Here is a 57,671-nt window from a genome sequence, read left to right on the forward strand (position 1 = left end):
CCCGCGCCAAGTGGGATGGGGTGATGATCGCCGCCTCCGCAGGCACCCAGGTGCACGCGGTGCACGGTGGCCGCGTGGTGTTCGCCGACTGGTTGCGCGGTGCCGGACTTCTGGTCATTCTCGACCACGGCAATGGTTACCTGAGCCTCTATGGCCACAACCAGAGCCTGCTCAAGAGTGCCGGAGACATCGTCAAGGCCGGTGAAGCCATTTCCACCGTCGGCGACAGCGGCGGTCAGGACAGCGCGGGCTTGTACTTCGCGATTCGCCAGCAGGGTCGGCCTACCGACCCGGCGCAATGGTGCCGAGGCTAGGCATTTGCATACATGACGGCATCGCCTCTATGGGCGACGTCGATGCTCCGTCAGGGGCACCTACAGGATCAGGAGTTCGTTCGACATGCTGCACTCGTCTCGCCTCACCCAGCTGGCCCTGAGCATCGCTCTGGTCGTCGGCGCGCCCCTGGCCACCGCCGCCGAGCCGGCCAAGGCTGCCAAGCCTGCGGCCATGCCGGCCACCGAGGTGACGGCCAAGGCGCCGCTGCCGCTGGACGAGCTGCGCACCTTCGCCGAGGTCATGGACCGGATCAAGGCCGCCTACGTCGAGCCGGTGGACGACAAGACCCTGCTGGAGAACGCCATCAAGGGCATGCTCAGCAACCTCGACCCGCACTCGGCCTACCTCGGCCCGGAAGACTTCCAGGAACTGCAGGAAAGCACCAGTGGCGAATTCGGCGGCCTGGGCATCGAAGTGGGCCAGGAAGACGGCTTCATCAAGGTGGTCTCGCCCATCGACGACACTCCTGCCTCGCGCGCCGGCATCGAGGCGGGCGACCTGATCGTCAAGATCAACGGCGCGCCGACCCGTGGCCAGACCATGACCGAAGCGGTCGACAAGATGCGCGGCAAGATCGGCCAGAAGATCACCCTGACCCTGGTGCGCGACGGTGGCACGCCGTTCGACGTGACGCTGGCCCGTGCGGTCATCCAGGTCAAGAGCGTGAAAAGCCAGTTGCTGGAAAGCGGGTATGGCTACATCCGCATCACCCAGTTCCAGGTCAAGACCGGCGAGGAAGTCGGCAAGGCACTGGCCAAGCTGCGCAAGGACAACGGCAAGAAGCTGCGCGGCCTGGTCCTGGACCTGCGTAACAACCCAGGTGGCGTGCTGCAGTCGGCCGTGGAAGTGGCCGACCACTTCCTCACCAAAGGGCTGATCGTCTACACCAAGGGCCGTATCGCCAATTCCGAGCTGCGTTTCAGCGCCGACCCGGCCGACGCCAGCGAGGGCGTGCCGCTGGTGGTGCTGATCAACGGCGGCAGCGCCTCGGCATCGGAAATCGTCGCCGGCGCCCTGCAAGACCAGAAGCGCGGCGTGCTGATGGGCACCGACAGCTTCGGCAAAGGCTCGGTGCAAACCGTGCTGCCATTGACCAACGACCGCGCACTGAAGCTCACCACGGCGCTGTACTTCACCCCCAACGGCCGCTCCATCCAGGCCCAGGGCATCGTTCCGGACATCGAGGTGCGCCAGGCCAAGCTCACCGCCGAAGCCGACACCGACAACTTCAAGGAAGCCGACCTGCAGGGCCACCTGGGCAACGGCAACGGCGGCGCCGACCGCCCCACCGGCAGCAGCAAGCGCACCGAGCGCCCACAGGACAATGACTTCCAGCTCAGCCAGGCCCTGAGCCTGCTCAAGGGCCTGAACATCACCAAGGGCGACTGATGCCCGTCATCCGCGCCCTGCTGCTGACACTGGCCTGCGCACTGGCCGGCACCGCCCACGCGGCGCCGGTCAAGGCGTTCATGAGCATCATCATCGATGACCTGGGACAGAACAGCGAACGCGACAGCCGCACCCTCGCCCTGCCCGGACCGGTCACCCTGGCGGTCATGCCCGATACCCCGCACGCCAGCGACTTCGCCCGCCAGGCCCACAAGGCCGGGCGCACGGTGATCCTGCACATGCCCATGGACCCGGCCACCGGGCCTTATGCCTGGCACCCCGGCCTGCCGATCGAGGAACTGGCGCGGCGCCTGGACGCGGCGCTGATCAAAGTGCCGTTCGCCGCAGGCGTCAACAACCACATGGGCAGTCGCATGACTGCGCAACCCGAGGCCATGGCCTGGCTGATGGGTGAGCTGCAGCGTCGTGAGCTGTTCTTCGTCGACAGCCGCACCAGCGCCGCCACGGTGGCAGCGGCCAAAGCCCAGGAAACGGGGCTGGCCCACGTTTCGCGAGATGTGTTTCTCGACGATGTGCGCACTCCCGAAGCCATCGCGGCCCAACTGCGCCAAGGCGTCGAGCTGGCGCGCAAGCAAGGCTCGGCGGTACTGATCGGCCATCCGTACCCGCAAACCTTGCAGGTGCTGGAGCGGGAAATGCCCCGGTTGGCCAGCCAGGGCATCGAGTTGATCGAGCTGCGTCAGATGATCGCCGAGCGCAGCAATCAGGCCATGCCGGCACATGGTCGGCACGGCCGATACAGCAACCGCTGAGTGTGCTCACTCGAAGGGAATGATGCCCTCGACGTCGCCCTTGCGCAGTTGCCCGCGGTATACCTTGAGCACCTGGTTGCGCTTGGCCGCACGCAACTGCGCTTGTGCGCCCAGCTTGCGCTGCTCCCAGAGCTTGAGATGCCCCCGGATGAATTCGCGGTCGGCGGTCTCCTCGGCGGGGTAATGGAAATGGGCTTCCCACAGCTTTCTGCCGGTCACCCGCCTGATTTCATAAGTGTCCAAGTAATCACCACCGGACAGCAATAAACGTCGATCACGCCGCTCGATGATGAGCTCACCAATGGAATGCAGGTACTTCAAGGCATTGAGCGTTGGTGTGCGCGTCGTCAGGTAAAGGGTGACCAGCAGATCGCGCTTGCTGTCCTCCAGCTCTTGGATGGCTGCCTGGGCCCTCTCGATCAACTCACCGTCCTGGCCACTGCGTGGCAACTGGGCCAGCCTGTGCTGAAGATCCTTCACATGCAGGTCGATCACCGTCGACAACCCCAGGGGTTCATCGTGACCGAAGAACCGCTTGGCCATGTTGATGGTTGGGTTCACGCCGGCAATCAGCGCCTGCACCTGAGTGCGCAGAACCTCCGGCTGCGGTGCAGGCCCGACGGCAGGCCTGTCTCTGTGCTCATCCGCCACTTCGCGCCACTGACTGGCTTGGCGACGGAACGTTCTGAGCACATTGTCATGACTGTCCCTCTGCTGCACGACGGCTTCGCCGTCCTCCCCCGTGGCCTCCACACCCACCACATTGCGCCCGCGCTGGGTTCTGACCACCCGACGAATACCGCCGCGCGGCGCATACACCGGGGTGCGCTGGGGCACCGGCTCGCTCAGTTCGATTTCGCGGACACTGGCGCTCATCTGTTCAGTGGCCAGCGCTTTGAGCCGCCGCGCAACGTTGAGAAAAGACTGCAGCTTGTCCTGGCGAATCAGCGCCGGCTGGGTGCTGGTCAGATACTCGGCGCTGCCGATGGTTTCCTCGTAGGCCTCGATCACATCGTTGAGCACCGCCACGCGCTCCTCCTCGGACAGATCGCTGGCCGCCAGTTCGCCATGTGCGCTACCGGCGCTGCGCAAGGCGTCGCTGACCAACAGTTCGTCATGGTCCGCGACCTCCTCCTCGGTAGAGCCCTTGAGGCGGTCCAGGCACAGCTCGCCAAGGTCTTCGAGCAAACGAAACTCCACATCGACGGCGTTGTGCCGCCGCTGCTCGATCACCTTGTCCAGTTCATGGTGCTTGTTGACCGGCTGGTCGTCATCGTCGCGAAAGACGATACCGTCGTCCTTGAGCGTGCTTTCCAGCAGCGCGTCGAAACGCTCCGCGTGCGCGACCAGTTCGATGCCCAACTGCTCGACGCGCTCCAGCGACGCAACCAGGCGCAGATACTGCTGCTTTTCCTCGTCGGTCTCGGGCAGGATCGCGATCGCCCGACGTTGAGCGTCGATCTCCTCATCGTTGATAAGCGTCGCCAGCAGGTTGTAGCGATGCTCGCAGGCGGCGATCAGGCCCTGGCGCAACAGGCTGCGCTGATGCAGTAGCGCGTCGGCCACCACCTGACTGGACAGCTTCACAGAGCCGGTGCTCATCAACAGCGCCTCATGTTTGAGGTCATGCTCGATGAGGTTCTTGAGATCCTTCGCCAGCACGTTGCGTTGTGCCCGGCGCACCTGGATGTGCAGGTCGAGCAACTCGCGCTGGCGCTCGTCCAGAGACTCCAGCGCCCGCAACTCGTCGATCTTCGCCGTGGTCTTCTCCACCTCGTCCAGGTGTTTGCCAAAAGCCTGTCCCAGGCTGTTGCGCTGACCGGTCAGTTGCACATCCTGCTCCCTGATCCGTGCTTCGGCGGCGATGTTCTCCTCGCGCTTACGGGCAATGCGGCTTTTCGGCATACCGCCACGCAGTCGTTGCCCGACATCGATTCGCCAGCCGGCACCGTAGCGCTCCACCCAGGGACCAGGGTTGCCTTGCGCGTCGACGATGCGCACACCTTCTTCGCCAAGCGTGACGCGATAGGCATCGCCACGCAGGCCGACGTAGTGTTGGTCCTCGATGAGGTACAGACCGGCGGCAGCGCCCTGTGCGAGTGGGGTCAGTCCGTCCAGCGCACGCTCGCTGCGCATGGCCTCCAACTGGCGAAGTCGTTCCGGTGGCAGCAGGTTGAATCCGCTACCGCCACTGAAGGAGAAGTCCAGCAGTGCCTGCGGCTTGGCGAGCGCGCCGGCCAGGAACACCTTGCCCTGCGCAGGCGCGGGGGGGCGCTCGGTGATCGGCAGCGCCGCACCGGCTGCAAGACCGCGCATCTGGGCTGCATCCGGTAGCCTGGCCGGCACTCGCGACACTGCAGGCGCATAGGCGTGCCCTATCACCATGACCAGGTTCAACAGCATGTCGACCAAGGCCGCCGAGCGCTCGAACGCGCTGCCCTCGCGCACCGCCTGCACATCGGCACTCGCGGCATCGAACATCTGCACCAGCCACAGCACCGTCGCCACCGGGCCGCGTAGCAACAGGCTGGCAACGTCGAACAGCAGCCATGCGCCCTGGACCAGCAGCGCCCAGCGGCTCTCGGCGTTGGACACCGAATCGCGGTCCGCCAGGGTCACCAGCAGATCGCGGTTGGCCTGGTAGAGCTGCAGGTCCACCTCGCTGCGCCAGTAGCGCGGCCAGAACTGCACCGGTGCCACGGGCGCGGGCAGAATCGAGGTGTCGACGATCGGCGTTCCCAGGTGCGGTTCGGTGAATCCGCCGTGGTCGTAGACCGGGCGCGCCTGCGGCGGCAACCAGTCGAGCAGGCTGGCTTGCAAGTCCTTGTCCTCGCGCACGGCCTGCATCATGGCGTCGATACTCGCAAACTCGAGCACGGCGTCCTTGCCGTACAACGGCCGATAGAGGATGACGTTGTTCAGCGCCGCGTTGAACAGCACGTACATGCCCTGCACCACATCGCATGCCGGGCTGTCGGGCGCACGGCGCAGGGCCAATGGCATCAGCATGCTCGCCGGCAGGCTGGCATCGATGCGTCCTGCGCAGTAGTCGCTGACCGCTTGCAGACTGGGTTCGCAGATCCGTCCGTGCAACCGCGCGCGAAGGGCGCTGAACAGCAGTGCGCTGCGCCACTGCCGAGCGAACTGCTGTACGCGCATCGAGTAGCCGGTCGGCTCGTCCAGTTGCGCTGCGACGTACAGTGGATAGGTGCCGCCGATGTCCACCCGCTCCACCAACGCCTTGACGTAGTCGGCGTTCATCCACGCCATGATCAACTGGTCATCGCGGTGTCGGATGGCAGTGATGGATGCGCCTTGCAGCGACGCAAGATTGGCGATGGCGAACTGCGTCAGGCTGACACTGCGCCGCTCCAGTGCCCCGTCGCCCGTGCCGGCACCCGCCCCGCCTGGCACGCCCCAGGCGGTGGTGAGCTCGAGCATCAGGTCGTCTGGCCAGTAATTGGCATCGATCGGGTGATCGGCCAGCAGTTGCTGGCGCAGTTGCTGGCTGGCGTAACTGTGCAGGTCCAGCACCTCGCCCAAGGCCGCGGCGCCACCGGACTCGGCCTGGGCCAGCGCCAGTTCGTACAGCGCCGATTGGCAGGCGAAGCTGTCCGTTGGACTGAGCCGGAACACCCCCGACGGTGGCACGCCTTTGATCTGCGCCTGGGTGATGTAGCCTTCGATGAACCCGCGTGACGGGTCGGTGAGCGCCAGATACGCCTGCTCCAGTTCAGCCACGCTGCTCAATGACAGACGGTCGAGGGCCTGCACCTGTTCGAGCATGCGCTCCTGCAACAACGCCGTCAGTTGTACGAAGGGGTCGCCCTCGAGCACGTGGCGATGCCAGGTCAGGCCGACACCCTGGGCAGACGGGGCGTACTCGTCGGCCAAGGCATCGGTCAGCGCATCGAGGCCGTCGAACGCCCAGATCACGCCGGACGGGCGACACCACAGGACCACCTCAGCCTCGTCCCACTGCCCCTGCACGAACAGATCGGTGAGAAACGTGCTGCTCGTGCGGGCGTCGTGCAGCAGGTCGATCTGCACCATGAACACCGTCGGCTGCTCACGTCCGCCCTTGAGCAGGCCATGAATGCACGCCTGCTGGCGCGCATCGAGGCCGTTGAGCGGGAGGTTGTATAGCAGCGCCGCGCGAATCGTTTGCTGCAGGCAGCGGTCTCGGCTAGTGCCCATGCTGCCTGGCGCGCGCCAGTAATCGACCTGCGCTTGACGGAAGTAGGCGGCAGTCAGCAACAGCACATCGTTGAACGGCTCGATCAGGCGCTGCAAGTCGATCTGATCGCCGTCAGCCGTTTCGAACGGATCCTCGATGGCGAACAAGCGTTTGCGATCGAGCGTCAGGTAGGGCTTGGTGTTGGCCACGGCGGGGAAATCCAACAGGACGCCGTTGAGGCAGGCCTGCAGCACCTCATCGACCAGCGGGCGCAAAGCGACCTGCTCGCCGTCCGGGCTGGGAGTGGCCACGCTGAGCCTGTCGGCGTCGACCAGCTCGGGACGCTGGCGGGCGATCAGCGGGTACTGCTCGACCAGCGCTAGCAGGAGTTGGCGGCTGAGCACCTGTCGCAACGTGGGACGGCTGGCGAACTGGGCGCGCACGAGCAGGCAAAAATCGGGCGATGAAACGACGGTATCGGTCATGACGACGTCTCGCTGGGAACGGACCCCGACCCTAGCTCGGTGCCCACACCGACTGGCCGTACTTATCGCTGGCACTCGATCGTCAGCACTATGTAACGCGGATGGTCTGCGCCACGGCGGCAACCTCATGGCAACCGTCCAGAGGAATTCGCCATGCCGTCACGCTCCGCCCTATCCGCATCTGCTACCTGGCTTCTGCTGGCGTTTCACGCCGACGTCGTGGTCGCCGCCGATCCAGTGCCGCTGCTCAATGCCCAGTTGCAGAGCGTGCAGTGGAACGGTATCGGCCGCCTGAGCACCCAGCACGGCACGCATCAATGCATCGCCACCTTGCTCGACACCCGCGAGCCCTCAGGCCATTCGTCCGGGCCTGCCTACGTGGTCACCGCCGCCCATTGCCTGGATCCACGCAACGGCGTGGTCGCCCATAACGTGCCGGCCGAGGGCTCGGTGGCCTTCAACTATTTCATCGACACGTCCGAGCAGCGCGTCACCTTCGCGCTCAAGCAGCGGGTGTGGAGCAGCATGCAGGGCACCGACCTAGCGTTGCTCGAGCTCGATGCCAGCTTGCAGGAGGTCATGGCCCAGGGTATCGAGCCCCTACGGTTGGGCGAGCGACCGGACACGGCCGCGCCGGTGATGGTGATTGGCGAGCCCAGTGTGCCTGATGAGGGCCTGCGCCTGATGCGCTGCACGCAACAGCGTACCAGCCATGCCATCGAATACCCCTGGGTCTGGCGCGACATCGAGCGCAACGACTGCGCGGGCATCGCCGAAGGCGCCTCGGGCAGCCCGGTGATCAGCGAGGACGGGCAACGCTTGATCGCCGTCATCAACAGCGTCGGCGTCGCCGATTCGACGCGCTGCGAGCGCAACAGCCCGTGCGCGTTCGATCATGCCGAAGCGGTGACCGGACAGGCGCTCAATTACGCCATGCCGGTGCAACGCTTGTCAGGCTGCTGGCGACAGGGGCGTGCAGACCTGGAAAACCCCGACTGCACCTTGCTGCCCGCTGTGCACATCGAGGTCCAGGAGCGCATCGCATTCATGCGCAAGCTGGCGCTGGATGCCAACGGGCAGATCGAGGCGCCGACGTGGGGCATGACCTTCGCCCTGGACACGCCGCGCTATCGCTACAAGACCGTGCAGGACCCGAAGGCCTGCGAGGATCCGCTGCACTACAGCGGCACGATCGAGGCCGCGCAGAACCGCATCGACACACCGATTGGCACGACGCCGGGCTGGTACTTCCTGTGCTTGATCGGCGTCGAGGGCGCCGATCAGCGACCCTCGCCAGGCTTGATGGCCAACAGTCTGAGCCTGCCGGTGAATCTGCTTCCCGCTGCGCCAGTACCCGACCCGGACGTGTCGATCCGACGCCTGGAGGACGCCAGCCTGGAGGTGACCTGGACCCGCCACCCGCCGGATCTGGTGCGCTACTTCGTCAAGCGCGGCCCGCCGCAGTCGACCGATTGCGAGAACCCGTCGGGCTACCGACGGGCGCGCCACGAGGTGTATACCTTCAAGCCCCAGCAACTGCCGTTGAAACTCTGCACCCGAGGCGAGGACATCAACGGCAGTCATTCGGCGGTACGCACCGACCATCTACTGCCTGCGCCATGACGGCTCAGCTGTAGACGCGGCCCAGCACCTGGCGGTGGCTTTCGAACTGATCCAGCACGTCGCGCACGATCTGCTCGGACGTGAAGCCCATCAGGTCGTATTCCTGGCTGCCGTCATGCAGATAGACCTCGGCACGGTAGAAGCGCTGGCGCACTTCTGCCTCGCCCTCGGGCGACGCCTCGTTCGGTGCAGCCAGATAGCCGTCCAGGCTCACTTCGTAGACGAACGGGTTGCCCTCTTCCATCATCACCCGCACGCCCATCATGTTGCGCGACTGACCGACGCGGGTCTCGACCTGGAAGCCCAGGGCGCGGAGCTGCTCAGCCGCCTCCTTGAGCGCCGGGCTGACCTGACGGTCCATGAAGCGCTGCACCACGGCCTGGGTCGGCTGCAGTTCGAGCTGGGTCAGGCGCTCGCTGAAGCCGCGACGGCCACGGGCTGCCAGCTCGGCGCGCTCCTGCTCGATCGCCACGTCCTGCTTCATGGCCTTGTACAAGCCGAACATGAACAGCACCAGCACCACCGAGAACGGCAGGCCGGCCAGCACCACCATGGTCTGCATGGCCTCGAAGTTGCCAGCGAACAACAGACCGATGGTCACCAGGGTGATGATCACCGACCAGAACACCACCATCCAGTGCGGCGCGTCCTCGTCCACCTGGCCGCCGGTGCAGGAAAGGTTGGCCATCATCACCGCGCCCGAGTCGGCGGGGGTGAGGAACAGCACGAAGCCGACGAACACGGCGACACCGATGACGATCTTGGCTGCCGGGAAGTATTCCAGCAGTTGGTAGATCGACATCGACGGCTGCTCCAGGGCGGTCTTGCCCAGTTCCACGGCGCCGTGGTTCATCACCAGGTCCAGCGCGGTATTGCCGAAGATCGACAGCCACGCCAGGGTGAAGCCCAGTGGGATCAGCAGCACGCCGCTGACCAACTGGCGCACGGTGCGACCCTTGGAAATCCGCGCGATGAACATGCCGACGAACGGACCCCAGGAGATCCACCAGGCCCAGTAGAACACGGTCCACAGGCCCAGCCAGCGCTCGGACTTGCCGGCCTCGCCTTCGTAGACATAGAGGTCGAAGGTCTTGAGCACCAGGCCATTGAGGTAGTCGCCGATGTTCTGCACGAAGCCGTTGAGCAGGTGCAGGGTCTCACCGCCGAGCAGTACGAAGATCAGCAGACCGCTGAAGAGCACGATGTTGAGGTTGGACAGGCGGCGAATGCCGTTTTCCACACCCGACACCGCGGCCACGGTGGCAACACCGGCCATCACCAGGATCACCACCAGCAGGTTGGTCTTGCTGTGGTCCATGCCGAACAGGTATTCGAGGCCCGAGGCCACCTGCATCGAGCCGATGCCCAGGTTGGTCACCAGGCCCAGCAGGGTGACGAACATGCCGAAGATGTCCACGGCGTTGCCCGCCGCACCCTTGACCCAGCGTTCCCCCACCAGCGGGTACAGCGCCGAGCGCAGCGCCAGCGGCTGGTTGTGGCGATAGGCGAAGTAACCCACGGCCAGGCCAACCAGGGCGTAGATCGCCCAGCCATGCAGGCCCCAGTGCAGGAAGGTCAGTTGCAGGCCCTGGCGCGCCGCTTCCAGGCTGGCGGGCGTGCCTTCGGGCGGGTTGAAGTAGTGGTCCAGCGGCTCGGACGCGCCGAAGTACAGCAGCGAGATGCCGATGCCGGAGGAAAACAGCATGCCGGCCCAGGCGCCATAGCTGAAGTCGGGCTGGTCGTCCTTGCCGCCCAGCTTGAGCTTGCCGTAGTCGGAGAAGGCCAGGTAGATGACGAACAGCAGGTAACCGCAGATCACCAGCATGTAGTACCAGCCGAAGCTGCGTGTCAGCCATTGCTGAGCGACGCTCAGCACCTGACCGGCGGTTTCGGGTACAGCGATAAGCAAGGCAGTCAACGCGAGGATCAGCAGCGCAGAGGTGTAGAACACCACGCGGTTGACCCGAACCCTCTCGGCGGGGGGCTTTGTCAGGGAGGCAGAACTCATTGCACGAATGCTCCGGGCAGTGCGGCGGTGGAGGCTAATTTCAGTCTTGTCCCGAGCAATTGGTGGAATCCCCCCACTGCGTCAGGTGTTATAAAAGCACCTTGGAAACCGTGAACCCGAACCGAATCGCTGCAAAAAAACAGAGTGGCTGGCCGGATTTCAGCACGATCATCCGCGTGGGATGCGCGCATCTGTCGCAGTTCGCCGGACCCGCTCCAAAGGTCTGCCGCACGGTCGATGACCGCCCGGCGGGATCTGTCGCTGCACCATTCCTACCCGCAAACGCCCTGTATCACGGGGGTTTCACGATTTCCTGGGGTGTCAATCCGTGTCGCTGGAGCAGCCTCAAAAGCTGTCAATGGCACAAATTGTCGCAGAGCTTATTCTTTATTGATTGAACGTTCAATCAAAACAAAATAGACTGGCCCTCGCCGAGTCGGAGGCGTCTCGTCCGCTCGCAGGCCTGAGGAGATAGCACGATGCCCAAGGTCGGTATGCAACCCATCCGCCGCCAGCAGTTGATCGAAGCCACGTTACAGGCGGTCGATCAGGTCGGACTGGGAGATGCCAGCATTGCGCTGATTGCCCGTTTGGCCGGCGTGTCCAACGGCATCATCAGTCACTACTTTCAGGACAAGAACGGCCTGATCGCAGCGACCATGAGTTACGTCATGAAGATGCTCAGCGAAGGGGTCAGCGCACGCCGCGAGGCGCTGCATGAAGACACTCCGCGAGCCCACCTGCAGGCGATCATCGAGGGCAACTTCGATGCCAGCCAGGTGAACGGTCCGGCCATGAAGACCTGGCTGGCGTTCTGGGCCTCGAGCATGCACCAACCGTCCTTGCACAGGTTGCAGCGGATCAACGACCACCGCCTGTACTCCAACCTGTGTTGTCAGTTTCGCCGCGTCCTGCCGCTCTACCATGCGCGCAAGGCAGCTCGCGGCCTGGCGGCCCTGATCGATGGTCTGTGGCTGCGCGGCGCGCTGTCGGGCGATGCGTTCGACACGGAACAGGCGATACGCATCGCCTACGAATACATGGATCTACAACTGGCTAAACAGCACAACCTGGCTCCCCAGGCCGCTGCACAACCGCCCGCGACCGCTGCCCTGAAGGCAGGCGCACGAGGCGGCTAGCCAATCACACACTGCACTTGCGAGGATTCTATGGCCCGTTTCGGAACGCAAAAACTCTACATCGATGGCGGTTATGTCGACGCTGGCAGCGACGCCACCTTCGAAGCCATCAACCCGGCCACCGGCGAAGTGCTGGCCCACGTCCAGCGTGCGACCGAGGCTGACGTCGAGCGCGCCGTCGAGAGCGCCGAGCGGGGCCAGAAAGTCTGGGCCGCGATGACCGCCATGCAGCGTTCGCGCATCCTGCGCCGCGCCGTCGACATCCTGCGCGAGCGCAACGACGAGCTGGCCATGCTGGAAACCCTGGATACCGGCAAGTCGTACTCCGAAACCCGCTACGTCGACATCGTCACCGGCGCCGACGTGCTGGAATACTACGCTGGCCTGGTGCCCGCCATCGAAGGCGAGCAGATCCCGCTGCGCGAATCGTCCTTCGTCTACACCCGTCGCGAACCGCTGGGCGTGACCGCTGGCATCGGCGCGTGGAACTACCCGATCCAGATCGCCCTGTGGAAATCCGCACCAGCCCTGGCCGCCGGCAACGCGATGATCTTCAAGCCGTCGGAAGTCACCTCGCTGACCACCCTGAAACTGGCCGAGATCTACACCGAAGCCGGCCTGCCGGACGGCGTATTCAACGTGCTGACCGGCAGCGGCCGCGAAGTGGGCACCTGGCTCACCGAGCACCCACGCATCGAGAAAGTCTCCTTCACCGGCGGCACCACCACCGGCAAGAAGGTCATGGCCAGCGCTTCGAGCTCCTCGCTCAAGGAAGTGACCATGGAGCTGGGCGGCAAGTCGCCGCTGATCATCTGCGCCGACGCCGACCTGGACAAGGCCGCCGACATCGCCATGATGGCCAACTTCTACAGCTCGGGTCAGGTGTGCACCAACGGCACCCGCGTGTTCATTCCTGCTTCGCTCAAAGCCGCCTTCGAGGCCAAGATCCTCGAGCGCGTCGCGCGCATCCGCGTCGGCAACCCGGAAGATGACAACACCAACTTCGGTCCACTGGTGAGCTTCGCCCACATGGAAAGCGTGCTGGGCTACATCGCCAAGGGCAAGGAAGAAGGTGCCCGTGTGCTGTGCGGCGGTGAGCGCCTGACCGACGGCGCCTTCGCCAAGGGCGCCTTCGTTGCACCGACCGTGTTCACCGACTGCCGCGACGACATGACCATCGTCAAGGAAGAGATCTTCGGCCCCGTGATGAGCATCCTCAGCTACGAGACCGAGGAAGAAGCCGTACGCCGCGCCAACGACACCGAGTACGGCCTGGCCGCCGGCGTGTGCACCAACGACCTGAGCCGCGCCCACCGCATCATCCACCAGCTCGAAGCCGGCATCTGCTGGATCAACGCCTGGGGCGAATCGCCGGCCGAAATGCCGGTCGGTGGCTACAAGCAATCGGGCGTTGGCCGCGAAAACGGCGTCAGCTCGCTGGCCCAGTACACCCGTATCAAGTCCGTCCAGGTCGAACTGGGCGGCTACACGTCGGTCTTCTGACAGACAGCTGCGAGCGGCTAGCTGCAAGAAAGAGCCGGTCGGCGATAGCCGCCGGCCCTTGCAGGCAACGCGCAGCCGTAAGTCCTTAGCGGCAAGCTGCAGGGAACGTGAGGCGCGTAACACCTCACCGATCTTGCAGGACCCAATCAATCGCAAGCTTGGCGCGAACGCTTCTTCTTGAAGCTCGAGGCTTGAAGCTTGCAACTGCTTCCGGAGGAAGCCTCCCCATGGAATACGATTACATCATCGTCGGTGCCGGTTCGGCCGGTAACACCCTGGCCACCCGCCTGACCGAAGACGCCAGCGTGTCGGTGCTGCTGCTCGAAGCGGGCGGCCCTGACTATCGCTTCGACTTCCGTACCCAGATGCCCGCCGCCCTGGCCTTCCCGTTGCAGGGCAAGCGCTACAACTGGGCCTACGAGACCGATCCAGAGCCGCACATGGATGGCCGCCGCATGGAATGTGGTCGCGGCAAGGGCCTCGGTGGCTCGTCGCTGATCAACGGCATGTGCTACATCCGCGGCAACGCCATGGACTTCGACGGCTGGGCGAAGCTGCCAGGCCTGGAAGACTGGACCTACCTCGACTGCCTGCCCTACTTCCGCAAGGCCGAAACCCGTGACATCGGCCCCAACGATTACCACGGCGGCGAAGGCCCGGTCAGCGTGGCCACGCCCAAGGCCGGCAACAACCCGCTGTTCCACGCCATGGTCGAAGCCGGCGTGCAGGCCGGTTACCCGCGCACCGAAGACCTCAACGGCTACCAGCAGGAAGGCTTCGGCCCGATGGACCGCTCGGTGACCAAGAACGGCCGCCGCTCCAGCACTGCCCGTGGCTACCTGGATCAGGCCAAGAAGCGTCCCAACCTGACCATCGTCACCCACGCCCTGAGCGACCGTATCCTGTTCGAAGGCAAACGCGCCGTCGGCGTGACCTACCTGGTCGGCGACAGCGAAGAGCGCGTGGAAGCGCGTGCACGCAAGGAAGTGATCGTCAGCTCCGGGGCCATCGCCTCGCCGCAACTGCTGCAACGCTCCGGCGTCGGCCCCCGCGCCCTGCTCGACAGCCTCGACATTCCCGTGGTCCACGAACTGCCGGGCGTCGGCGAGAACCTGCAGGACCACCTGGAACTGTACCTGCAATACGCCTGCACCCAACCGGTGTCGCTGTACCCGTCGCTGCTGTGGTGGAACCAGCCGGCCATCGGTGCCGAGTGGCTATTCAACGGCACTGGCATCGGCGCCAGCAACCAGTTCGAGGCCGGCGGTTTCATCCGCACCCGTCCTGAGTTCGAGTGGCCGAACATCCAGTATCACTTCCTGCCGGTGGCCATCAACTACAACGGCTCCAACGGCGTGAAGGAGCACGGCTTCCAAGCGCACATGGGCTCGATGCGCTCGCCCAGCCGCGGCCGCGTGCAGGCCAAGTCGAAGGATCCGCGCCAGCACCCGAGCATCCTGTTCAACTACATGGCTACCGAGCAGGACTGGCAGGAATTCCGCGACGGCATCCGCCTGACCCGCGAGATCATGGCCCAGCCGGCGCTGGATCCGTATCGGGGTCGTGAGATCAGCCCGGGCGAGCACGTGCAGACCGACGAGGAACTGGACAAATTCATCCGCGAGCACGCCGAGACCGCTTTCCACCCGTCGTGCTCGTGCAAGATGGGCACCGACGACATGGCGGTGGTCGATGGCGAAGGCCGCGTGCACGGCATGCAAGGCCTGCGCGTGGTAGACGCCTCGATCATGCCGATCATCATCACCGGTAACCTCAATGCCACCACGATCATGATCGCCGAGAAAATCGCCGACAAGATCCGCCAGCGCCAGCCGCTGCCGCGCAGCACCGCCAAGTACTATGTGGCCGGCGATGCTCCGGTGAAGGGCAAAGCGATGCGCGAGGTGAAGCAGGGCTAAGCGCGCCCACACAGGTTCTGCGCAGTGCTCTGAAACGTCGCTGCTGCTGACCCCTACTGAGAACCTGTGGGAGCGGGCTTGCCCCGCGATGAGGCCCGCCGCCACACCGCAGCACCCACGAAAGGCACCTCGACGGTGCCTTTCGTACATCTGCAGAAACGCTTTACATGCCGCCAATTCATCAGGTTAGAATCGATTGGCACGCGACCTGCTAGTTCTCTTCAAGCACTACCACGTCTTCATCCCCGCGAAGTCCCGGAGTACCTGCCTTTGGATGCCAGTACCATCAACAGCCTGTTCCTGATCGGCGCACTGCTGGTGGGCGCAAGCATCCTGGTCAGCTCGCTGTCTTCGCGCCTGGGCATTCCCATCCTGGTCATCATCCTCGCGGTCGGCATGGTTGCCGGCGTGGATGGCGGCGGCATCATCTTCAACAACTACCCGACCGCCTACCTGGTGGGCAACCTGGCCCTGGCGGTGATCCTGCTCGACGGCGGCCTGCGCACACGGGTGGCGAGCTTCCGCGTGGCCTTGTGGCCGGCGCTGTCGCTGGCCACGGTCGGAGTGCTCATCACCACCGCGCTGACCGGCATGGTCGCCGCCTGGCTGTTCGACCTGAGCTTGATCCAAGGCCTGCTGATCGGCGCCATCGTTGGCTCCACCGACGCTGCTGCGGTGTTTTCGCTGCTCGGCGGCAAAGGTCTCAACGAGCGGGTGACCGCCACCCTGGAGATCGAGTCCGGCAGCAACGACCCGATGGCGGTGTTCCTCACCGTGACGCTCATCGACATGATCGCCAGCGGCCAGACCGGCCTGCACTGGAGCCTGCTGACCCACCTGCTGCGCGAGTTCGGCATCGGCGGCCTGCTGGGCCTGGGCGGCGGCTGGCTGATGCTGCAACTGGTCAACCGTATCAATCTGGCCGGTGGCCTGTACCCGATCCTGGTGGTGGCGGGCGGCCTGGTGGTGTTCTCGCTGACCAACGCCCTGCATGGCAGCGGCTTCCTCGCCGTCTACCTGTGCGGCCTGGTGCTGGGCAACAAGCCGATCCGCAGCCGCCACGGCATCCTGCACATGCTGGACGGCATGGCCTGGCTGGCGCAGATCGGCATGTTCCTGGTCCTCGGCCTGCTGGTCACCCCGCACGACCTGCTGCCCATCGCCCTGCCCGCCCTGGGCCTGGCGCTGTGGATGATTCTCGTCGCCCGGCCGCTGTCGGTGGTCGCTGCGCTGCTGCCGTTCAAGGCCTTCCATGGTCGCGAGAAAGGCTTCATTTCCTGGGTCGGCCTGCGGGGCGCGGTCCCGATCATCCTGGCGGTGTTCCCGCTGATGGCGGGCCTGCCGCAGGCGCAGTTGTTCTTCAACCTGGCGTTCTTCATCGTGCTGGTGTCGCTGCTGGTGCAGGGCACCAGCCTGCCGTGGATGGCCAAGCTGCTGAAGGTCACGGTGCCACCGGACCCGGCGCCGATTTCCCGCTCGGCGCTGGAGGTGCACATCACCAGCGAATGGGAGCTGTTCGTCTATCGCCTCGGCGCGGAAAAATGGTGCATCGGCTCGCCCCTGCGCGAGCTGAGGATGCCCGAGGGTACGCGCATCGCCGCGTTGTTCCGCGGCCAACAGTTGCTGCACCCGTCCGGCAGCACCGTGCTGGAGGTCGACGACATGCTCTGCGTGATCGGCCATGAACACAACCTGCCGGCGCTGGGCAAACTGTTCAGCCAGGCGCCCCAGCGCGGCCTGGACCTGCGCTTCTTCGGCGACTTCGTGCTCGAAGGCGATGCCGAACTGGGCGCGGTGGCCGCACTGTACGGCCTCACGCTCGACGGCCTGGAGGCGTCCACCCCGCTGGCGCAGTTCATCCGACAGAAGGTCGGCGGCGCGCCCATCGTGGGCGACCAGGTGGAATGGCAGGGCACGATCTGGACGGTGGCGACCATGGACGGGAACAAGATCCAGAAAGTGGGCGTCAGATTCCCCGAAGGAACCCGACCCGGACCCGGTCTGTTCCTCTAAACTCCGATTCATGCCCTTTCGCTAGTAGTCTGCCTATGTCCCTGCGCGTATATGCCCGCACAGCCCTGCTCGGGCTGTGCCTCTCCCTGTCGTTCGCCGCCGTGGCGGCCGAGATGCCCACCGCTCCGGGCGTTCAGAACAGCCTCGACAAGATCGCCGAGCGCAAGCTGCCGGAGGCCGAACAGAAGGCGCTGCAGCAAGTGCTGGAGCAAACCCTGACGCTGATCGCCAGCAAGGACGACAGCGACCGCAAGCTCGCCGAACTCAAGCAGCAGCTCGCCAGCGCGCCCCAGGAAACCCGTGACAGCCAGCACGAGCTGGCCAAGCTCAAGACCAGCAAGCCCACCCCGGTGGCGCAGCGCTACGCCAACCTCAGCGTGCCGCAGCTCGAATTGATGCTCAGCGAACGCAGCACCCAGCAGGGCGACCTGCAAAAAGCGCTGTCCGAAGCCAACAGCCTGATCATCAACTCGCAGACCCGCCCCGAGCGTGCCCAGGCCGAGATCAGCAACAACCAGACTCGCGTCCAGCAGATCAACAACGCGCTCAAGTCGGGCAAGGACAACGGCAAGGCGCTGTCCCCCGACCAGCGCAACCAGCTCATCGCCGAACAGGCCTCGCTCAATGCCCTGACCCTGCTGCGCCGCCAGGAGCTGGCCGGCAACAGCCTGCTGCAAGACCTGGGCAGCGCCCGCCATGACCTGCTGATCGAGCGCACCGCGCGCCTGGAGCAGGAGATTCAGGACCTGCAGACGCTGATCAACGAAAAGCGCCTGGCGCAGTCCCAGCAGACCGTCACCCAGCAGTCCATCGAGGCGCAGAAGGCCGGCGGCAGCACCCTGCTGGCCAACGAGAGCGCAGCCAACCTCAAGCTCTCCGACTACCTGCTGCGCAGCACCGACCGTCTCAACGAGCTGACCCAGCAGAACCTGCAAACCAAGCAGCAACTCGACACCCTGACCCAGGCCGACCAGGCCCTGGACGAGCAGATCAACGTGCTCAAGGGCAGCCTGCTGCTGTCCAAGATCCTCTACAAGCAGAAGCAAGCCCTGCCGCACCTGAAGCTGGACCGCGACCTGGCCGACCAGATCGCCGATATCCGTCTCTACCAGTTCGAGGTCAACCAGCAGCGCGAGCAGATGAGCAGCCCGATCAGCTACGTCGACGACCTGCTGTCCAAACAGCCCGAGCAGGACGTCACGCCGCAACTGCGCAAAGCCTTGTTGGAAGTGGCCATCACCCGCAGCGACCTGCTCGAACGGCTGAACCGTGAACTGTCGGCGCTGCTCAACGAATCGATCACCCTGCAGCTCAACCAGAAACAGTTGCTCAGTACCGCGCAAAACCTGCGCACCACCCTCGATGAACAGATGTTCTGGATCCCCAGCAACAAGCCGCTGGACTGGGACTGGCTGCGCTACGTGCCGGAGCGCTTCGCCAACCAGGTCGCCAGCCTGCCGTGGAGCTCGGGCATCAATGAGCTGGCCGATGGCCTGCTACAACGGCCGCTGCTGTTCCTGCCGCTGCTGCTGGTGATCGGCGCACTGCTGTGGCGACGCAAGTACCTGTATCAGCGCCTGGGCAAGGTGCACCAGGACATTGGCCACTTCCGCCGCGACAGCCAGTGGCACACGCCCCAGGCGATTTTGATCAACATCCTCCTGGCGATGCCGCTGAGCCTGGGCCTGGCGTTGTGCAGCTACGCCTTGCAGATCGACGCGCGCGGGCAGAACGCCAACCTCGGCGCCGCACTCTGGCAACTGGCCCAGGCCTGGCTGGTGTTCTACACCGCCTACCGCATCCTCGCCCCCGGCGGCGTGGCGGAAGTGCATTTCCGCTGGCACAAGCCGCAGGTCGAGTTCCTGCGTGGCTGGGTGCGCCGGCTCGGCACCGTGGTGCTGGCCTTGGTCGGCGTGGTGGCCGTGGCTGAGCACCAGCCCTCGGCGCTGGCCGACGACGTGCTCGGCATCGGCGTGGTCCTGACCTGCTATGGGCTGATGGCCTGGTTGCTCAGCCGCCTGCTGTTGAGCAGCCCGGCGCACCAGAACACCTCGTTGTTCCGCAAGGCCGTCGGCGTGGCCTTCACCGCCCTGCCCATCGCGCTGTTCGTCGCGGTGTGCTTCGGCTACTACTACACCGCGCTGAAACTCACCGACCGCCTGATCTACACGCTGTACCTGCTGCTGTTCTGGCTGGTGATCGAGGCGGCGTTCGTGCGCGGTCTGTCGGTCGCGGCGCGGCGCCTTGCCTACCAACGCGCGCTGAGCAAGCGTGCGGCGGCCAAGGAAGGCCTGGACGGCGAGGTGATCGTCGAAGAACCGACCCTGGACATCGAGCAGGTCAACCAGCAGTCGCTGCGCCTGATCCGCCTGGCCTTGCTCGGCGGCTTCATCGCCGGCCTGTACTGGGTGTGGTCAGACCTGATCTCGGTGTTCTCCTACCTCAACAACTTCACCCTGTACGAATACACCAGCGGCACCGGCGCCACCGCCAGCATGGTGCCGATCAGCCTCGGCGACCTGCTCGGCGCGCTGGTCATCGCCGGCATCACCATCGCCCTGGCCAGCAACCTGCCGGGCCTGCTGGAGGTGCTGGTGCTGTCACGCCTGAGCCTGGCCCAGGGCAGCGCCTACGCCATCACCACGCTGCTGTCGTACGTGATCGTCGGCGTGGGCATCGTCAGCACCCTGGCCACCCTCGGGGTGAGCTGGGACAAGCTGCAATGGCTGGTCGCCGCCCTGTCGCTGGGCCTGGGCTTCGGCATGCAGGAGATCTTCGCCAACTTCATCTCCGGCATCATGATCCTGTTCGAGCGCCCGGTGCGCATCGGCGACACCATCACCATCGGCAACCTGTCCGGCACGGTGAGCAAGATCCGCATCCGTGCCACCACCATCACTGACTTCGACCGCAAGGACATCATCGTCCCCAACAAGACCTTCATCACCGGGCAGTTGATCAACTGGTCGCTGACCGACACGGTGACCCGGGTGACGCTGAAGCTGGGCATCGACTACGGCTCGGACCTGGACCTGGTGCGTGACCTGCTGCTCAAGGGCGCCCACGAAAATCCCCGGGTGCTCAAGGACCCTGAGCCGCTGGTGTACTTCCTGCAATTCGGCGAGAGCTCGCTGGACCACGAACTGCGCATGCACGTGCGCGACCTGGGCGACCGCAACCCGACGCTGGACGAGATCAACCGCTACATCAACCGTGAGTTCAAGGCCCACGACATCAAGATCTCGGTGCGCCAGGTGGAGGTGTTCCTGATGGACACCAAGAACGGCAAGCAGCAGATGATCCCGCTGGAGAACACACCCGACAGCAGCACGCCACCGAGCTGAATTGGACGCTGACCGGTGCAAGCGCCCAGAATGCCAGTCAACGCTGCACCTGGACCGCCCCTCAACAACCCGGAGCCGCCCGTGAAAACGCTCGACCACCTGCAGTTCGACAACCGCTTCGCCCGCCTCGGCGACACCTTCTCCACCCAGGTGCTGCCCGAGCCGATCGCCGACCCGCGCCTGGTGGTGGTCAGCGAAGCGGCCCTGGCGTTGCTCGATCTGGATCCGGCGCAGGCCGAGTTGCCGGTGTTCGCCGAGCTGTTCGGCGGTCATAAGCTCTGGGAAGACGCCGACCCTCGGGCGATGGTGTATTCCGGCCATCAGTTCGGCGGCTACAACCCGCGCCTGGGCGACGGTCGTGGCCTGCTGCTGGGCGAGGTGGTCAATGACGCGGGCGAGCACTGGGACCTGCACCTCAAGGGCGCCGGCCAGACCCCGTACTCGCGCATGGGCGATGGCCGCGCCGTGCTGCGCTCGTCGATCCGCGAATTCCTCGCCTCCGAAGCCCTGCACGCGCTGGGCATTCCCAGCAGTCGCGCCGTGTGCGTGATCGGTTCGAGCACGCCGGTGTGGCGCGAAACCCAGGAAAGCGCGGCCATGCTGCTGCGCCTGGCGCCCAGCCATGTCCGCTTCGGCCATTTCGAATATTTCTACTACACGCAGCAACCCGAGCAGCAGCGGGTGCTGCTGGACCATGTGCTCGAACAGCACTACCCCGAGTGCCTCGCGGCCGAGCAGCCGTACCTGGCCATGTTCCGCAGCATCGTCGAGCGCAACGCCGAGCTGATCGCGCGCTGGCAAGCCTACGGTTTCTGCCACGGGGTAATGAACACCGACAACATGTCGATCCTGGGCATCACCTTCGACTTCGGCCCGTTCGCCTTCCTCGACGACTTCGACGCCAACTTCATCTGCAACCACTCAGACGACCGTGGCCGCTACAGCTACGCCAACCAGGTGCCGATCGCCCACTGGAACCTCAGCGCGCTGGCCCAGGCCTTGACCACGGTGGTGGAGGTCGAGGCGCTCAAGGACACGCTGGGGCTGTTCCTGCCGCTGTACCAGGCCCACTACCTGGACCTGATGCGTCGCCGCCTCGGCCTGACCTGCGCTGAAGATGACGACATGGCGCTGGTCGAGCGCCTGCTGCAGTGCATGCAGCGTGGCGCAGTGGATTACACGCTGTTCTTCCGCCGGCTCGGCGAGCAACCGGTCGAACAGGCGCTACACGGGGTGCGTGACGACTTCGTCGACCTCGCCGGCTTCGACGACTGGGCCGCCGACTACCTGGCACGCTGCCAGCGCGAACCCGACAATGCCCAGGGCCGACGTGCGCGCATGCACGCGGTCAATCCGCTGTACATCCTGCGCAACTACCTGGCGCAGCAGGCCATCGAGGCGGCCGAAGCGGGCGACTACAGTGAAGTCCGGCGCTTGCATCAGGTGCTGAGCAGGCCGTTCGAGGAACAGCCCGGCATGCAGGCCTACGCCGAGCGCCCGCCAACCTGGGGCAAGCACCTGGAGATCAGTTGCTCGTCCTGAATGCCAGGCGCGGCCTGACAGCCCTATCGCACCCCAAGGAGAAGATATGCCTGAACCCCTGGTCATCCCCTGCCCTCACTGCAACGGCCTCAACCGCCTGCCGGCCGAGCGCCTGGGCGACAGCCCCAAGTGCGGGCGCTGCAAGCAGGAGGTGCTGCTTGGCCAGCCCTTCGAGCTGACCGAGCGCAGCTACGCCAGCCAGATCAAGGGCGACCTGCCGCTGCTGGTGGACGTGTGGGCCGACTGGTGCGGGCCGTGCAAGAGCTTCGCCCCGACGTTCGCACAGGCCGCCCGCCAGCTTGCCGGCCGCTGCCGCCTGGCCAAGCTGGACAGCGAAGCCAACCGCAGCCTGGCCGGTCAACTGGGGATTCGCTCGATCCCCAGCCTGATCCTGTTCAAGCAGGGCCGCGAAGTCAGCCGCCAGGCCGGCGCGCTGCCACTGCAATCGTTGCTGGAGTGGCTGCGCGGGCAGGGCGTCTAGGCGTTCTCTTCGAGCAGCGAGTGCAGCTCGACGAACTGCTGCGTCAGCTTGTGCCGTGGCTCCAGATGAATCAGCGGCAGGCTGGCGTGGTGCGACTCGCGCATCTTCACCGAGCTGCCCAGGTACACCGGTAACACCGGCAGCCCCTCGGCCAGCAGTTCGTCGAGCATCTGCTGCGGTAGGCTGGCGCGGGACTGGAACTGGTTGACGACGATGCCCTCGACCTCCAGGGTTTCGTTGTGATCGTCTTTGAGTTCCTCGATCTCGGCGAGCAGGCCATACAGGGCCTGGCGCGAGAAGCTGTCGCAATCGAAGGGAATCAGCACACGATCAGCGGCGATCAGCGCTGAAACCGCGTAGAAGTTCAGAGCGGGCGGCGTATCGATGTAGATCCGTTCGTAGTCTTCGCTCAACTCGTCGAGCAACTTGCGCAGCTTGTTGATCTTGTGTTTGGCCTCGAGCTTGGGCTGAAGGTCGGCGAGTTCCGCCGTGGCGGTGATCACGTGCAGGTTGTCGAACGGGGTCTCGTAGATATCGACCTTGTTCTTCTTCGCGACCGGCCCGCCGGCCAGGCTCTGCTTGAAAAAGTCGGCGATGCCCATGGGGATGTCGTCGCCGGTCAGGCCGGTGAGGTACTGGGTGGAGTTGGCCTGGGCATCCAGGTCGATCAACAGGGTGCGATAGCCTTCGCTGGCACTCACCGCCGCCAGGTTGCAGGCGATGCTCGACTTGCCCACGCCACCTTTCTGATTGAACACCACGCGCCGCATGACAGGATCTCCGGGTATCAAGGAATGCCCGAGTATGTGTGCACAGCAACGCTTTATCCAGCGCCTTGGGGCGCTTGCACACCGGCCAACAGCTCGCAAAACGCATTGGCCATCGCCGAGCCTGCGCCCTCGCGGCGCACCAGCCACACGGCGCTGGTTGCCTGCGGGTCCAGCAGCGTGCGATAGACCACACCGTCGATGCGAATGCGCTGGAACGAGGCCGGCAGCACCGACACGCCCAACCCGGCCGACACCAGGCCGATGATGGTCAGCGCCTCGCCTGCCTCCTGGGCGAAATGCGGGCTGAAGCCGGCCTGGCGCGCCAGTTCCATCAACTGCGCGTACAGGCCGCTGCCGTAGCTGCGTGGGAAGAACACGAACGGCTCCTGGGCCAGATCCGCCATCTGAACGCCACCGTCACCACACGCCGCCAGCGGGTGGGAGGCGTTGAGCACGGCGACCAGCGGCTCGCGGAACAGCTCGGTGACCGCCAGCCCCTCGGGTACGGGCAACGGGCGCATCAGACCGACCTCGATGGACTCGTCGAACACCGCATCGACCACCTCGCGGCTGCTCATCTCCGTTAAATGCAAGTGAACTGCCGGAAAGCGCTGGCGAAAGGCGTGAATCGCCTGGGGAATACGCGACGTGAACGGCGCAGACGAGGTGAACCCGATCTTCATCTCGCCCAGCTCGCCCAGTTGCGCGCGCCGCGCCACGTCGGCGGCCTTGTCGACCTGGGCCAGTACCTGACGCGCCTCGTCGAGAAACAGCCGGCCGGCCTCGCTGAGTGCCACCCGACGGTTGGTGCGCTCGAACAATCGGGCACCGACTTCCTGTTCGAGGGCCTGGATCTGCTGGCTCAACGGTGGCTGGGAAATGCCTAGTTGCTGCGCGGCGCGGCCGAAGTGCAGCTCCTCGGCGACAGCGATGAAATAACGCAGGTGACGCAGCTCCATAGCGCGCTCCAAACAAGTCGTCAAACGTCTCAAATAGGTCGAACAATATATTGGATCTAATCATTAGCCAGCTATATGATTTTTCCATCGCATCACCGGCCCCGCGCCTTGAGGTAGTCCGTCGTGAAATCCGCTGTAGCCCCCCTTGCCCTGGAACCCGACCCCGCTGCGCTGACCGATATCTGGATCGAAAAAGGCAGCCCGGCCTTCATGAAGACCGTGCTGGCATTGTTCAGCGGCGGCTTCGCCACCTTCGCCCTGCTCTATTGCGTGCAGCCGATGATGCCGCTGCTGTCGCAGGAGTTCGCCATCAATGCCGCGCAGAGCAGCCTGGTGCTGTCGGTCTCCACGGCATTGCTCGCCGTGGGACTGCTGGTCACCGGGCCGATCTCCGACCGCATCGGGCGCAAGCCGGTGATGGTCATGGCCCTGCTCTGCGCGGCACTGGCGACCCTGGCCAGCGCCGTCATGCCGACCTGGGAAGGCGTATTGGCCACGCGGGCGCTGGTCGGGCTGTCGCTGAGCGGGCTGGCCGCCGTGGCCATGACCTATCTGAGCGAAGAGATCCACCCCCAGCACATCGGCCTGGCCATGGGCCTGTACATCGGTGGCAATGCCATCGGTGGCATGAGCGGTCGACTGATCGCCGGGGTGCTGATCGACTTCGTCAGTTGGCACACGGCGATGCTGGTAATCGGTGGTCTGGCGCTGCTGGCGGCGGTGGTGTTCTGGAAGGTGCTGCCCGAATCGCGCAACTTCCGTGCACAATCGCTGCAACCGCGTCGCCTGCTCGACGGCTTCCTCATGCACTTCAAGGACGCCGGCCTGCCTTGGCTGTTCCTTGAAGCCTTCCTGCTGATGGGCGCGTTCGTCACCCTGTTCAACTACATCGGCTATCGCCTGCTGGCCGAGCCGTACCACATGAACCAGGCATTGGTCGGGTTGCTGTCAGTGGTTTACCTGTCGGGGATCTACAGCTCGGCGCAGGTCGGCGCACTGGCGGACAGACTGGGGCGGCGCCGGGTGTTCTGGTCCAGTATCGGCGTGATGGCGGCGGGCATGCTGATGACGCTGTTCACACCGCTGCCAGTGGTGGTGGTCGGCATGCTGGTGTTCACCTTCGGCTTCTTCGGCGCGCATTCGGTGGCCAGCAGCTGGATCGGCCGACGCGCGCTCAAGGCCAAGGGGCAGGCGTCGTCGTTGTACTTGTTCTGTTACTACGCGGGGTCGAGTGTCGCCGGGACGGCGGGCGGGGTGTTCTGGCACCACTGGGGCTGGAACGGCATCGGGCTGTTCATTGGCAGCCTGCTGGCGGTGGCGTTGCTGGTGGCGCTGCACTTGAGCAAACTGGCGCCCAAATCGGCGTGAGACCTGCGCGGAACGAGCGCGCTGCCATGACTTTCGGCAGGCGCGCTCGTCAGCGAGACAGCGGCTGGATCAGTTGATGATTTCGACGATATCCACATCCACTTCACGGCTCATCAGGTGCTTCTCCACCTCGCCGGTCAGCTTGACCTTGGTCTTTTCATTGAAAGGAGTGACCGGCAGGTCTTCATTGTCGATCTCGACGGTGATGGTGCCGGTGTTGTCCTTGAACTCGTACTTGTCGTCGTTGTTGACCTTCTTGGTGATGTAGCCCTGCAGCACCACTGGCGTGTCGTCGGCGGCTTCTTTGGCAGCGGCGACCGTGGTGATCGATTGAGCGCCCGGGCCGGTGTAGCCAGCCGCCAGGGCGGCGGTGCTGAACAGCGGGGCAAGAATCAGCGGCAGATAACGAATTTTCATGATGATCGGGTCCTTTTTGGGTTTCGATGGGACCAGATTAGCGACGATCGCTGAATTTAACCTTAATGTCACAAAAAGCCCGGCACATGGCCGGGCTGGGTGAGGCGTGAAGCGGACTCAGCCGTGATACTGCGCCGAAAACTCGTGCACGGCATTGATGAACACACCTGCGTGCTCGGGATCGACTTCCGGGGTGATGCCGTGGCCAAGGTTGAAGACGTGGCCGCTGCCAAGGCCATAGCTGGCCAGGATGCGCGCGACTTCCTGGCGGATCGCCTCCGGCTTGGCATACAGCACCGTCGGGTCCATGTTGCCTTGCAGCGCCACGCGGTCGCCCACACGGCGACGGGCGTCGCCGATATCGCAGGTCCAGTCCAGGCCCAGCGCGTCGGCGCCGGCTTCGGCGATGCTTTCCAGCCATAGCCCGCCATTCTTGGTGAACAGGATCACCGGCACCTTGCGGCCTTCGTGCTCGCGGATCAGGCCGCTGACGATCTTGCGCATGTAGGCCAAGGAGAAGGTCTGGTAGGCCGCCGCCGACAGCGCGCCGCCCCAGGTGTCGAAGATCTGCACCGCCTGGGCACCGGCCTGGATCTGGCCGTTGAGGTAGGCGGTGACCGACTGCGCCAGCTTGTCCAGCAGCAGGTGCATGGCCTCGGGCTGGTCGTAGAGCATGGCCTTGGTCTTGCGGAAGTCTTTCGACGAGCCGCCTTCGATCATGTAGGTGGCCAGGGTCCAGGGGCTGCCGGAGAAACCAATCAGCGGCACGCGGCCGTTCAGTTCGCGGCGGATGGTGCTGACCGCATCCATCACGTAGCCCAAGTCCTTATGCGCATCGGGAATGGGCAGGGCTTCGATATCGGCCGCCGTGCTGACGACCTTCTTGAAGCGCGGACCTTCGCCGGTCTCGAAATACAGACCCTGGCCCATGGCGTCGGGGATGGTGAGGATGTCGGAGAACAGGATCGCGGCGTCGAGCGGGTAGCGGTCCAGCGGCTGGAGCGTCACCTCGCAGGCGAACTGCGGGTTCTTGCACAGGCTCATGAAGTCGCCGGCGTTGGCACGGCTGGCGCGGTACTCCGGCAGGTAGCGGCCGGCCTGGCGCATCATCCACACCGGGGTGACGTCTACAGGCTGCTTGAGCAATGCACGCAGGAAACGATCGTTCTTCAGGGCAGTCATGTCGGCATCCAGCAAAAAAGTGCGGGCATTTTCTCAGACGCCAGCGCAAAAGGCACGGCTGCGGCCATGGCTTTTGTCTATTGGGTGCCGTGGGTCAAGGATTGTCGGGCGGGATAACGCCGGGGTCCAGTGGCGACCCCGGCGCTCGATCACACCTGCAGGTAGTCGAGGATGCCTTCGGCTGCCGTGCGGCCTTCGAAGATGGCCGTCACCACCAAGTCCGAACCGCGCACCATGTCGCCACCGGCGAAGATCTTCGGGTTGCTGGTCTGGTGCTTGAAGGCGGCCTTCTCCGGGGCCACCACGCGGCCCTGGCTGTCCATCTGGATGCCATGTTGCTCGAACCACGGCGCCGGGCTCGGCCGGAAGCCGAAGGCGATCACCACGGCATCGGCCGGCAGGATCTGCTCGGAGCCAGGAATCGGCTCCGGACTGCGGCGACCGCGAGCATCCGGCTCGCCCAGGCGGGTTTCGACCACCTTGACGCCCTCGACCTTGCCGTCGCCGACGATGGCGATGGGCTGGCGGTTGTAGAGGAACTTCACGCCTTCTTCCTTGGCGTTCTTCACCTCTTTGCGCGAGCCTGGCATGTTGGCCTCGTCGCGGCGGTAGGCACAGGTCACCGACTTGGCGCCCTGGCGGATCGAGGTGCGGTTGCAGTCCATCGCCGTGTCGCCACCGCCGAGCACCACCACCTGCTTGCCCTGCATGTCGACGAAGTCTTCCGGCGACTTCTCGAAGCCCAGGTTGCGGTTGACGTTGGCGATCAGGAAGTCCAGCGCGTCATGCACGCCCGGCAGGTCCTCGCCGGGGAAACCGCCCTTCATGTAGGTGTAGGTACCCATGCCCATGAACACGGCGTCGTAATCGGCGAGCAACTGCTCCAAGGTGATGTCCTTGCCCACTTCGGTGTTCAGGCGGAACTCGATGCCCATGCCGGTGAACACTTCGCGTCGGTTGCTCAGTACGCTCTTTTCCAGCTTGAACTCGGGAATGCCGAAGGTCAGCAAACCGCCGATTTCCGGGTTCTTGTCGAACACCACCGGGGTGACGCCAGCACGCACCAGCACATCGGCGCAGCCCAGCCCAGCCGGGCCGGCACCGATGATGGCGACGCGCTTGCCGGTCGGCTTGACCTTGGACATGTCCGGACGCCAGCCCATGGCGAAGGCGGTGTCGGTGATGTACTTCTCCACCGAGCCGATGGTCACCGCACCGAAACCGTCGTTCAAGGTGCACGCGCCTTCGCACAGACGGTCCTGCGGGCAGACCCGGCCGCAGACTTCCGGCAGTGTATTGGTCTGGTGCGACAGCTCCGCCGCCGCCAGGATGTTGCCCTCGGACACCAGCTTCAACCAGTTGGGGATGAAGTTGTGCACCGGGCACTTCCACTCGCAATACGGGTTGCCGCAACCCAGGCAGCGATGTGCCTGCTCCACGGACTGCTGCGGCTTGAAGGGCTCGTAGATTTCCACGAACTCCTTCTTGCGCTGGCGCAGCAGCTTCTTTTTCGGGTCCTTGCGGCCCACTTCGATGAACTGGAAGTCGTTGCTCAGACGTTCAGCCATTTTTCAAAACCTCTCAACAGCAGCTGCGAGCCAGAAGCTGCAAGCCGCAAGACGATCACGTAAGCCGGGCGAACCCCGTGCTGCTTCTGCTCGCAGCTGGGAGCTCGCCACTTGCAGCTGCTTTACTGCGGGTTGGCGCGGGTGCTGGACAGCAGTTGCTTGAGGTTGGCCGCCTTGGGCTTGACCAACCAGAAGCGCCGTACGTAGTCGTCCAGGTTCTCAGAGAGCTCACGCCCCCACTCGCTGCCGGTCTCGTCCACGTATTCGCCCAGGACACGCGCCAGATGGCTGCGATAGGCCTCCATCGCCTCACCACTGATGCGCTGGATTTCCACCAGCTCGTGGTTGAGTTTGTCGACGAAGGTGTTGTCCAGGTCGAGCACGTAGGCGAAGCCGCCCGTCATGCCGGAGCCGAAGTTGTAACCGGTCTTGCCCAGGACGCAGACAAAGCCACCGGTCATGTATTCGCAGCAATGATCGCCCGTGCCCTCGACCACAGCGTGGGCGCCGGAGTTACGCACCGCGAAGCGCTCACCTGCGGTGCCAGCGGCGAACAGCTTGCCGCCAGTGGCGCCGTACAGGCAGGTGTTGCCGACGATGGCGCTGTGCTGGGTTTCGAACGGACTGCCCGCCGGCGGTACGATGGTCAGCTTGCCACCGGTCATGCCTTTGCCGACGTAGTCGTTGGCATCGCCTTCCAGGTGCATGTTCAGGCCACCGGCGTTCCACACGCCGAAACTCTGCCCTGCGGTGCCCTTGAAGCGGAAGGTGACCGGCGTGGCCGCCATGCCCTGGTTGCCGTAGAGCTTGGCGATCTCACCGGAGATGCGCGCGCCGATGGAGCGGTCGCAGTTGCAGATGTCGAGGGCGAACTCGCCACCGGCCTGGTCACGGATCGACGGCAGGGCCATGTCGACCATGCGCTCGGCCAACTCGCCTTTGTCGAACGGCGGGTTGCGGTCCACTTCGCAGAACTGTGGCTTGTCGGCCGGAATGTGCGAGCTGCCCAGCAGTGGCGTGAGGTCCAGGTGCTGTTGGCGCTCGGTGTCGCCTGGCAGCACGTCGAGCAGGTCGGTACGCCCGATCAGCTCGCCGAGGCTGCTCACGCCCAGCTTGGCCAGCCACTCGCGGGTCTCTTCGGCGACGAAGGTGAAGAAGTTGATCACCATGTCGACGGTGCCGATGTAGTGGTCCTTGCGCAGCTTGTCGTTCTGGGTGGCCACGCCGGTGGCGCAGTTGTTCAGGTGACAGATACGTAGGTACTTGCAGCCCAGGGCGATCATCGGCGCGGTGCCGAAGCCGAAGCTCTCGGCGCCGAGGATGGCGGCCTTGATCACGTCCAGGCCGGTTTTCAGGCCACCGTCGGTCTGCACCCGCACCTTGCCGCGCAGGTCGTTGCCGCGCAGGGTCTGGTGGGTCTCGGCCAGGCCCAGTTCCCACGGTGCGCCCGCGTACTTGATCGAGGTCAGCGGCGAGGCGCCGGTGCCACCGTCGTAACCGGAGATGGTGATCAGGTCGGCATAGGCCTTGGCCACGCCTGCCGCGATGGTCCCGACACCCGCCTCGGCCACCAGCTTCACCGACACCAGCGCTTGCGGGTTGACCTGCTTGAGGTCGTAGATCAACTGCGCGAGGTCTTCGATGGAGTAGATGTCGTGGTGCGGCGGTGGCGAGATCAGGGTGACGCCGGGCACGGCATAGCGCAGCTTGGCGATCAGGCCGTTGACCTTGCCGCCAGGCAACTGGCCGCCCTCGCCCGGCTTGGCGCCTTGGGCCACTTTGATCTGCAGCACTTCGGCGTTGACCAGGTACTCCGGGGTCACGCCAAAGCGGCCGGTGGCCACCTGCTTGATCTTCGAGCTCTTGAGCGTGCCATAGCGGGCCGGGTCTTCGCCGCCCTCGCCGGAGTTGGAGCGCGCGCCCAGGCGGTTCATGGCCTCGGCCAGGGCCTCGTGGGCCTCCGGCGACAGCGCACCGAGGGAGATGCCAGCGGAGTCGAAGCGCTTGAGGATGGCCTCGACCGGCTCCACCTGCTCCAGCGCCAGGGCCTGATCGGCCACCTTGACCTTGAGCAAGTCACGTAGCATCGACACCGGACGCTGGTCGACCAGCGCGGTGTACTCCTTGAACTTGCTGTAATCGCCTTGCTGCACGGCGGCCTGCAGGGTGTTGACCACGTCCGGGTTGTAGGCGTGGTACTCGCCGCCATGCACGAACTTGAGCAGGCCACCCTGTTGGATCGGCTTGCGCGCGCTCCAGGCTTCGGCCGCCAGCAGCTTCTGGTCGCTCTCCAAATCCTCGAAGCGCGCACCTTTGATGCGGCTGGACACGCCCTTGAAGCTCAGGCCGACCACCTCGTCCGACAGCCCCACGGCTTCGAACAGCTGGGCGCCACGGTACGAGGCGACGGTGGAGATGCCCATCTTCGAAAGGATCTTCAGCAGGCCTTTGGAAATGCCCTTGCGGTAGTACTTGAACACTTCGTCCAGATCGCCCAGCACTTCGCCGGTACGAATCAGGTCGGCCAGCACTTCGTACGCCAGGTACGGGTAGACGGCCGAGGCACCGAAGCCCAGCAGCACGGCGAAGTGGTGCGGGTCACGGGCGGTAGCGGTCTCCACCAGGATGTTGCTGTCGCAGCGCAGGCCTTGTTCGGTCAGGCGGTGGTGAACCGCCCCGACAGCCAGCGAAGCATGCACGGGCAACTTGCCTGGGGCGATGAAACGGTCGCTCAGCACCAGTTGCGTCTTGCCGCTGCGCACCGCTTCCTCGGCCTGGTCGGCGATGTTGCGAATGGCCGCTTCCAAGCCCAGGCCCTGCTCGTAGTTGAGGTCGATCAACTGACGGTCGAAGCCCTCGCGCTCCAGGTTCATCAGCGAGCGCCACTTGGCTGGCGAGATCACCGGCGAGCTGAGGATCACCCGCGAGGCGTGCTCGGGGGACTCCTGGAAGATGTTGCGCTCGGCGCCCAGGCAGATTTCCAGGGACATCACGATCGCTTCGCGCAGCGGATCGATCGGCGGGTTGGTCACCTGGGCGAACTGCTGGCGGAAGAAGTCGTACGGCGAGCGGACGCGCTGGGAGAGCACGGCCATCGGCGTGTCGTCGCCCATCGAGCCGACCGCTTCCTGGCCCTGCTCGCCGAGCGGACGCAGCACCTGGTCACGCTCCTCGAAGGTGACCTGGAACATCTTCATGTACTGCTTGAGCTGGTCGGCGTCGTAGCTGGCCACGCCCTGGTCGTCGCTCAGGGTCGCCTGGATACGGGTGGCGTGCTGACGCAGCCAGCGCTTGTAGGGATGGCGCGACTTGAGGCGGTTGTCGATGGCGTCGGTATCGAGGATCTGACCGGTCTCGGTGTCCACGGCGAAGATCTGCCCCGGGCCGACACGACCTTTGGCGATGACGTCCTCCGGCTGGTAGTTCCACACGCCGATTTCCGAGGCCAGGGTGATGTAGCCGTTGCGGGTGGTCACCCAGCGCGCCGGGCGCAGGCCATTGCGGTCGAGCAGGCACACCGCGTGGCGGCCTTCGGTCATGACGATGCCGGCCGGACCGTCCCACGGCTCCATGTGCATGGAGTTGTATTCGTAGAAGGCGCGCAGGTCGGCGTCCATGGTCTCGACGTTCTGCCAGGCCGGCGGCACCAGCATGCGCACGCCGCGGAACAGGTCGATGCCACCGGTGACCATCAGCTCGAGCATGTTGTCCATGCTCGAGGAGTCGGAGCCGACCCGGTTGACCAGCGGGCCGAGCTCTTCCAGATCCGGGATCAGGTCGTTGGCGAACTTGGTGCGCCGGGCCATGGCCCAGTTGCGGTTACCGGTGATGGTGTTGATTTCGCCGTTGTGGGCGAGGAAGCGGAACGGTTGCGCCAGCGGCCACTTGGGCAAGGTGTTGGTGGAGAACCGCTGGTGGAAGACGCAGATCGCGGTCTTCAGGCGCTCGTCGCCGAGGTCTGGGTAGAAGGCGGTGAGGTCCGCCGGCATCATCAGGCCTTTGTAGATGATGGTCTTGTGCGAGAAGCTGCAGATGTAGTGGTCGGCGTCGTGGGCATTGGCCACGGACGAGCGGCGACGGGCACTGAACAGCTTGATGGCCATGTCCTGGTCGGTCAGGCCTTCGCCGCCGATGAACACCTGCTCGATCTGCGGCAGACGCTCCAGGGCCAGGCGGCCGAGCACGCGGGTATCGATCGGCACCTTGCGCCAACCGATCAGGTGCAGGCCAGCCTGGGTGATCTCGCGGTTCATGTTGGCCCGCGCGGCCTCGGCTTTCACCGGGTCCTGATTGAAGAACACCATGCCGACCGCGTACTGCTTGGGCAGCTCGACGGCGAAGTGTTCCCGGGCCACGGCGCGCAGGAACTGATCGGGCTTCTGCATCAGCAGGCCACAACCGTCACCGGTCTTGCCGTCTGCGTTGATCCCACCGCGGTGGGTCATGCAGGTCAGGGCCTCGACGGCGGTTTGCAGGAGGTGGTGGCTCGGCTCGCCCGTCATATGGGCGATCAGGCCAAAACCACAGTTGTCCTTGAATTCTTCGGGATGGTACAGACCTGTTTTCATAGACACATTCTCACCAGGTTCGCCTCTCAACCAAGGCAAATCTCTTTTTAGTACAACCACTTACCATCCACGCCGATCGAATGCCAGCTTTTTTGCGGGGGCAATGGGAAACCATTGTTGCACAGCGACGAAGCCGCCCACAAACAATAACGACGAATCGTTGAAAGTTTATGTCGCAATTTTGAATGTTTTTGCGTCACTCACCGTGTAGTCGAATGGACTCGAGTCTGAAGCGTTTCAGCGGTGACTGCAATCAGGCTTGTGGCCGGCAGTCTGGGACACGAAAGCCTGCCGCGCTCGTGCACAGCAGGCTATCGAGATTCCGGGATTCGCTCAGCAACTGGGCGGCGGGGTGGTGCCGCCCGGAAGGATCAGCGGGCCGTGGCCAGCTCTTGTTGAACGCTGCCGACGGTACGAGGCCAAGGTTTACCAGCCTGGACCTTCGCTGGCAAGTTCTTGATTGCAGCCGCTGCCGCGTCGCGGCTGGCGAAATTGCCGTAGGTGACCACGTAGAGGGGTTTGCCCTGCAGGTTTTTCTTGAAGTAGCGGTACTCGCCGCCCTGCTCGCGGACGAACGACTGGGCCGCCGACTCATTGCTGGTGCCGAATACCTGGACCACGTAGTTGCCGGCCTTCTGGCCGCTGTACCAACTGCTGTTACCCGCACCGCCGGTCGACTTCTCGACCGCTTTGGGCGCCGGCTTGGCCGTGGCGACCTGGGTCGGTGCCGCAGCCGGCTTGCTGGCAGGGGTGGCGGTTTTCGCCGGCTGCGTGGCAGCCGGTTTCTGCGCGGCGGCAGCCGGCTGGCTCGGTGCGCTGACAACCGGCTGGGCCGGCGTCGGCGCCGGACCTGCAGCGACACCTTGTGGCGGTGCAGTGGTGGTGACGGTCGGCGGCACCGCGGACGAAGGCGCGGACGGCTGCAGTGCGGTGTTGCCCGCCGGACCACCCTCCTCACCGTCTCCCATACCGGCCGCCTGGGCCAGCGGCTCACGCATCACCGGCTGCGACTGACCGACCAGCGGCAGCGGCATCGGTTGCGACGAGCCGGAGAACTCGACCGTCGGGCCGCCATTGCCCGACTGGCCCTGACCCAGTGGCAACTGGGCTTGGGCGGCAGGCGCCTCGGCGGGCGCCTTGTCGCTTTTCTTGGGCATCAGGACCGCCGCCGCAACGGCGACCACAACCACAGCAGACAGTGCGAGCACGTGTTTCTTAGGCATTTTGAACCCCATGGATGGTCGCTTCTCGGTACTGCGAGTGGCGATCATGGCTTCGATCAAGGTATCGCGGGCCACCTGATTGATGTTGCCCGGCCAACCGTCGGAGTTTTCGTGGATATCGGCGATCTGCTCGGCGCTGAACACGTCCAGCCCCCGGCCAGCACCTTCAAGGCGTTGCTCCAGATACTCGCGGGTTTCCTCTTCGCTGTAGGGGGCGAGCTCGATGATGTGGAAGCGTTCTTCCTCGGCACTGAGCTCGTCCAACCCGGCAATCAGCGAAGGCTCGCCGAACAGGAATACATGCGGGCGTCCTTCCGCAACGCCGGCCGCCAGTTCCAGCAACGCTTGGAGTGCTGACTCTTCGAGTTGTTCCGCATCGTCTACCAGCAGATACACCTCTTGCCCGGTCAGCGCCAACTGCACGACCTGGGAGAGAATGGCCTGTACCTGCGGCTGCGCGACGCCCAGCGCCTGGGCCACTTGGCCGAGCACGCCGGCGGCATCGCTGGCGCCGCGCGCCGATACCACCACGCTTTGCACCGACTGCTTGTTGGTGCTGGCGACCAGTGCCTGGCGCAGCAAGGTCTTGCCGCTGCCATGGGGACCGGTCACCACCAGCATCAGGTGGCTGTAGCGCGCCAGATGATGCAACTGACCCAGCACCGGCTTGCGCTGGGCAGGAAAGAATTTGAAGCCGGGCACACGCGGCGCGAACGGATCGTGGCTCAACTGGTAGTGGTCGAGAAACGCCTCATCGGCATGCAAACTGGTCATTGCGCTGTCACAACCTCACGCTGGGCCACGATTGCGCGGTAGTCCGCCGCCAACGTGGCCTGAAGGATCTCTTTCGGATAGTCGTCGGTGATCACGGCTTCGCCCAACTGGCGCAACAGCACCAGGCGCAGGCGTCCGTCGAGCACCTTCTTGTCGACCGCCATATGTTCCATGAAATGCGCCGGGGTCATTTCCTCTGGAGGCACCACCGGCAGGCCTGCATCCTGCATCAGGCGAATTCCGCGATCACGCGCCGTCTGGTCGATCCAGCCCAGGCGCATGGACATCTCCAGGGCCATCACGGTCCCGGCAGCGACGGCCTCGCCATGCAACCATACCCCGTAACCCATGTGGGTTTCGATGGCGTGGCCGAAGGTGTGGCCGAGGTTCAGGGTGGCACGCACGCCCGATTCGCGTTCGTCGGCACCGACGACCGCCGCTTTGGCCGCGCAGGAGCGGCGAATGGCTTCGGTGAGGGCAGTCGGGTCGAGTTGGCGCAGCGCGACCATGTTGTCTTCCAGCCAACCGAGGAACGGCTCGTCGCAGATCAGCCCGTACTTGATGACCTCGGCAAGCCCGGCCGATAGTTCGCGGGCTGGCAAGGTGCGCAGGCTGGTGGTGTCGATGAGCACTGCGTTAGGCTGGTAGAACGCGCCAACCATGTTCTTGCCCAGCGGGTGGTTGATGCCGGTCTTGCCGCCCACCGAAGAGTCCACCTGGGACAGCAGCGTAGTCGGCACCTGGATGAAATCGACGCCGCGCTGATAACAGGCTGCAGCGAAGCCGGCCATGTCACCGATCACGCCGCCGCCGAGCGCCACCACCGTGGTGCGCCGATCATGCCGGGCGGTGAGCAGGGCATCGAAGATCAACTGCAGGGTTTCCCAGTTCTTGTGGGCCTCGCCGTCGGGCAGTATCACCGGCAGCACCGACCAAGCCCCAAGGGTCTTGCTCAGGCGCTCGAGATACAGCGGCGCGACGGTTTCGTTGGAGACGATAGCGACCTGCCGTCCGGCAATATGCGGTGCCAGCAGCTCGGGCTGGTCCAACAGGCCCTCGCCAATGTAGATCGGGTAGCTGCGCTCGCCCAGATCGACCTTCAGTGTCTGCATGTATCCCCACAATGTGCTTGGGCGCGGCCTTGGCTGAGCGGCCTGCGCGTACGTTCAACCTCGACCCGGCGTTGGTCGCCGAGAATAGTCCCGCCTCAGCGGGGCGGCAACTGCTGCAGGCGCTCGAGAATGTCGATCACCACCATGCGCGGTGGCCGTTCGTCGGTTTCCACCACCAGGTCGGCGATCTCGCGATAGAGCGGGTCGCGCATCTCCAGCAGCGAGCGCAGCGTGGCTTCAGGATTGGCCGTGCGCAGCAGCGGGCGATTGCGATCACGGGCGGTACGGCCCACCTGCTGCTCGACCGAGGCGTGCAGGTAGATGACCCGGCCGCCTTGGTGCAGGGCACGACGGTTGGCCTCGCGCATCACCGCGCCACCGCCTGTGGCGACCACCACGCCGTCGAGTTCGCACAACTCGGCGATCATCGCCTGCTCGCGATCGCGAAAGCCCGGCTCGCCTTCCCTGTCGAAGATCCACGGGATGTTGGCGCCGGTGCGCAGTTCGATTTCCTTGTCGGAATCCTTGAACAGCAGACGCAGCTCTTTGGCCAACAGGCGCCCGATGGTGCTCTTTCCGGCACCCATGGGCCCTACAAGTATCAAATTTCGCACAGAATCAACGACTCACAGCAATCGCCTGGTCATTCATGATACGCGGAGTCAGGAAGACCAGCAGCTCGGATTTTTTCTCTTGTAATGCATCGCGTCGAAACAGCCGTCCAACATACGGCAGATCGCCAAGAAATGGCACCTTGTCGACCACATTGCTGTTCGACGTCGAATACACGCCACCAATCACAATGGTCTGACCGTCGGCCACGCGCACCTTGGCGTTGACCTCGTTCTTGCGAATCGGCGGCACGTCGTTGAGGGCATTGGCGTAGTCGGGCTCGTCCTTGGTCACGCGCACCGCCATGATGACTTTGCCGTCAGGGGTGATTTGCGGGGTGACCTCCAATGAAAGCGAGGCCTCGCGGAACGACACCGAGGTGGCGCCACTCTTGCTCGACTGCTGGTACGGCACCTCGGTGCCCTTGAGGATGCGTGCGGTTTCCTTGTCGGCCGTGACCACCTTGGGCTGCGAGATGATCTCGCCATTCCCGCTCTTTTCCATGGCGCTGAGCTGCAGGTCGAGCAGCGCATCGCTGCCCACCAAGCCTAGACCGATGCCGGACGTGGCGGCCGAGGCGCCGAGATCGACGAACAGTTCGCTGCCCGAGCGTCCCGGCGAGCCGCCATGCTTGGCGCCCCAGCGCACGCCGAGCACCTTCTCGTAGTCGACGTTGGCCTCGACGATGCGCGCCTCGATCATCACCTGACGCACCGGCACGTCCAACTGCGCGATCAACTGCCGCAGTTCGGCCAGCCGCGCGGCGGACTGGACGGCGACGAGGGTGTTGGTGCGTGGATCCACGCTCAGCGTGGCGCGCGCATCCGCCGGGTCATCGAGGGCCAGGCTGGCCAGCAACAGCGGCGCCAGCGCGGACGCATCGGCATGGTGAACCGGCAGCAGTGCGCGCTGCAGCGGTTGCGACCGCGCCTCCAGCAGGCGGTCAGCCTGCGTTTCGCGCGTTTGCTCGGCAAGCTCGGCAGCAGGGGCGATCAGCAGTACATTGCCCTGCTCGCGCCTGGCCAATCCGCGACTGCGCAGCACCAGGTCCAGCGCCTGGTCCCAGGGTACGTCCTGCAAGCGCAGCGTAACGTTGCCCTGGACCGTGTCGCTGGCCACCAGATTGACCCCTGCATAGTCGGCCAGCACCTGCAGCACCGCACGCACTTCCACATCCTGGAAGTTCAGCGACAGCGGCTCACCTTTGTAGGCCGTCGTCGCCAGTGCCTGCATCGACGCCAAAAGCGCCCACAGGCCGATCACCGCGTTTTTTCCGATCATCCGTGCTCCCTGCACTGCTGCCACGGCTCAACGTCAGATAGCTGGAGCGCTCCTGCCATGCTGCATCGTTGAACAACCGTTCCCTGATTTCGACCTGATCCGGATCGACCTTGACCACCTCGCCCTCTTCACGCCCCAGGTGATCACCCTCAGCCACCCGATACACCCGCCCGGCCCAGCGCACCAAGGCGTGCGTGCTACCCGCGCGCGACAGGCTGCCGACCATCTCCAACTGCTCCAGCGGCACCCCGATCAAGCCTTCTTGCGCCCTGCGCCGTGTAGACCATGGGGCGAACGGGTCAAGCAGCGGCGCTGTGATGCGCTGCCGTGCCGGCTCATCGGCAAGCGAGGCCGGCGCCGGCAACTCCTCGCCGGCCTCCAACGCGTGCACTTGCAGGTGCAGATGCAGCAGCCCGGGCCGTCCTGTTGCAGGCTCCAGCTGCGCACGCACCACTTGCAGCAACCGCACCTGCTGCAGCCATTCGTCAAGCCAGGCGCGCAACCCGGCATAGCTGCCGCTGACCTGCATCTGCAGCGGAATCTGGCGGTACCCGACAGCCTGGACCTCTTGCCCGATATCGAGTTGCTCGAACAGCAGGCCGTGGGAGCGCCCCGTCAGCGCCAGTTGATCGAGCAAGTCGCTCATGCTCGCCCCACCCGACAAGCGCCAGCGCGCCTCCTGCAGTGTGTGCTGCTCCTGGATCAACGCCGCTTCGGCCGGGGCCAGCCCCTCTGCCAGCGACCGTCGCGCTTGCAGTGCCTGCATCTGCTGCGCTTCGAGCAACGAGCCCTGGCGATAAACAGTGCGCGTGTCATGGACACGCAGCCAGTAGCCGCCGGCCAGCACCAATAGCACCCCAAGCACCACAGTGGCAGCGCGGGAGGCTGGCGAACGCGCAGCACCGTCCTGCCAGCGTGAGAGCACTGACCAGCGCATGATCAAGATGGCGAAACGCGAGCGATCAACAGGAATGCGTCCCCTGCAGCGCGCCCAACGACTTGCTTGAGTTCAAGGTCGTGAACGACCGGTGATCGCTGCAAGTCGCGCATGAACTGAGCCAGCACGGCTGAAGACAGCGCCAGGCCGTTGACCTGCAGGCGCCCGCCTTGAAGATCGAGACGGGTCAATTGCATGCCTTGGGACATCGCCGCCTCCACCTCAGCGAGCAACTGCGGCATCTGGGCCTGCCCCGCGCGCAGCCCAACGAGCGCCTGGACCTGCCCGCGCATATCCTCGCGCGCGGCATGCAGGCGCTGCACCTGTTGCACCCGCTCGTCCAGCGCCTGGAGTTCGGCTTGGCGCAGCACACCGGCTTGCGCCTGTCGTTCGAGGCGCTGATGAGCCAGGCGATCCACCAGCATCACCGCCACGAAGGCCGTGAACAGACTGCCCAGGAACATAAACCGGAACCTGCGCAGCGCGGCCAAGCGCTGGCGTTCGCGCCAGGGCAGCAGATTCAGGCGCAGGCTCATGCGTCCGCTCCCAACGCCAGTGCCAGGGGCAGGGCCATCGCGCCATGGTCCGCAGCAGGCATATCCTTGCGCACGTAGGCGGAGCAAATTGGTTGGCAAACGCGGCCTAGATGCTGCTCCAGCACCTGTAGCCAGTTCGACGTGGCCGCCGCACCGCCGACCATCAATCCCGCGGCGCTTTTTCCAAGCGCGGCGCTCGCGAGCAGGTCCTCGATGCGCTGCAGGTAAGCTGCCTGCGTGCAGCCATTGTCGAAGCGCTGCTCTACACGCACGCCCAGCGGGGCATCACCCCAGGTATGCAATGCCAGCCCGTCCGCCTCCAGCAGCAGCAAAGGCTGGCGATCCGCGCCCGGCTGCAACCGAGCCAGCGCGACGCTATCCACTTCAACGGCGACGACCTCAAGCCCCGCGTCCTCGAACGGCAGCAGCAGCGTTTCGACAAGGCTCTGGCGCGCCGCCCCAATCAGCACGTCGAGCGACTGGGAAGCCTGGGCCGTCGGGCCAAGCACCTGGAAGTCCATGGCCAGATCATCCAAAGGAAAAGGGAACAGATGCTCGGCATCGGCCAGCAGCCGCGCCTCGCGTTCAGCCTCAGGGACGGCCGACGGCAACTGCACCACCTTGCAGATCACCTGAGACCCCGGCATGGCCAGGGCGACCCTCCTGGCCCGGCCGCAACGGCGAGCAGCCTCGCGCAGCGCCTGTGCTAGCGACTCGCCATCAGCGTCCAACCGAGTTACAGGTGCCACCACCTGATGAACCCAGGAACTCACCCTGCGTCGCCCTCGGGCGCCGCTCAACTGCAGCATTCGCACCGAATCGGACGTAATTTGCACACCCAACACTGAACCGCCATCCCTGCCAAAGCGTCCAAGCATCGCTATTCCCTTTTTGATGACCGGCATCCCATTGCCGGTCGAACCCATCGTCGCCTGCCCCGCCCGGTCGATGACCCGGAAGGGCGAAATGCTTATAATGCCCAGCGTTTTTGCCCGTCCGCCGGGCCTGCGTGCACTCCATTTATCAACCTGGACACCCCAAAGCCTTGATTCGCCTGCTGAAGTTCTTCTGGTGGTCTTTCGTCGCCGTCATCTGCGCGCTCGTACTCGGTCTGAGCGGGGCGTTTCTGTATCTTAGTCCCAGCCTGCCGTCGGTCGACTCGCTCAGAAGCATCCAGTTGCAGATACCGCTGAGGGTGTACAGCAGCGACGGCAAGCTGATTGCCGAGTTTGGCGAGATGCGGCGCTCTCCCATTCGATTCGCGGAAATTCCCCCGCAGTTCATCCAGGCACTTCTGTCAGCTGAAGACGACAATTTCCTCAACCATTACGGCGTCGATCCAAGCAGCCTGATGCGCGCTGCGACCCAACTGGTGAAGTCCGGTCATATTCAGACTGGCGGCAGCACCATCACCATGCAGGTGGCCAAGAATTTCTTCCTCACCAGTGAACGCAGCTTCTCGCGCAAGACCAACGAAATCCTCCTGGCCCTGCAGATCGAACGCGAGCTGACCAAGGACGAAATCCTCGAGCTGTACGTGAACAAGATCTACTTGGGCAATCGTGCCTATGGCATCGATGCGGCAGCGCAGGTGTATTACGGCAAGTCGATCCGTGACGTCAGCCTGGCGCAAATGGCGATGATCGCCGGCCTGCCCAAGGCGCCGTCGCGTTTCAACCCGCTGGCCAACCCGGTACGCGCCAAAGAGCGCCGTGACTGGATCCTGGGGCGCATGTACAAGCTCGGCAAGATCGACCAGGCGAGCTATCAGGCCGCGCTCGCCGAGCCGCTGAACGCCAGCTATCACGTGCCGGCGCCGGAAGTGAATGCGCCGTTCGTCGCCGAGATGGCGCGGGCCGAAATGGTTGGCCGCTACGGCAGCGAGGCCTACACCGAAGGCTATCGCGTCACCACCACGGTCCCCAGCGATACCCAGGAGATCGCCAACAAGGCGGTGCTCAATGGCCTGACCGCTTACGACGAGCGCCACGGCTACCGTGGCCCCGAAGCGCGCTATCCGGGCAAGACGCGCAACGCCTGGCAGCAGGACCTGACCAAACAGCGCACCCTCGGCGGGCTGGAACCGGCCATCGTCACCCAGGTCGACAAGACTGGCCTGAAGGTACTGACCCGTGCCGGACAGGAAGAAGACGTGGCCTGGGACACCATGAAGTGGGCCCGGCCCTTCATCAACAGCAACGCCCAAGGCCGCTCGCCGCAGTCGCCGGCAGACGTGGCGCAGGTCGGCGACCTGATCCGTGTGCAGCGCCTGGACAACGGCACGCTCAAGTTCAGCCAGGTGCCGGGGGCGCAGAGCGCGCTGGTGACACTGAACCCGACCGACGGCGCGATCCAAGCGCTGGTCGGCGGCTTCTCGTTCGAGCAGAGCAACTACAACCGCGCCATGCAGGCCAAACGCCAGCCGGGTTCGAGTTTCAAGCCGTTCGTCTACAGCGCTGCGCTGGACAACGGCTACACCGCCGCCAGCCTGGTGAACGACGCACCGATCGTGTTCGTCGACGAGTCCATCGACAAGGTCTGGCGTCCGAAAAACGACACCAACACTTTCCTCGGTCCGATCCGCATGCGCGAGGCGCTGTACAAGTCGCGCAACTTGGTGTCGATCCGCCTGCTGCAAGCCATGGGCGTCGATCGCACCATCGACTACATCGCCAAGTTCGGTTTCAACAAGCAGGATCTGCCGCGCAACCTGTCGCTGGCCTTGGGCACCGCGACGCTCACGCCGATGGAGATCGCCACCGGCTGGAGCACCTTCGCCAACGGCGGCTACAAGATCAACCCGTACCTGATCGAGCGTATCGAGAGCCGTAGCGGCGAGACCCTGTTCACCGCCAACCCGGCGCGGGTACCGCAAGGCCAGCAGGATCAGGCCGGCATCGCTGCACCGGAAGCGCCGATCACTACTCTCGCGCAGCCGGGTACCGCGCCGTCGGCGCTGGGCCAGATCGCCCCGCCGCCACTGACGCCGGTGGTGGCCGAGCGGATCATCGACGGTCGTACCACCTATATCCTCACCAGCATGCTGCAGGACGTGATCAAGCGCGGCACTGGCCGACGCGCCTTGGCCCTGGGCCGCAGCGACCTGGCGGGCAAGACCGGTACCACCAACGAATCCAAGGATGCCTGGTTCTCCGGTTACAACGCCGACTACATGACCACCGTCTGGGTCGGCTTCGATCAGCCGGAGACCTTGGGTCGTCGCGAGTATGGGGGCACCGTCGCGCTACCGATCTGGATGGACTTCATGGGCCCGGCGCTCAAGGGCAAGCCCGAGCATCCGCCAGCCGAGCCCGAGGGCATTCTCAGCCTGCGGGTCGATCCGGTGAGCGGCCGTGCGGCGACGCCAAGCACGCCGAATGCCTACTTCGAGCTGTTCAAGGCTGAGGACTCGCCACCTTCCGGTGACGAACTGGGCAATGGCGTAGCACCGGGTAGCCCGCTCCCGGCCGATGAATCGGCGCCGATGGACCTGTTCTAAGCGCCGCTCATCTTCTGTCGAGGCGGCGCAGCGCTGCTTCTGCAGGACGCCCACAAAAAAGCCCCGACGCTCACGCGCCGGGGCTTTTCAATGACGCGGCGGCCGATCAGCCGTTGAACACGTCATCCACGCTCTTGAGCGGGTAGTGCTTCGGATACGGCAGGGTGGCCACACCCGACTCGATGGCTGCCTTGGCCACCGCGTCGGAAACGACGGTGATCAGGCGCGCGTCCAGCGGCTTCGGAATGATGTACTCACGGCCGAACTCCAGACCCTCGACGCCGTAGGCTTCGCACACTTCCTTCGGCACAGGCAGCTTGGCCAGATCCTTCAGGGCGACGGCGGCAGCGATCTTCATCTCTTCGTTGATGCGCTTGGCGCGCACGTCCAGGGCGCCACGGAAGATGAACGGGAAGCCCAACACGTTGTTGACCTGGTTCGGGTAGTCGGAACGACCGGTGGCCATGATCACGTCATTACGGGTGGCGTGCGCCAGCTCAGGGGCGATTTCCGGATCCGGGTTCGAGCAGGCGAACACGATCGGGTTGGCCGCCATCGACTTCAGGCCTTCGGCGCTCAGCAGGTTCGGGCCGGACAGACCCACGAACACGTCTGCACCGTCCAGGGCATCGGCCAGGGTGCGTTTGTCGGTGGCGTGGGCGAACTGGGCCTTGTACTGGTTCAGGTCGTCGCGACCGGCATGGATCACGCCGTTGCGGTCGATCATGAAGATGTTCTCGACCTTGGCACCCATGCTGACCAGCAGCTTCATGCAGGAGATGGCCGCAGCGCCGGCGCCCAGGCAGACGATCTTCGCGTCTTCCAGGGTTTTACCTGCGATTTCCAGGGCGTTGATCATGCCCGCGGCGGTCACGATGGCGGTGCCATGCTGGTCGTCGTGGAAGACCGGAATGTCGCACTGCTCGATCAGCGTGCGCTCGATCTCGAAGCACTCAGGCGCCTTGATGTCTTCGAGGTTGATGCCGCCGAAGGTGATGGAGATGCGGCGAACGGTGTCGATGAAGGCCTGTGGGCTTTCCGATTCAACTTCGATGTCGAACACGTCGATGCCCGCGAAACGCTTGAACAGAACGCCCTTGCCTTCCATGACCGGCTTGGAGGCCAGCGGGCCAAGGTCGCCCAGGCCCAGGATGGCGGTGCCGTCGGAAATCACCGCGACCAGGTTGCCCTTGCCGGTGTATTTGTAGGCCAGCTCCGGATCACGGCCAATTTCGCGGACCGGCTCGGCAACGCCTGGGCTGTAGGCCAGGGCGAGGTCGCGGGCGGTGGCGGTTGGCTTGGAGAGTTCCACGCTCAGTTTCCCCGGACGAGGTTGAGCGTGGTATTCGAGAGCGGCGGTTTTCAAATCTGACATGGTGGGCATTCCGCTTGTTTACTGTTCTGACGGACCGCCGAGGATACGCAAAGAGTCCGGGAGCGACAAGACTGCCCGGTCACACCTGTCAAGGCCGGTGGCCTACGACTTTACGCTACACCTGACGGGGCTGGCGAAATCGAGTGTGTACAATCCACGTGCATAGTGTCTACAACTATTTTCTCTTACCACCTTCTCCTCATGCTCGCACACCCTGCACCTCACCCCGCCTTACCTGCCAAACGGCAGATACAAAAAAGGCGCCCACAAGGGTCGCCTTCTTTTGCAGCATCGCGAAGCCAGAGGCCTCGCCAGGTGCATGATTACTTCTTGGTACCGAACATACCGAAGCGGTCGGCGAACTTCTGTACGCGACCACCGGTGTCCAGGACTTTCTGCTTGCCAGTGTAGAACGGGTGGCACTGGGAGCAGACGTCGATCGCCAGCGGCTTGGCCAGGGTCGAACGGGTTTCGAATTTGCTGCCGCAGCTGCAGGTGACTGCAACTACTTCGTAGTTCGGATGAATATCGGCTTTCATGGTCACTTCCTCGAGCTGCGTGCCGCCACCCAACACCTATTGTTGAATACCGCACGTAATTAGGCGGCAAATAATACCAGAGCCCGGAGGCAGCGCAAGTGGTCGCTTGCACCGGCTGTCGTCTGCTAGGCTCGCCGACTCATACCCTTCCCACGAAGACCTCCCGCGTGCCCGACGTCATCCTGCGCCTTGCCCTGCCCTCGCCCTTGCGTCGCCTGTTCGACTATCGGGCGCCGGCCGCCATGGCCCGCCAGACCCTGACCCCAGGCATGCGCATCCGCGTGCCGTTCGGACGCCGCGAGATGATTGGCGTGCTGGTGGAAGTCTGCGCGCAGAGCGAAGTGCCCGCCGACAAGCTCAAGCCAGCCAGCGAGCTGCTCGATCCGGTGTCGCCGCTGCCGCCTGAGCTGTTCAAGCTGTGCCTGTGGACCGCCCACTATTATCAGCACAGCCTGGGCGACACCCTCAGTTGGGCACTGCCGGTGCTGCTGCGCCAGGGCGAGGCGGCCGAAGCCCGGCAGGAGCGCTTTTGGCACGTCGCGCCGGGCGCGCGACTCGACGACCCGCGCATCGCCCGCGCCCCGCGCCAGAAAGAGGCCCTGCAGACCCTCGCCCAGCATCCCCATGGCGTGGCCCACAGCCTGCTGAGCAAGCTGGCGCTGAACAAGGACAGCCTCGACCTGCTGCTGGCCAAGGAGCTGGTGCAGGTCGAGGTGCGCCGCCACCTGCCACCGCCGCGCCACGAGCATTGGCTGGCGCAGCCGGAGCTGCCACTCAACGATGAACAGCGGGCGGCGTTCGAAGCCGTGCGTTCGGGCTTTGGCAGCTACCATGCTTTCCTGCTCGCCGGGGTCACCGGCAGTGGCAAGACCGAGGTCTACCTGCAACTGATCCGCGAAACCCTGGAGGCCGGCAAACAGGCCTTGATCCTGATTCCCGAGATCAACCTCGGCCCACAGACCCTGGCGCGCTTCGAGCAGCGCTTCAACGCGCGCATCGCGCTGCTGCACTCGGCGGTCAACGATCGCGAGCGCCTAGACGCCTGGCTGGCGGCCCGCGACGGCGAGGCCGACATCATCATCGGCACCCGCTCGGCGCTGTTCACGCCCATGAAGCGACCCGGCCTGATCATCATCGACGAAGAGCACGACGGCTCCTACAAACAGCAGGAAGGCCTGCGCTATCACGCCCGCGACCTGGCAGTGGTGCGCGCGCACCAGGACAACATTCCCATTCTGCTGGGCTCGGCCACGCCCTCGCTGGAAAGCTTGCACAACGCCCACACCGGCCGCTACGGCCTGTTGCGTATGAACCAGCGCGCCGGCGGTGCCAAGCCGCCGCGCTTCATGCGTCTGGATGTGCGCAGCCTGCCGTTGGACAGCGGCATCAGCGGGCCCTTGCAACAGGCCATCGGCCAGACCCTGGCGGCCGGCCAGCAGGTGCTGGTGTTCCTCAACCGCCGCGGCTTCGCCCCGACCTTGCTGTGCCATGACTGCGGCTGGCTGTCGGAGTGCCCGCGCTGCGATGCGCGCATGACCGTGCACCAGCGCTCCGGCGTGCTGCGCTGTCATCACTGCGGCTACGACGAGCGTCTGCCGCTGCAATGCCCCCAGTGCGCGCATGTCGACCTGCGGCCGGTCGGCGCCGGCACCGAGCGTGCCGAAGAGCGCCTGAAAACGCTGTTCCCCGACTACCCGGTGCTGCGCGTGGACCGCGACAGCACCTCGCGCAAGGACGCCATGCAGCAGTTGTTCAGCACCATTCAGCGCGGCCAGCCCAGCATCCTGGTCGGCACCCAGATGCTCGCCAAAGGCCACCATTTCCCCCGGGTGACGCTGGTGGCGATTCTCGATGCCGACGGAGGCCTGTTCTCCGGCGACTTCCGCGCCAGCGAGCGCATGGCGCAGTTGATCGTGCAGGTGGCTGGCCGCGCCGGTCGCGCCGAGGAACCGGGCAAGGTGATCGTGCAGACCCATCTGGCCGAGCACCCGCTACTGGTACAGCTCACCGAGCAAGGCTATTTCGCCTTCGCCGAACAGGCCTTGAGCGAACGCCGCGCCGCCGGCCTGCCGCCGTTTTCGCACTTGGCGCTGCTGCGCGCCGAAGCGCACAAGCCGGGCCAGGCCGAAGCCTTCCTCGACGAAGCCTGCGCCGCCGCCGAACGCCTGCAGACCGAGATGGCGCTGCCAGGCATCGAGCTGCTGGGCCCGGTGCCCGCCCCCATGGAGCGCCGCGCTGGCCGCTTCCGCGCCCAGTTGCTGATCCAGGCCAGCGCCCGCGCCCCACTGCACCGGCTGATCGCCGCCTGGCTGCTGGTAGTCGAGCAACTGCCCTCGGGTCGCCAAGTACGCTGGTCGCTCGACGTCGACCCCGTCGACCTTTATTGAGCTGCAAGCTGCAAGCTGCAAGCTGCAAGCTGCAAGCTGCAAGCTGCAAGCGACAGGTTCGGGCCCGCGCAGTCACCGCACAACCTCTTGCCGCTTGCAGCTTGCCACTTGCCGCTCACCAATTGCCGCTGTGCTTGAGCCTTAAGGCTCAAGCACGGATAATGTCCAGTTTTTCCACCTGCGCATCGAAGCGCTCGCCGCGTTTGCGGTCGAAACGAGAACCCGATGAAAGACACCATTCGCCAGCTGATCCAGCAAGCTCTCGCCCAACTCGTCACCGACGGTGTGCTGCCTGAAGGGTTGTCGCCATCGATTCAGGTGGAGAACGCCCGCGACAAGACCCATGGCGACTTCGCCAGCAACATCGCCATGATGCTGGCCAAGCCTGCGGGCATGAAGCCTCGCGACCTCGCCGACAAGCTGATCGCGGCGCTGCCGGCCAGCGCCGACATCAGCAAGGTCGAGATCGCCGGTCCCGGGTTCCTCAACTTCTTCCAGAACACCGACGCCCTGGCCCAGCGCCTGGACGCGGCGCTGGCCGACGACCACCTGGGCGTACGCAAAGCCGGCACCGCCGAAAAGGTGGTCGTCGACCTGTCGGCGCCCAACCTGGCCAAAGAGATGCACGTCGGCCACCTGCGCTCGACCATCATCGGTGACAGCGTCGCCCGCGTGCTCGAGTTCCTCGGCGACACGGTGATCCGCCAGAACCACGTGGGCGACTGGGGCACCCAGTTCGGCATGCTGCTGGCCTACCTGCAGGAAAACCCGATCACCAGCGAAGCGCTGTCGGACCTGGAAAACTTCTACCGCGCCGCGAAGAAACGCTTCGACGAGTCCGAGGAATTCGCCACCCGCGCCCGGGGCCTGGTGGTCAAGCTGCAGGCCGGCGATCCTGAGTGCCTGGCGCTGTGGACGCGCTTCAAGGACATCTCGCTGTCGCACTGCCAGAAAACCTACGAGCTGCTCAACGTCAAGCTGACCATGGCCGACGTGATGGGCGAAAGTGCCTACAACGACGACCTGGCACCGGTCGTGGCCGACCTCAAGGCCTCGGGCCTGCTGGTCGAGAGCCAGGGCGCCCAGTGCGTGTTCCTCGAAGAGTTCAAGAACACCGAAGGCGAGCCGCTGCCGGTGATCGTGCAGAAGGCCGATGGCGGTTACCTCTACGCCACCACCGACCTGGCGGCAGTACGCTACCGCAGCAACGTGCTGCACGCCGATCGCGCGCTGTACTTCGTCGACCAACGCCAGGCGCTGCACTTCAACCAAGTGTTCGAGGTCGCCCGCCGCGCCGGCTTCGTCGGCCACCCGATGAAAATGGAGCACATGGGCTTCGGCACCATGAACGGCGCCGATGGCCGTCCGTTCAAGACCCGCGACGGCGGCACCGTGAAGCTGATCGACCTGCTGAGCGAAGCCAAGGACCGCGCCTACGCCCTGGTCAAGGAAAAGAACCCGAGCCTGGCCGAAGACGAACTGCGGCGCATCGCCGAAGTGGTCGGCATTGGCGCAGTGAAGTACGCGGACCTGTCCAAGCACCGCACCAGCGACTACAGCTTCAACTTCGAACTGATGCTCAATTTCGAAGGCAATACCGCGCCTTACCTGCTGTACGCCTACACCCGCGTGGCCGGCGTGTTCCGCAAGCTGGGCAAGGGCTTCGAGCAGGTCGAAGGCGACATCGTGCTGCAGGCGGCTCACGAGCAGGACCTGGCCGCGCGCCTGGCGCAATTCGGCGAAGTGCTCAACAACGTCGCCGACAAAGGCACGCCACACGTGCTCTGCAGCTACCTCTACGACCTGGCGGGTCTGTTCTCCAGTTTCTACGAGAACTGCCCGATCCTCGCCGCCGACACCGCCGAGCAGCAACAAAGCCGCTTGCGGCTTGCGGCGCTGACCGGCCGTACCCTCAAACAGGGCCTGGAACTGCTTGGCCTGGAAACCCTGGAGCGCATGTAAGTTGGCTGCCAAGAAGAAACCTGCGCCCAAGCGCGGCGCCAGTCGCCATCAGCCACCTGCGAAACAGCCGATTCCGGGCTGGGTGTGGCTGGCGATCGGCCTCACCGTGGGTGCGTTCGTGGTGTTCCTGATGAAACTCGAGCCGGGCGGCGACGACATCAAGCGTGCCAAGCCTGAACAGCAGAAGCCGGCCAAGGTCGCCGAAGCCGCCAAGGGCACCACTCCCACCACGCCTCAGCCGATCAAGCCGAAGTACGATTTCTACACCCTGCTGCCGGAATCGGAAGTGATCGTGCCGCCTGAAGCGGTGCCGGAGAAGACGCCGCCAGTGCCGGCGCAGCCGACCACGCCGGTCACCCCGGCAGAAGCGGCGAAGATCGACACCGCCCGGGCCCAGGCCGCGCTGCTGGGTCAGACGCCGCCACCCGCACCACCGGTGATCAAGCCGGCAGCGACCACCCTGTACTTCCTGCAGGCGGGCTCGTTCCGCAAGGAGGCCGACGCCGACAAGGTACGGGCGCAGATCATCCTGCTGGGGCAGGTGGTGAAAGTGGAGTCCGGTACGGTGAAAGACGAGACCTGGTACCGGGTACTGGTCGGACCGTTCAGCAACCGCGAACAACTGACCGTTGCACAGAAACAATTGGCCGGCGCCGGCTTCAGCAACCTGCTGTTGCAGCAGCGCCAGACACGCCAGTAAAGAAAAGGCCTTGCCGCACTGCGACAAGGCCTTTTTTCTGAAGCGCGCCTTTCAGGGACGTTCGCGGTTGACCGTGGATATCTGGGTGTTCAGCGTCCAGAAGTCATACAGCACACCGACCAGGAACAGGCCCCCGGTGAAGAAGTAGATGATCGCGCTGATCCATTTGCCCTGGTACAGCCGGTGGATACCGAAGATGCCCAGGAAGGTCAGCAGCACCCAGGCCACCGTGTAGTTCACCCGGCCCGACTGGAAACGCATGTCGGCTTCGCGGTCCATCGACGGAATCAGGAACAGGTCGATCAGCCAACCGATGCCCAGCAGACCGAGGGTCAGGAACCAGATCGTGCCGGTGATGGGCTTGCCGTAATAGAAGCGGTGCGAGCCGGTGAAGCCGAAAATCCACAGCAGATAGCCAATCACCTTGCTATGCGTGTCGTGCAGCGGCGCACCCTGTTGATACGTATTCATGCACTGTCCTCGTGGGATAGCCGAAAATTTTCTAAGAAAAAATGTGACTTTTCCGTTTTGCGCCGACGTATGGTAATCGCCCACACGACCAACGGATCAGTTTTTGATCGAAAAGCTGTTATAAAGTTGCGCGCCAATCTCCATAACCGTTCATAAGAGCTTCATCTATGCCGCCCTTCTTCAAGACATGGCTGACCCTCTGCCTTTTATTGCCCCTGGCCGCCCACGCCACCAATCGTGAGCAACGACTTCCCAACGGCTTCAGCGGCTATACCACCAATGCCGATGCGACCATCAAACGTTCCCCCGCCAAGCACGTCAATCTGCGTGCACGGCCAGGCAATGCGGCCAAGAACCCCGCACTGAAGGTGGCCGCTGCCACGCCCAAGCAAAGCAGCCAAGTGCTCAGCCGCGCCGTCAATGCGCTCGGCACGCCCTACCGCTGGGGCGGCAGCACACCCGGCAAAGGGTTCGATTGCAGCGGCCTGGTGAAATATGCCTTCAACGACGTCGCCGACCTGGATCTGCCGCGTAGCTCCAATGCCATGGCCCAGGGCCACGGCGTGAAAGTGGCGCGCAAGGACCTCAAGCCTGGCGACCTGATCTTCTTCAACATCAAGAGCCGTCGCGTCAACCACGTGGCCATCTACCTGGGCAACGAGCGCTTCATCCACGCACCGCGCACCGGCAAGCGGGTGAGCATCGACAGTCTGGACAAACCTTACTGGCAGAAGCACTACGTCGTCGCCAAACGCGTGCTGCCCAAAGAGCAGCAGGCCTTGAGACTGGCCAAGCGTTAATCCCCCTTCGGCCCGGCGCGGGCACTCCGCGCCGAGATCACCCCTCCTACTCCAGGTTGTCGATCAGCCCCCGCGCCCTCAACCTGTCCAGCGCCGCCTCCATCGTCACCATGCCCTGTGCCGCACCGGTCTGCATGGCCGACGGCAATTGCGCCACGCGCCCTTCGCGGATCAAATTGCGGACCGCCGCGGTGGCCACCAGGACCTCGCGCGCCGCCACCCGACCGCCGCCCACACGCCGCACCAACGCCTGCGCCACCACCAATTGCAGTGATTCGGCGAGCATGGCGCGGATCAGCGGCTTCTCTTCGGCGGCGAACACCTCCACCAGCCGATCGATGCTGCTGGCAGCGCTGCGCGTGTGCACGGTGGCCAGTACCAGATGACCGGTCTGCGCTGCGCGCAAGGCCAGGCGGATGCTGTCCAGGTCGCGCAGTTCGCCGATCATGATCACATCCGGATCCTGGCGCAGTGCGCTGCGCAGGCCTTGGGCGAAGTCTCGGCTGTGACGGCCGATCTCGCGCTGGTTGATCAACGCCCGGCCACGGCCGTGTACGAACTCAACCGGGTCTTCCAGGGTCAGGATATGGCCTGCGCGGTCGCATCCCAGTTGCGCGACCAGCGCGGCGAGCGTGCTGGACTTGCCACTGCCGGTCGCCCCACCCACCAGCACCAGGCCATCGCGGCAGCGGGCAAGCGCCTGATACACCCCAGTCAATTCCAACGCCTCGACCGTCGGCGCCTGCTGCTCGATCAGCCGCAGGCTGGCGGCCAGGCCGTGATACTGCCTGAACAGGCTCAGGCGAACGCGTCCAAGCCCAGGCGGCTCCACGGCCAGGTCCACCTCGTCGCCCGTCCGCCAGCGCTGGCGCTGATCCGCATCGAGCCAGGGCGCAAGCCCCTGTTCCAGCGTGTCGCTGCACAACGTCGGCAACGCCACGCGCTGCAATACGCCATCCAGGCGCCACGCCGGCAATTCGCCCGCCGCCAAGTGCAGGTCCGAGGCCCCCGCCTTCACGGCGCGGGCCAGCAGGTCGGTCACGTCCATGAGACTCCCCAAAGGCCATCAAGCAGGTAGAATGCCGCACACCACTGAGCTGCCGGCATCGATCCATGTCAACCCTAGCAGACAACCTTCACGCCATTCGTACCCGCATCGACGGCGCGGCCAAGGCCAGCCACCGCGACCCGGCCAGCGTGCAGTTGCTGGCCGTGAGCAAGACCAAGCCCGCCAGCGCCATCGCCGACCTTCACCGGGCGGGCGTGCGCGATTTCGGCGAGAACTATCTTCAGGAAGCGCTGACCAAACAGACGGAATTGTCCGACCTGCCCTTGATCTGGCATTTCATCGGCCCCATCCAGTCGAACAAGACCAAGGCCATTGCCGAACATTTCGACTGGGTACATAGCGTGGACCGCCTGAAGATCGCCCAACGCCTGAGCGAACAGCGCCCGACCGGCCTGCCACCGCTGAATATCTGCCTGCAGGTGAATGTCAGTGGCGAGGACAGCAAGTCTGGCTGCACGCCAGAGCAGCTTCCAGCCCTGGCCCAGGCCGTGGCCGCGTTGCCCAACCTGCGCTTGCGCGGGCTGATGGCGATCCCTGAACCCACCGACGACCCTGCCGCCCAGCACGCTGCGTTCGCCCGGCTGCGCCAGTTGCAGGAGGCCCTCGGCCTTGGCCTGGACAGTCTGTCCATGGGCATGAGCCATGACTTGGAAGCGGCCATCGCCCAAGGCGCGACCTGGGTGCGTATCGGCACCGCACTGTTCGGCGCGCGCGACTACGGGCACGCCTGAATCCATGCTTTACTCACTCTTTCCTTCAAGGACCTGACATGAGCAAGACGCGTATCGCCTTCATCGGCGCGGGCAACATGGCGGCCAGCCTGATCGGTGGCCTGCGGGCCCAGGGCCTGGACGCTTCGCAGATCCGCGCCAGCGATCCTGGCGCCGACACCCGCACCCGGATCCAGGCCGAACACGGCATCGCGACCTTCGAGAGCAACGCCCAGGCCATCGATGGCGCCGACGTGATCGTGCTGGCAGTCAAGCCACAGGTCATGAAGAGCGTGTGCGAAACCCTCAAACCTGAGCTGAAGGCCGGGCAATTGGTCGTTTCGATCGCCGCCGGTATCACCTGCGACAGCCTCCAGAACTGGCTGGGCCAGGTCCCGGTGGTGCGCTGCATGCCCAATACCCCGTCCCTGCTGCGCCAGGGCGCCAGCGGCCTGTACGCCACCGCACAGGTGTCGGCCGGCCAGCGCGAGCAGGCCGAACAGTTGCTCAGCGCCGTGGGCACCGCCTTGTGGCTGGAGCAGGAGCAGCAACTGGATGCGGTCACCGCCGTCTCCGGCAGCGGCCCGGCCTATTTCTTCCTGCTGATCGAAGCCATGACCGCCGCCGGCGAGAAGCTCGGCCTGCCGCGCGACATCGCTTCGCAGCTGACCCTGCAGACCGCACTGGGCGCCGCGCACATGGCCGTTTCCAGCGACGTCGACGCCGCCGAGCTGCGTCGCCGCGTCACCTCGCCAGCCGGGACCACCGAAGCGGCGATCAAATCGTTCCAGGCCAACGGCTTCGAGGCCGTGGTCGAGCAGGCGCTGCAAGCGGCCGCCACACGCTCGGCCGAGCTGGCCGAACAATTGGGCAAATGAGGAGTTGTCGATGAATGCACTGTCCGGCGCCGCGATCTTCGTGGTGCAAACCCTGGTCAGCCTGTACCTGGTGATCGTCCTGCTGCGCTTCGTGCTGCAACTGGTCAAGGCCAATTTCTACAACCCGCTGAGCCAGTTCACGGTGCGCGCCACCCAGCCGCTGCTCAAGCCGATTCGCCGTATCGTGCCGAGCATCGCCGGGCTGGATACCTCGTCGCTGCTGTTGGCGATCGTGATCCAGGCGCTGCTGATGGCCTTCGTGCTGATGCTCACCTACGGCACCATCGGCGACCTGCCGCACCTGCTGATCTGGGCCATCCTGGGAATCACCTCGCTGTTCCTGAAGATTTTCTGGGTGGCGATGATCGTCATGGTGATCGTGTCCTGGATCGCGCCCAACAGCCACAACCCCGCCGCCGAACTGGCCTACCAGATCAGCGAGCCGGTGCTGGCGCCCTTCCGCCGCCTGGTGCCCAACCTCGGTGGTCTGGATATCTCGCCGATCTTCGCCTTCATCGCTATCCAGGTGGTGCAGTCGTTCCTGATGCCGCAACTGGCCACCTACGCCGGCATGCCGGAAGTGCTGTGGCGCCTGATCTGATCCAGCCCGGCCCCCAGCGTCAGCCATTGCTTGCCGCTGGGGGTAGCGCTCTTTAGACTTACGCCTCCGTCAAGCGTGAGCAGGGCCGATGTCCACTGTCTTTCCCGAAGATTCCGTCGGTCTGGTAACCCCCCAGATCGCCCGGTTCGATGAACCGTTGACGCTGGCCGGTGGCCGCTCGCTGGCCGGCTACGAGTTGGTCTATGAAACCTATGGCACGCTCAATGCCAGTGCCAGCAATGCGGTGCTGATCTGCCACGCGCTGTCCGGCCATCACCATGCGGCCGGCTACCACAGCGTCGAAGACCGCAAGCCGGGCTGGTGGGACAGTTGCATCGGCCCGGGCAAGCCCATCGACACCAACCGCTTCTTCGTGGTCAGCCTGAACAACCTCGGCGGCTGCAATGGCAGCACCGGTCCGAGCAGCATCAACCCGGCCACCGGCAAAGCCTATGGCGCGGACTTTCCGGTGCTCACCGTCGAGGACTGGGTGCACAGCCAGGCACGCCTGGCCGATCGCCTCGGTGTCAACCAATGGGCCGCCGTGGTCGGCGGCAGCCTGGGCGGCATGCAGGCCTTGCAGTGGACCATCACCTACCCGCAGCGCGTGCGTCATTGCGTGGACATCGCCTCGGCGCCCAAGCTGTCGGCGCAGAACATCGCCTTCAACGAAGTCGCGCGCCAGGCCATCCTCACCGACCCCGAGTTCCACGGTGGCTCGTTCCAGGACCAGGGCGTGATTCCCAAGCGCGGGCTGATGCTGGCGCGTATGGTCGGCCATATCACCTACCTGTCCGACGACTCGATGGGCGAGAAATTCGGCCGCGAGCTCAAGAGCGACAAGCTCAACTACGACTTCCACAGCGTCGAGTTCCAGGTGGAGAGCTACCTGCGCTATCAGGGCGAGGAATTTTCCGGCCGCTTCGACGCCAACACCTACCTGCTGATGACCAAGGCGCTGGACTATTTCGACCCAGCCGCCGCCCACGGCGGTGACCTGGCCGCCAGTCTGGGCCATGTCACGGCCGACTACTGCATCATGTCGTTCACCACCGACTGGCGCTTCTCCCCGGCACGCTCACGGGAGATCGTCGATGCGCTGATGGCCGCGCGCAAGAACGTGTGCTACCTGGAGATCGATGCCCCTTACGGCCACGATGCCTTCCTGATCCCCACACCGCGCTACACCCAGGGCTTCACGAACTACATGAACCGCATCGTCATCTGAGGACAGCATGAGAGCCGACCTGGAAATCATCCACGACTGGATCCCTGCCGGCAGCCGGGTACTCGACCTGGGCTGCGGTAATGGCGAGCTGCTGGCTTCGTTGCGCGACCGCAAGCAGGTCACCGGCTACGGCCTGGAGATCGACGCCGACAACATCGCCGCCTGCGTGGCCAACGGTGTCAACGTCATCGAGCAGGACCTGGACAAGGGCCTGGGCAACTTCGCCAGCAACAGCTTCGATGTGGTGGTCATGACCCAGGCCCTGCAAGCTGTGGAGTATCCCGACCGGATCCTCGACGAGATGCTGCGCGTGGGCCGCCAGTGCATCATCACCTTCCCCAACTTCGGCCACTGGCGCTGCCGCTGGTACCTGGCGACCAAGGGCCGCATGCCCGTGTCGGACTTCATGCCCTACACCTGGTACAACACCCCGAACATCCACTTCTGCACCTTCGAGGACTTCGAGAACCTGTGCCGCGAACGCGATGCCAAGGTGCTCGATCGCCTGGCCGTGGACAACCGTCACCGCAACGGGTGGGGCGGTCGGCTTTGGCCTAATCTGTTGGGGGAAATCGGTATCTATCGGGTCAGCAGCCCTGGGTTGCAGGAGCACCAGGTCGCGGTGTGACCCACCACCGGAGGAATGGCAACATGCGTCGTCTCGCCCTTTTGCTGATCACCCTGTGCCTGGCCCTGCCGACCTGGGCCGCCGATGCAGCCCGACCGGACCGCAAGCAGGTCTTCGGCGACGTCACGGTGTACTACAACGCCTTCGCCTCCGGCGCACTGACGCCCGAGGTGGCGCAGGCCAGCGGCATCGAACGCAGCAAGCGCCTGGGCGTGCTCAACATCACCCTGCTCAAGGGCGGCACGCCCACGACCGCGGTGGTCAGCGGCAAGGTCAAAGACCTCACCGGCCGCGCCAGTGCGCTGTCGTTCCGCCAGGTGAGCAGCGCAGGCGCGGTGTCCTACATCGCCCAGTTCAAGACCGAGCAGGCGCAGACCCTGGTCTTCGACGTGCAGATCGAGGCCGGCGGCATCAGCCACGACCTTCAATTCAACCAAGACGTATTCCCAGGCGAATGATGAATTTCCAGCAACTCGTATTGGCCAGCCACAACGCCGGCAAACTCAAGGAACTCCAGGCCATGCTCGGTGAGTCCGTGCAGCTGCGTTCGATCGGCGAATTCAGCCAGGTCGAACCCGAGGAAACCGGCCTGTCGTTCGTCGAAAACGCCATCCTCAAAGCACGCAATGCCGCGCGCATTTCCGGCCTGCCGGCCCTGGCCGACGATTCGGGCCTGGCGGTGGATGCATTGGGCGGCGCACCGGGCATCTACTCGGCCCGCTATGCCGACGGTCAGGGCGATGCGGCGAACAACGCCAAACTGCTCGAAGCGCTCAAGGACGTGC

At 64.7% G+C, this 57,671-nt stretch carries 43 protein-coding genes (2 of these 43 running past the window's edge); 24 read left to right on the top strand and 19 right to left on the bottom strand.

Annotated features, from left to right (window positions below):
• The 3 genes from Q7C30_RS05500 to Q7C30_RS05510 form a co-directional block, all read left to right on the top strand.
• Window positions 1–314 carry the end of a murein hydrolase activator EnvC gene (locus Q7C30_RS05500; protein WP_039582605.1) on the top strand. Its footprint begins 988 nt before the window's first position, so 314 of the gene's 1,302 nt are visible here — the last part of the coding sequence; its start codon lies off the left edge, out of view; its stop codon occupies window positions 312–314.
• Between the two features lie 85 nt (window positions 315–399).
• Window positions 400–1,725, top strand: a complete 1,326-nt coding sequence (locus Q7C30_RS05505) for a S41 family peptidase (RefSeq protein ID WP_039582604.1) — start codon at window positions 400–402, stop codon at window positions 1,723–1,725.
• A gap of 8 nt (window positions 1,726–1,733) precedes the next feature.
• Complete coding sequence (locus tag Q7C30_RS05510) at window positions 1,734–2,498, top strand: divergent polysaccharide deacetylase family protein (protein ID WP_317870990.1); 765 nt, start codon at window positions 1,734–1,736, stop codon at window positions 2,496–2,498.
• A gap of 6 nt (window positions 2,499–2,504) precedes the next feature.
• On the opposite strand, the gene Q7C30_RS05515 is transcribed toward Q7C30_RS05510, so the two are convergent.
• Window positions 2,505–7,160, bottom strand: a complete 4,656-nt coding sequence (locus Q7C30_RS05515) for a DUF6543 domain-containing protein (protein ID WP_317870940.1) — start codon at window positions 7,158–7,160, stop codon at window positions 2,505–2,507.
• A 153-nt stretch (window positions 7,161–7,313) separates the two neighbouring features.
• On the opposite strand from Q7C30_RS05515, the gene Q7C30_RS05520 reads away from it, so the two are divergent.
• Window positions 7,314–8,783 (top strand): serine protease, encoded by a 1,470-nt coding sequence (locus tag Q7C30_RS05520; RefSeq protein ID WP_317870941.1) that lies wholly within the window; start codon window positions 7,314–7,316, stop codon window positions 8,781–8,783.
• Window positions 8,784–8,787: 4 nt separating this feature from the next.
• Here the strand turns inward: Q7C30_RS05520 and Q7C30_RS05525 are convergent, their stop codons facing one another.
• Complete coding sequence (locus Q7C30_RS05525) at window positions 8,788–10,734, bottom strand: BCCT family transporter (protein ID WP_240326991.1); 1,947 nt, start codon at window positions 10,732–10,734, stop codon at window positions 8,788–8,790.
• A 536-nt stretch (window positions 10,735–11,270) separates the two neighbouring features.
• On the opposite strand from Q7C30_RS05525, the gene betI reads away from it, so the two are divergent.
• The 7 genes from betI (at window position 11,271) to trxC (ending at window position 22,732) form a co-directional block, all read left to right on the top strand.
• Window positions 11,271–11,930, top strand: coding sequence for a transcriptional regulator BetI (gene betI, locus Q7C30_RS05530; RefSeq protein ID WP_029613847.1), 660 nt, complete (start codon window positions 11,271–11,273; stop codon window positions 11,928–11,930).
• A 30-nt stretch (window positions 11,931–11,960) separates the two neighbouring features.
• A complete protein-coding gene (betB, locus tag Q7C30_RS05535; RefSeq protein ID WP_116887369.1) occupies window positions 11,961–13,433 on the top strand; it encodes a betaine-aldehyde dehydrogenase in 1,473 nt (490 codons plus the stop codon).
• A gap of 227 nt (window positions 13,434–13,660) precedes the next feature.
• On the top strand, window positions 13,661–15,352 hold the full coding sequence (gene betA, locus Q7C30_RS05540; protein WP_317870942.1) for a choline dehydrogenase: 1,692 nt from the start codon (window positions 13,661–13,663) through the stop codon (window positions 15,350–15,352).
• 270 nt (window positions 15,353–15,622) lie between these two features.
• Entirely contained in the window at window positions 15,623–17,365 is a 1,743-nt protein-coding gene (locus tag Q7C30_RS05545; RefSeq protein ID WP_039582597.1) for a potassium/proton antiporter, read from the top strand.
• Between the two features lie 35 nt (window positions 17,366–17,400).
• Window positions 17,401–20,709 carry a mechanosensitive channel MscK gene (gene mscK / locus Q7C30_RS05550; RefSeq protein WP_295486331.1) on the top strand — a complete coding sequence of 1,103 codons (3,309 nt, stop codon included), beginning with the start codon at window positions 17,401–17,403 and terminating at the stop codon, window positions 20,707–20,709.
• An 81-nt stretch (window positions 20,710–20,790) separates the two neighbouring features.
• Window positions 20,791–22,251 (top strand): protein adenylyltransferase SelO, encoded by a 1,461-nt coding sequence (gene selO, locus Q7C30_RS05555; RefSeq protein WP_317870943.1) that lies wholly within the window; start codon window positions 20,791–20,793, stop codon window positions 22,249–22,251.
• A 46-nt stretch (window positions 22,252–22,297) separates the two neighbouring features.
• Window positions 22,298–22,732 carry a thioredoxin TrxC gene (gene trxC, locus Q7C30_RS05560; RefSeq protein ID WP_039582593.1) on the top strand — a complete coding sequence of 145 codons (435 nt, stop codon included), beginning with the start codon at window positions 22,298–22,300 and terminating at the stop codon, window positions 22,730–22,732.
• Here trxC and Q7C30_RS05565 read toward each other — a convergent pair.
• Window positions 22,729–23,502, bottom strand: a complete 774-nt coding sequence (locus Q7C30_RS05565; RefSeq protein WP_295486325.1) for a ParA family protein — start codon at window positions 23,500–23,502, stop codon at window positions 22,729–22,731. The two genes, trxC and Q7C30_RS05565, sit on opposite strands and share 4 nt — an antisense overlap.
• Window positions 23,503–23,555: 53 nt before the next feature.
• Complete coding sequence (locus Q7C30_RS05570; RefSeq protein WP_317870944.1) at window positions 23,556–24,461, bottom strand: LysR family transcriptional regulator; 906 nt, start codon at window positions 24,459–24,461, stop codon at window positions 23,556–23,558.
• Window positions 24,462–24,584: 123 nt separating this feature from the next.
• On the opposite strand from Q7C30_RS05570, the gene Q7C30_RS05575 reads away from it, so the two are divergent.
• The gene (locus tag Q7C30_RS05575) at window positions 24,585–25,829 is read left to right on the top strand and encodes an MFS transporter (protein WP_317870945.1); all 1,245 of its coding nucleotides are present in this window, start codon (window positions 24,585–24,587) and stop codon (window positions 25,827–25,829) included.
• 69 nt (window positions 25,830–25,898) lie between these two features.
• On the opposite strand, the gene Q7C30_RS05580 is transcribed toward Q7C30_RS05575, so the two are convergent.
• The 11 genes from Q7C30_RS05580 to pilM form a co-directional block, all read right to left on the bottom strand.
• The gene (locus tag Q7C30_RS05580; protein WP_039582589.1) at window positions 25,899–26,246 is read right to left on the bottom strand and encodes a NirD/YgiW/YdeI family stress tolerance protein; all 348 of its coding nucleotides are present in this window, start codon (window positions 26,244–26,246) and stop codon (window positions 25,899–25,901) included.
• A 117-nt stretch (window positions 26,247–26,363) separates the two neighbouring features.
• The gene (gene hemE / locus Q7C30_RS05585; RefSeq protein ID WP_317870946.1) at window positions 26,364–27,428 is read right to left on the bottom strand and encodes a uroporphyrinogen decarboxylase; all 1,065 of its coding nucleotides are present in this window, start codon (window positions 27,426–27,428) and stop codon (window positions 26,364–26,366) included.
• A 149-nt stretch (window positions 27,429–27,577) separates the two neighbouring features.
• On the bottom strand, window positions 27,578–28,996 hold the full coding sequence (locus Q7C30_RS05590; protein WP_029614298.1) for an FAD-dependent oxidoreductase: 1,419 nt from the start codon (window positions 28,994–28,996) through the stop codon (window positions 27,578–27,580).
• A gap of 122 nt (window positions 28,997–29,118) precedes the next feature.
• Window positions 29,119–33,564: a glutamate synthase large subunit gene (gene gltB, locus Q7C30_RS05595; protein WP_317870947.1), complete on the bottom strand. Its 4,446-nt coding sequence runs from the start codon at window positions 33,562–33,564 to the stop codon at window positions 29,119–29,121.
• A gap of 371 nt (window positions 33,565–33,935) precedes the next feature.
• On the bottom strand, window positions 33,936–35,561 hold the full coding sequence (locus Q7C30_RS05600; protein WP_317870948.1) for an AAA family ATPase: 1,626 nt from the start codon (window positions 35,559–35,561) through the stop codon (window positions 33,936–33,938).
• Window positions 35,558–36,673, bottom strand: coding sequence for a 3-dehydroquinate synthase (gene aroB, locus Q7C30_RS05605; RefSeq protein WP_317870949.1), 1,116 nt, complete (start codon window positions 36,671–36,673; stop codon window positions 35,558–35,560). Before aroB ends, Q7C30_RS05600 begins: the two co-directional genes overlap by 4 nt.
• 95 nt (window positions 36,674–36,768) lie before the next feature.
• Window positions 36,769–37,287 (bottom strand): shikimate kinase AroK, encoded by a 519-nt coding sequence (gene aroK / locus Q7C30_RS05610; RefSeq protein WP_039582580.1) that lies wholly within the window; start codon window positions 37,285–37,287, stop codon window positions 36,769–36,771.
• A 4-nt stretch (window positions 37,288–37,291) separates the two neighbouring features.
• The gene (locus Q7C30_RS05615) at window positions 37,292–38,518 is read right to left on the bottom strand and encodes a secretin N-terminal domain-containing protein (RefSeq protein WP_317870991.1); all 1,227 of its coding nucleotides are present in this window, start codon (window positions 38,516–38,518) and stop codon (window positions 37,292–37,294) included.
• Window positions 38,484–39,491: a pilus assembly protein PilP gene (locus tag Q7C30_RS05620; RefSeq protein ID WP_317870950.1), complete on the bottom strand. Its 1,008-nt coding sequence runs from the start codon at window positions 39,489–39,491 to the stop codon at window positions 38,484–38,486. Before Q7C30_RS05620 ends, Q7C30_RS05615 begins: the two co-directional genes overlap by 35 nt.
• 14 nt (window positions 39,492–39,505) lie before the next feature.
• Window positions 39,506–40,039, bottom strand: coding sequence for a PilN domain-containing protein (locus Q7C30_RS05625; protein WP_317870951.1), 534 nt, complete (start codon window positions 40,037–40,039; stop codon window positions 39,506–39,508).
• Entirely contained in the window at window positions 40,036–40,944 is a 909-nt protein-coding gene (gene pilM, locus Q7C30_RS05630; RefSeq protein ID WP_317870952.1) for a pilus assembly protein PilM, read from the bottom strand. The genes Q7C30_RS05625 and pilM overlap by 4 nt, the downstream gene beginning before the upstream one ends.
• A gap of 140 nt (window positions 40,945–41,084) precedes the next feature.
• Here pilM and Q7C30_RS05635 point away from each other — a divergent pair, with 140 nt between their 5' ends.
• The gene (locus tag Q7C30_RS05635; RefSeq protein ID WP_304484849.1) at window positions 41,085–43,538 is read left to right on the top strand and encodes a penicillin-binding protein 1A; all 2,454 of its coding nucleotides are present in this window, start codon (window positions 41,085–41,087) and stop codon (window positions 43,536–43,538) included.
• 106 nt (window positions 43,539–43,644) lie between these two features.
• Here Q7C30_RS05635 and Q7C30_RS05640 read toward each other — a convergent pair whose 3' ends face one another.
• A complete protein-coding gene (locus tag Q7C30_RS05640) occupies window positions 43,645–44,913 on the bottom strand; it encodes a malic enzyme-like NAD(P)-binding protein (protein ID WP_029614302.1) in 1,269 nt (422 codons plus the stop codon).
• 323 nt (window positions 44,914–45,236) lie between these two features.
• Window positions 45,237–45,452 (bottom strand): 50S ribosomal protein L31, encoded by a 216-nt coding sequence (rpmE, locus tag Q7C30_RS05645; protein WP_029614303.1) that lies wholly within the window; start codon window positions 45,450–45,452, stop codon window positions 45,237–45,239.
• Between the two features lie 167 nt (window positions 45,453–45,619).
• Between rpmE and Q7C30_RS05650 the strand changes: the two genes are divergently transcribed.
• From Q7C30_RS05650 to Q7C30_RS05660, 3 genes are all read left to right on the top strand, one after another.
• Entirely contained in the window at window positions 45,620–47,839 is a 2,220-nt protein-coding gene (locus Q7C30_RS05650; protein ID WP_116887361.1) for a primosomal protein N', read from the top strand.
• A 225-nt stretch (window positions 47,840–48,064) separates the two neighbouring features.
• Entirely contained in the window at window positions 48,065–49,801 is a 1,737-nt protein-coding gene (gene argS, locus Q7C30_RS05655; protein ID WP_039582572.1) for an arginine--tRNA ligase, read from the top strand.
• A 1-nt stretch (window position 49,802) separates the two neighbouring features.
• The gene (locus Q7C30_RS05660) at window positions 49,803–50,501 is read left to right on the top strand and encodes an SPOR domain-containing protein (RefSeq protein ID WP_039582571.1); all 699 of its coding nucleotides are present in this window, start codon (window positions 49,803–49,805) and stop codon (window positions 50,499–50,501) included.
• Window positions 50,502–50,552: 51 nt separating this feature from the next.
• Here Q7C30_RS05660 and Q7C30_RS05665 read toward each other — a convergent pair whose 3' ends face one another.
• Window positions 50,553–50,972 (bottom strand): TM2 domain-containing protein, encoded by a 420-nt coding sequence (locus Q7C30_RS05665; RefSeq protein ID WP_039582570.1) that lies wholly within the window; start codon window positions 50,970–50,972, stop codon window positions 50,553–50,555.
• Between the two features lie 167 nt (window positions 50,973–51,139).
• Between Q7C30_RS05665 and Q7C30_RS05670 the strand changes: the two genes are divergently transcribed.
• Window positions 51,140–51,772, top strand: a complete 633-nt coding sequence (locus Q7C30_RS05670; RefSeq protein ID WP_029615079.1) for an NlpC/P60 family protein — start codon at window positions 51,140–51,142, stop codon at window positions 51,770–51,772.
• Between the two features lie 46 nt (window positions 51,773–51,818).
• Here the strand turns inward: Q7C30_RS05670 and Q7C30_RS05675 are convergent, their stop codons facing one another.
• Window positions 51,819–52,820 (bottom strand): PilT/PilU family type 4a pilus ATPase, encoded by a 1,002-nt coding sequence (locus tag Q7C30_RS05675; protein ID WP_317870953.1) that lies wholly within the window; start codon window positions 52,818–52,820, stop codon window positions 51,819–51,821.
• Between the two features lie 65 nt (window positions 52,821–52,885).
• Here Q7C30_RS05675 and Q7C30_RS05680 point away from each other — a divergent pair, with 65 nt between their 5' ends.
• The 7 genes from Q7C30_RS05680 to rdgB form a co-directional block, all read left to right on the top strand.
• Window positions 52,886–53,572 (top strand): YggS family pyridoxal phosphate-dependent enzyme, encoded by a 687-nt coding sequence (locus Q7C30_RS05680; RefSeq protein WP_317870954.1) that lies wholly within the window; start codon window positions 52,886–52,888, stop codon window positions 53,570–53,572.
• A 38-nt stretch (window positions 53,573–53,610) separates the two neighbouring features.
• Window positions 53,611–54,429 (top strand): pyrroline-5-carboxylate reductase, encoded by an 819-nt coding sequence (proC, locus tag Q7C30_RS05685; protein ID WP_304484853.1) that lies wholly within the window; start codon window positions 53,611–53,613, stop codon window positions 54,427–54,429.
• A gap of 10 nt (window positions 54,430–54,439) precedes the next feature.
• Window positions 54,440–55,030, top strand: coding sequence for a YggT family protein (locus Q7C30_RS05690; protein ID WP_317870955.1), 591 nt, complete (start codon window positions 54,440–54,442; stop codon window positions 55,028–55,030).
• Window positions 55,031–55,118: 88 nt separating this feature from the next.
• Complete coding sequence (locus Q7C30_RS05695; RefSeq protein ID WP_317870956.1) at window positions 55,119–56,258, top strand: homoserine O-acetyltransferase; 1,140 nt, start codon at window positions 55,119–55,121, stop codon at window positions 56,256–56,258.
• A gap of 7 nt (window positions 56,259–56,265) precedes the next feature.
• Window positions 56,266–56,886 (top strand): methionine biosynthesis protein MetW, encoded by a 621-nt coding sequence (gene metW / locus Q7C30_RS05700; protein WP_029612369.1) that lies wholly within the window; start codon window positions 56,266–56,268, stop codon window positions 56,884–56,886.
• A 23-nt stretch (window positions 56,887–56,909) separates the two neighbouring features.
• Window positions 56,910–57,344, top strand: coding sequence for a DUF4426 domain-containing protein (locus tag Q7C30_RS05705; RefSeq protein ID WP_295486233.1), 435 nt, complete (start codon window positions 56,910–56,912; stop codon window positions 57,342–57,344).
• Window positions 57,341–57,671, top strand: the 5' portion of a protein-coding gene (gene rdgB / locus Q7C30_RS05710; RefSeq protein WP_167335976.1) for an RdgB/HAM1 family non-canonical purine NTP pyrophosphatase. Its footprint extends 266 nt past the window's final position; 331 of the gene's 597 nt are visible here — the first part of the coding sequence; it begins with the start codon at window positions 57,341–57,343; the stop codon falls past the right edge of the window. The genes Q7C30_RS05705 and rdgB overlap by 4 nt, the downstream gene beginning before the upstream one ends.

Origin of the sequence: Pseudomonas sp. RAC1, from assembly GCF_030658255.1 — a bacterium.
GTDB classification, from domain to species: Bacteria; Pseudomonadota; Gammaproteobacteria; order Pseudomonadales; family Pseudomonadaceae; genus Aquipseudomonas; species Aquipseudomonas boreofloridensis.

Bases quoted from the DNA above. Each gene is read 5' to 3' on its own strand.
- Q7C30_RS05670 (WP_029615079.1), top strand. From the start codon at position 51,140: ATGCCGCCCTTCTTCAAGACATGGCTGACCCTCTGCCTTTTATTGCCC.
- hemE (WP_317870946.1), bottom strand. From the start codon at position 27,428: ATGACTGCCCTGAAGAACGATCGTTTCCTGCGTGCATTGCTCAAGCAG.
- Q7C30_RS05705 (WP_295486233.1), top strand. From the start codon at position 56,910: ATGCGTCGTCTCGCCCTTTTGCTGATCACCCTGTGCCTGGCCCTGCCG.
- Q7C30_RS05565 (WP_295486325.1), bottom strand. From the start codon at position 23,502: ATGCGGCGCGTGGTGTTCAATCAGAAAGGTGGCGTGGGCAAGTCGAGC.
- Q7C30_RS05615 (WP_317870991.1), bottom strand. From the start codon at position 38,518: ATGCAGGCACTGGCGACGACGGCCTACAAAGGTGAGCCGCTGTCGCTG.
- Q7C30_RS05690 (WP_317870955.1), top strand. From the start codon at position 54,440: ATGAATGCACTGTCCGGCGCCGCGATCTTCGTGGTGCAAACCCTGGTC.
- pilM (WP_317870952.1), bottom strand. From the start codon at position 40,944: ATGCCGGTCATCAAAAAGGGAATAGCGATGCTTGGACGCTTTGGCAGG.
- Q7C30_RS05695 (WP_317870956.1), top strand. From the start codon at position 55,119: ATGTCCACTGTCTTTCCCGAAGATTCCGTCGGTCTGGTAACCCCCCAG.
- Q7C30_RS05580 (WP_039582589.1), bottom strand. From the start codon at position 26,246: ATGAAAATTCGTTATCTGCCGCTGATTCTTGCCCCGCTGTTCAGCACC.
- aroB (WP_317870949.1), bottom strand. From the start codon at position 36,673: ATGCAGACACTGAAGGTCGATCTGGGCGAGCGCAGCTACCCGATCTAC.
- betI (WP_029613847.1), top strand. From the start codon at position 11,271: ATGCCCAAGGTCGGTATGCAACCCATCCGCCGCCAGCAGTTGATCGAA.
- gltB (WP_317870947.1), bottom strand. From the start codon at position 33,564: ATGAAAACAGGTCTGTACCATCCCGAAGAATTCAAGGACAACTGTGGT.
- Q7C30_RS05570 (WP_317870944.1), bottom strand. From the start codon at position 24,461: ATGGAGCTGCGTCACCTGCGTTATTTCATCGCTGTCGCCGAGGAGCTG.
- trxC (WP_039582593.1), top strand. From the start codon at position 22,298: ATGCCTGAACCCCTGGTCATCCCCTGCCCTCACTGCAACGGCCTCAAC.
- Q7C30_RS05590 (WP_029614298.1), bottom strand. From the start codon at position 28,996: ATGGCTGAACGTCTGAGCAACGACTTCCAGTTCATCGAAGTGGGCCGC.
- betB (WP_116887369.1), top strand. From the start codon at position 11,961: ATGGCCCGTTTCGGAACGCAAAAACTCTACATCGATGGCGGTTATGTC.
- mscK (WP_295486331.1), top strand. From the start codon at position 17,401: ATGTCCCTGCGCGTATATGCCCGCACAGCCCTGCTCGGGCTGTGCCTC.
- Q7C30_RS05625 (WP_317870951.1), bottom strand. From the start codon at position 40,039: ATGAGCCTGCGCCTGAATCTGCTGCCCTGGCGCGAACGCCAGCGCTTG.
- Q7C30_RS05600 (WP_317870948.1), bottom strand. From the start codon at position 35,561: ATGACCAGTTTGCATGCCGATGAGGCGTTTCTCGACCACTACCAGTTG.
- Q7C30_RS05640 (WP_029614302.1), bottom strand. From the start codon at position 44,913: ATGTCAGATTTGAAAACCGCCGCTCTCGAATACCACGCTCAACCTCGT.
- Q7C30_RS05515 (WP_317870940.1), bottom strand. From the start codon at position 7,160: ATGACCGATACCGTCGTTTCATCGCCCGATTTTTGCCTGCTCGTGCGC.
- argS (WP_039582572.1), top strand. From the start codon at position 48,065: ATGAAAGACACCATTCGCCAGCTGATCCAGCAAGCTCTCGCCCAACTC.
- Q7C30_RS05520 (WP_317870941.1), top strand. From the start codon at position 7,314: ATGCCGTCACGCTCCGCCCTATCCGCATCTGCTACCTGGCTTCTGCTG.
- Q7C30_RS05505 (WP_039582604.1), top strand. From the start codon at position 400: ATGCTGCACTCGTCTCGCCTCACCCAGCTGGCCCTGAGCATCGCTCTG.
- proC (WP_304484853.1), top strand. From the start codon at position 53,611: ATGAGCAAGACGCGTATCGCCTTCATCGGCGCGGGCAACATGGCGGCC.
- metW (WP_029612369.1), top strand. From the start codon at position 56,266: ATGAGAGCCGACCTGGAAATCATCCACGACTGGATCCCTGCCGGCAGC.
- Q7C30_RS05675 (WP_317870953.1), bottom strand. From the start codon at position 52,820: ATGGACGTGACCGACCTGCTGGCCCGCGCCGTGAAGGCGGGGGCCTCG.
- betA (WP_317870942.1), top strand. From the start codon at position 13,661: ATGGAATACGATTACATCATCGTCGGTGCCGGTTCGGCCGGTAACACC.
- rpmE (WP_029614303.1), bottom strand. From the start codon at position 45,452: ATGAAAGCCGATATTCATCCGAACTACGAAGTAGTTGCAGTCACCTGC.
- Q7C30_RS05665 (WP_039582570.1), bottom strand. From the start codon at position 50,972: ATGAATACGTATCAACAGGGTGCGCCGCTGCACGACACGCATAGCAAG.
- Q7C30_RS05680 (WP_317870954.1), top strand. From the start codon at position 52,886: ATGTCAACCCTAGCAGACAACCTTCACGCCATTCGTACCCGCATCGAC.